This window comes from Streptomyces spinoverrucosus (genome assembly GCF_006539505.1).
GTDB lineage: Bacteria > Actinomycetota > Actinomycetes > Streptomycetales > Streptomycetaceae > Streptomyces > Streptomyces spinoverrucosus.
Map to the genome: position 1 here is coordinate 1 of NZ_BJND01000057.1, position 55,004 is coordinate 55,004.

56 protein-coding genes and 4 pseudogenes (1 of these 60 running past the window's edge) are annotated in these 55,004 nt (G+C 68.8%); 35 read left to right on the plus strand and 25 right to left on the minus strand.

Going from position 1 to position 55,004, the window contains the following annotated elements:
- Nucleotides 1-172, plus strand: a pseudogene (locus tag SSP24_RS31735) (AMP-dependent synthetase); the annotation flags it as partial.
- Between the two features lie 70 nt (nt 173-242).
- Here the strand turns inward: SSP24_RS31735 and SSP24_RS31740 are convergent.
- The 3 genes from SSP24_RS31740 to SSP24_RS31750 all read right to left on the minus strand — a co-directional run bounded on the left by SSP24_RS31740 (nt 243) and on the right by SSP24_RS31750 (nt 2,552).
- Nucleotides 243-1,013 (minus strand): SDR family NAD(P)-dependent oxidoreductase, encoded by a 771-nt coding sequence (locus SSP24_RS31740; protein WP_174864757.1) that lies wholly within the window; start codon nt 1,011-1,013, stop codon nt 243-245.
- 49 nt (nt 1,014-1,062) lie between these two features.
- On the minus strand, nt 1,063-1,779 hold the full coding sequence (locus tag SSP24_RS31745) for an HAD family hydrolase (RefSeq protein ID WP_141313424.1): 717 nt from the start codon (nt 1,777-1,779) through the stop codon (nt 1,063-1,065).
- An 86-nt stretch (nt 1,780-1,865) separates the two neighbouring features.
- Complete coding sequence (locus SSP24_RS31750; RefSeq protein WP_141313425.1) at nt 1,866-2,552, minus strand: ScbR family autoregulator-binding transcription factor; 687 nt, start codon at nt 2,550-2,552, stop codon at nt 1,866-1,868.
- 247 nt (nt 2,553-2,799) lie between these two features.
- On the opposite strand from SSP24_RS31750, the gene SSP24_RS31755 reads away from it, so the two are divergent.
- The 6 genes from SSP24_RS31755 to SSP24_RS31780 all read left to right on the plus strand — a co-directional run bounded on the left by SSP24_RS31755 (nt 2,800) and on the right by SSP24_RS31780 (nt 7,483).
- Nucleotides 2,800-3,747 (plus strand): ScbA/BarX family gamma-butyrolactone biosynthesis protein, encoded by a 948-nt coding sequence (locus SSP24_RS31755; protein WP_141313426.1) that lies wholly within the window; start codon nt 2,800-2,802, stop codon nt 3,745-3,747.
- A 117-nt stretch (nt 3,748-3,864) separates the two neighbouring features.
- On the plus strand, nt 3,865-4,044 hold the full coding sequence (locus tag SSP24_RS31760; protein ID WP_141313427.1) for a hypothetical protein: 180 nt from the start codon (nt 3,865-3,867) through the stop codon (nt 4,042-4,044).
- Entirely contained in the window at nt 4,041-4,334 is a 294-nt protein-coding gene (locus tag SSP24_RS31765; protein WP_141313428.1) for a Dabb family protein, read from the plus strand. Before SSP24_RS31760 ends, SSP24_RS31765 begins: the two co-directional genes overlap by 4 nt.
- A 147-nt stretch (nt 4,335-4,481) precedes the next feature.
- A complete protein-coding gene (locus SSP24_RS31770; protein ID WP_141313429.1) occupies nt 4,482-5,441 on the plus strand; it encodes an RNA polymerase sigma factor SigF in 960 nt (319 codons plus the stop codon).
- Nucleotides 5,442-5,779: 338 nt separating this feature from the next.
- Entirely contained in the window at nt 5,780-6,694 is a 915-nt protein-coding gene (locus tag SSP24_RS31775; protein ID WP_141313430.1) for an RNA polymerase sigma factor SigF, read from the plus strand.
- Between the two features lie 39 nt (nt 6,695-6,733).
- On the plus strand, nt 6,734-7,483 hold the full coding sequence (locus tag SSP24_RS31780) for a hypothetical protein (protein ID WP_141313431.1): 750 nt from the start codon (nt 6,734-6,736) through the stop codon (nt 7,481-7,483).
- A gap of 44 nt (nt 7,484-7,527) precedes the next feature.
- On the opposite strand, the gene SSP24_RS31785 is transcribed toward SSP24_RS31780, so the two are convergent.
- The gene (locus SSP24_RS31785; RefSeq protein WP_141313432.1) at nt 7,528-7,722 is read right to left on the minus strand and encodes a hypothetical protein; all 195 of its coding nucleotides are present in this window, start codon (nt 7,720-7,722) and stop codon (nt 7,528-7,530) included.
- A gap of 182 nt (nt 7,723-7,904) precedes the next feature.
- Between SSP24_RS31785 and SSP24_RS31790 the strand changes: the two genes are divergently transcribed.
- From SSP24_RS31790 to SSP24_RS31800, 3 genes are all read left to right on the plus strand, one after another.
- Nucleotides 7,905-8,354, plus strand: coding sequence for a MarR family winged helix-turn-helix transcriptional regulator (locus tag SSP24_RS31790; RefSeq protein ID WP_141313433.1), 450 nt, complete (start codon nt 7,905-7,907; stop codon nt 8,352-8,354).
- 126 nt (nt 8,355-8,480) lie between these two features.
- Nucleotides 8,481-10,925 carry an MFS transporter gene (locus SSP24_RS31795; RefSeq protein ID WP_506005155.1) on the plus strand — a complete coding sequence of 815 codons (2,445 nt, stop codon included), beginning with the start codon at nt 8,481-8,483 and terminating at the stop codon, nt 10,923-10,925.
- Between the two features lie 75 nt (nt 10,926-11,000).
- A complete protein-coding gene (locus SSP24_RS31800; protein WP_141313435.1) occupies nt 11,001-11,825 on the plus strand; it encodes a YceI family protein in 825 nt (274 codons plus the stop codon).
- An 11-nt stretch (nt 11,826-11,836) separates the two neighbouring features.
- On the opposite strand, the gene SSP24_RS31805 is transcribed toward SSP24_RS31800, so the two are convergent.
- The gene (locus SSP24_RS31805; protein ID WP_229865091.1) at nt 11,837-12,583 is read right to left on the minus strand and encodes a 5-formyltetrahydrofolate cyclo-ligase; all 747 of its coding nucleotides are present in this window, start codon (nt 12,581-12,583) and stop codon (nt 11,837-11,839) included.
- A gap of 7 nt (nt 12,584-12,590) precedes the next feature.
- On the minus strand, nt 12,591-13,757 hold the full coding sequence (locus SSP24_RS31810) for a helix-turn-helix transcriptional regulator (protein WP_141313436.1): 1,167 nt from the start codon (nt 13,755-13,757) through the stop codon (nt 12,591-12,593).
- A gap of 326 nt (nt 13,758-14,083) precedes the next feature.
- On the opposite strand from SSP24_RS31810, the gene SSP24_RS31815 reads away from it, so the two are divergent.
- The 7 genes from SSP24_RS31815 (at nt 14,084) to SSP24_RS31845 (ending at nt 18,856) form a co-directional block, all read left to right on the plus strand.
- Nucleotides 14,084-14,320 carry a hypothetical protein gene (locus tag SSP24_RS31815; protein WP_174864758.1) on the plus strand — a complete coding sequence of 79 codons (237 nt, stop codon included), beginning with the start codon at nt 14,084-14,086 and terminating at the stop codon, nt 14,318-14,320.
- Nucleotides 14,320-14,709, plus strand: coding sequence for a hypothetical protein (locus tag SSP24_RS31820; protein WP_229865089.1), 390 nt, complete (start codon nt 14,320-14,322; stop codon nt 14,707-14,709). Before SSP24_RS31815 ends, SSP24_RS31820 begins: the two co-directional genes overlap by 1 nt.
- 397 nt (nt 14,710-15,106) lie before the next feature.
- The gene (locus SSP24_RS31825) at nt 15,107-15,811 is read left to right on the plus strand and encodes a DNA glycosylase family protein (protein ID WP_229865087.1); all 705 of its coding nucleotides are present in this window, start codon (nt 15,107-15,109) and stop codon (nt 15,809-15,811) included.
- Nucleotides 15,765-17,267 carry a B12-binding domain-containing radical SAM protein gene (locus SSP24_RS31830; RefSeq protein ID WP_141313439.1) on the plus strand — a complete coding sequence of 501 codons (1,503 nt, stop codon included), beginning with the start codon at nt 15,765-15,767 and terminating at the stop codon, nt 17,265-17,267. The genes SSP24_RS31825 and SSP24_RS31830 overlap by 47 nt, the downstream gene beginning before the upstream one ends.
- Nucleotides 17,264-17,917 carry a dTMP kinase gene (locus SSP24_RS31835; protein ID WP_141313440.1) on the plus strand — a complete coding sequence of 218 codons (654 nt, stop codon included), beginning with the start codon at nt 17,264-17,266 and terminating at the stop codon, nt 17,915-17,917. The genes SSP24_RS31830 and SSP24_RS31835 overlap by 4 nt, the downstream gene beginning before the upstream one ends.
- Nucleotides 17,914-18,336: an NUDIX hydrolase gene (locus SSP24_RS31840; protein WP_141313441.1), complete on the plus strand. Its 423-nt coding sequence runs from the start codon at nt 17,914-17,916 to the stop codon at nt 18,334-18,336. Before SSP24_RS31835 ends, SSP24_RS31840 begins: the two co-directional genes overlap by 4 nt.
- A gap of 49 nt (nt 18,337-18,385) precedes the next feature.
- Nucleotides 18,386-18,856: a PPOX class F420-dependent oxidoreductase gene (locus tag SSP24_RS31845; protein WP_141313442.1), complete on the plus strand. Its 471-nt coding sequence runs from the start codon at nt 18,386-18,388 to the stop codon at nt 18,854-18,856.
- Here SSP24_RS31845 and SSP24_RS31850 read toward each other — a convergent pair.
- The 8 genes from SSP24_RS31850 to SSP24_RS31890 all read right to left on the minus strand — a co-directional run bounded on the left by SSP24_RS31850 (nt 18,853) and on the right by SSP24_RS31890 (nt 28,586).
- On the minus strand, nt 18,853-19,416 hold the full coding sequence (locus SSP24_RS31850; protein ID WP_141313443.1) for a dihydrofolate reductase family protein: 564 nt from the start codon (nt 19,414-19,416) through the stop codon (nt 18,853-18,855). The genes SSP24_RS31845 and SSP24_RS31850 overlap by 4 nt on opposite strands.
- 90 nt (nt 19,417-19,506) lie before the next feature.
- The gene (locus tag SSP24_RS31860; protein ID WP_141313445.1) at nt 19,507-20,268 is read right to left on the minus strand and encodes a TetR/AcrR family transcriptional regulator; all 762 of its coding nucleotides are present in this window, start codon (nt 20,266-20,268) and stop codon (nt 19,507-19,509) included.
- A gap of 131 nt (nt 20,269-20,399) precedes the next feature.
- The gene (locus tag SSP24_RS31865) at nt 20,400-21,890 is read right to left on the minus strand and encodes an MFS transporter (RefSeq protein WP_141313446.1); all 1,491 of its coding nucleotides are present in this window, start codon (nt 21,888-21,890) and stop codon (nt 20,400-20,402) included.
- Between the two features lie 55 nt (nt 21,891-21,945).
- A complete protein-coding gene (locus tag SSP24_RS31870; RefSeq protein ID WP_141313447.1) occupies nt 21,946-24,093 on the minus strand; it encodes an ArnT family glycosyltransferase in 2,148 nt (715 codons plus the stop codon).
- On the minus strand, nt 24,090-25,502 hold the full coding sequence (locus tag SSP24_RS31875) for a bifunctional glycosyltransferase family 2/GtrA family protein (protein WP_141313448.1): 1,413 nt from the start codon (nt 25,500-25,502) through the stop codon (nt 24,090-24,092). Before SSP24_RS31875 ends, SSP24_RS31870 begins: the two co-directional genes overlap by 4 nt.
- Nucleotides 25,503-25,516: 14 nt before the next feature.
- Complete coding sequence (locus tag SSP24_RS31880; protein WP_141313449.1) at nt 25,517-27,181, minus strand: sensor histidine kinase; 1,665 nt, start codon at nt 27,179-27,181, stop codon at nt 25,517-25,519.
- Nucleotides 27,178-27,918, minus strand: coding sequence for a response regulator transcription factor (locus tag SSP24_RS31885; protein WP_141313450.1), 741 nt, complete (start codon nt 27,916-27,918; stop codon nt 27,178-27,180). The genes SSP24_RS31880 and SSP24_RS31885 overlap by 4 nt, the downstream gene beginning before the upstream one ends.
- A gap of 215 nt (nt 27,919-28,133) precedes the next feature.
- Entirely contained in the window at nt 28,134-28,586 is a 453-nt protein-coding gene (locus tag SSP24_RS31890) for a MerR family transcriptional regulator (protein WP_141313451.1), read from the minus strand.
- A gap of 104 nt (nt 28,587-28,690) precedes the next feature.
- On the opposite strand from SSP24_RS31890, the gene SSP24_RS31895 reads away from it, so the two are divergent.
- Nucleotides 28,691-29,518: an oxidoreductase gene (locus tag SSP24_RS31895; protein ID WP_141313452.1), complete on the plus strand. Its 828-nt coding sequence runs from the start codon at nt 28,691-28,693 to the stop codon at nt 29,516-29,518.
- Nucleotides 29,519-29,772: 254 nt separating this feature from the next.
- Nucleotides 29,773-30,612, plus strand: coding sequence for an IS5 family transposase (locus SSP24_RS31900; RefSeq protein WP_174864759.1), 840 nt, complete (start codon nt 29,773-29,775; stop codon nt 30,610-30,612).
- A gap of 159 nt (nt 30,613-30,771) precedes the next feature.
- On the opposite strand, the gene SSP24_RS44455 is transcribed toward SSP24_RS31900, so the two are convergent.
- Together SSP24_RS44455 and SSP24_RS31910 are read right to left on the minus strand one after the other, a co-directional pair.
- Complete coding sequence (locus SSP24_RS44455; RefSeq protein ID WP_229865085.1) at nt 30,772-31,056, minus strand: hypothetical protein; 285 nt, start codon at nt 31,054-31,056, stop codon at nt 30,772-30,774.
- A 294-nt stretch (nt 31,057-31,350) separates the two neighbouring features.
- A complete protein-coding gene (locus tag SSP24_RS31910) occupies nt 31,351-32,241 on the minus strand; it encodes a DUF2797 domain-containing protein (protein WP_141313453.1) in 891 nt (296 codons plus the stop codon).
- Nucleotides 32,242-32,339: 98 nt separating this feature from the next.
- Between SSP24_RS31910 and SSP24_RS31915 the strand changes: the two genes are divergently transcribed.
- A complete protein-coding gene (locus tag SSP24_RS31915) occupies nt 32,340-32,693 on the plus strand; it encodes a DoxX family protein (protein WP_141313454.1) in 354 nt (117 codons plus the stop codon).
- Between the two features lie 705 nt (nt 32,694-33,398).
- Here the strand turns inward: SSP24_RS31915 and SSP24_RS31925 are convergent.
- From SSP24_RS31925 to SSP24_RS31935, 3 genes are all read right to left on the minus strand, one after another.
- Nucleotides 33,399-34,322, minus strand: a complete 924-nt coding sequence (locus SSP24_RS31925) for a hypothetical protein (protein WP_141313455.1) — start codon at nt 34,320-34,322, stop codon at nt 33,399-33,401.
- A gap of 85 nt (nt 34,323-34,407) precedes the next feature.
- Nucleotides 34,408-35,196: a hypothetical protein gene (locus SSP24_RS31930; protein ID WP_141313456.1), complete on the minus strand. Its 789-nt coding sequence runs from the start codon at nt 35,194-35,196 to the stop codon at nt 34,408-34,410.
- Between the two features lie 226 nt (nt 35,197-35,422).
- Entirely contained in the window at nt 35,423-35,800 is a 378-nt protein-coding gene (locus SSP24_RS31935; protein WP_141313457.1) for an NUDIX domain-containing protein, read from the minus strand.
- A gap of 139 nt (nt 35,801-35,939) precedes the next feature.
- Between SSP24_RS31935 and SSP24_RS44460 the strand changes: the two are divergent.
- Nucleotides 35,940-36,090 (plus strand): annotated as a pseudogene (locus tag SSP24_RS44460) (site-specific integrase); the annotation flags it as partial.
- Nucleotides 36,091-36,162: 72 nt separating this feature from the next.
- Here SSP24_RS44460 and SSP24_RS31945 read toward each other — a convergent pair.
- Nucleotides 36,163-38,976, minus strand: coding sequence for an AAA family ATPase (locus SSP24_RS31945; RefSeq protein WP_141313458.1), 2,814 nt, complete (start codon nt 38,974-38,976; stop codon nt 36,163-36,165).
- Between the two features lie 211 nt (nt 38,977-39,187).
- Here SSP24_RS31945 and SSP24_RS31950 point away from each other — a divergent pair, with 211 nt between their 5' ends.
- Nucleotides 39,188-40,387 carry an epoxide hydrolase family protein gene (locus SSP24_RS31950; protein WP_141313459.1) on the plus strand — a complete coding sequence of 400 codons (1,200 nt, stop codon included), beginning with the start codon at nt 39,188-39,190 and terminating at the stop codon, nt 40,385-40,387.
- A 130-nt stretch (nt 40,388-40,517) separates the two neighbouring features.
- Nucleotides 40,518-40,826, plus strand: coding sequence for a hypothetical protein (locus SSP24_RS31955; protein WP_174864760.1), 309 nt, complete (start codon nt 40,518-40,520; stop codon nt 40,824-40,826).
- A 499-nt stretch (nt 40,827-41,325) separates the two neighbouring features.
- Here the strand turns inward: SSP24_RS31955 and SSP24_RS31965 are convergent, their stop codons facing one another.
- Both SSP24_RS31965 and SSP24_RS31970 read right to left on the minus strand, forming a co-directional pair.
- Nucleotides 41,326-41,547, minus strand: a complete 222-nt coding sequence (locus tag SSP24_RS31965) for a hypothetical protein (RefSeq protein WP_141313461.1) — start codon at nt 41,545-41,547, stop codon at nt 41,326-41,328.
- 189 nt (nt 41,548-41,736) lie between these two features.
- Nucleotides 41,737-42,327 carry a 2'-5' RNA ligase family protein gene (locus SSP24_RS31970; RefSeq protein ID WP_141313462.1) on the minus strand — a complete coding sequence of 197 codons (591 nt, stop codon included), beginning with the start codon at nt 42,325-42,327 and terminating at the stop codon, nt 41,737-41,739.
- A 144-nt stretch (nt 42,328-42,471) separates the two neighbouring features.
- Here SSP24_RS31970 and SSP24_RS43405 point away from each other — a divergent pair, with 144 nt between their 5' ends.
- The 4 genes from SSP24_RS43405 to SSP24_RS31990 all read left to right on the plus strand — a co-directional run bounded on the left by SSP24_RS43405 (nt 42,472) and on the right by SSP24_RS31990 (nt 47,204).
- A complete protein-coding gene (locus tag SSP24_RS43405; RefSeq protein ID WP_174864761.1) occupies nt 42,472-42,963 on the plus strand; it encodes a site-specific integrase in 492 nt (163 codons plus the stop codon).
- 141 nt (nt 42,964-43,104) lie between these two features.
- Nucleotides 43,105-43,302, plus strand: a complete 198-nt coding sequence (locus SSP24_RS31980; RefSeq protein ID WP_141313463.1) for a hypothetical protein — start codon at nt 43,105-43,107, stop codon at nt 43,300-43,302.
- Between the two features lie 132 nt (nt 43,303-43,434).
- On the plus strand, nt 43,435-45,711 hold the full coding sequence (locus SSP24_RS31985) for an FG-GAP-like repeat-containing protein (protein ID WP_141313464.1): 2,277 nt from the start codon (nt 43,435-43,437) through the stop codon (nt 45,709-45,711).
- Between the two features lie 959 nt (nt 45,712-46,670).
- Nucleotides 46,671-47,204, plus strand: coding sequence for an NUDIX hydrolase (locus SSP24_RS31990; protein WP_141313465.1), 534 nt, complete (start codon nt 46,671-46,673; stop codon nt 47,202-47,204).
- On the opposite strand, the gene SSP24_RS31995 is transcribed toward SSP24_RS31990, so the two are convergent.
- Together SSP24_RS31995 and SSP24_RS45650 are read right to left on the minus strand one after the other, a co-directional pair.
- Complete coding sequence (locus tag SSP24_RS31995; protein ID WP_506005154.1) at nt 47,182-48,240, minus strand: NsdA family TPR-like regulatory protein; 1,059 nt, start codon at nt 48,238-48,240, stop codon at nt 47,182-47,184. The two genes, SSP24_RS31990 and SSP24_RS31995, sit on opposite strands and share 23 nt — an antisense overlap.
- A gap of 80 nt (nt 48,241-48,320) precedes the next feature.
- Nucleotides 48,321-48,521 (minus strand): annotated as a pseudogene (locus tag SSP24_RS45650) (hypothetical protein); the annotation flags it as partial.
- Nucleotides 48,522-48,634: 113 nt separating this feature from the next.
- Between SSP24_RS45650 and SSP24_RS32000 the strand changes: the two are divergent.
- The 3 genes and pseudogenes from SSP24_RS32000 (at nt 48,635) to SSP24_RS32010 (ending at nt 50,477) form a co-directional block, all read left to right on the plus strand.
- Entirely contained in the window at nt 48,635-48,877 is a 243-nt protein-coding gene (locus SSP24_RS32000) for a hypothetical protein (protein ID WP_141313466.1), read from the plus strand.
- A gap of 252 nt (nt 48,878-49,129) precedes the next feature.
- Nucleotides 49,130-49,573 (plus strand): glycine-rich domain-containing protein, encoded by a 444-nt coding sequence (locus SSP24_RS32005; RefSeq protein ID WP_141313467.1) that lies wholly within the window; start codon nt 49,130-49,132, stop codon nt 49,571-49,573.
- A gap of 68 nt (nt 49,574-49,641) precedes the next feature.
- Nucleotides 49,642-50,477 (plus strand): annotated as a pseudogene (locus SSP24_RS32010) (protein kinase family protein).
- A gap of 1,597 nt (nt 50,478-52,074) precedes the next feature.
- On the opposite strand, the gene SSP24_RS32015 reads toward SSP24_RS32010, so the two are convergent.
- A complete protein-coding gene (locus SSP24_RS32015; RefSeq protein ID WP_141313468.1) occupies nt 52,075-52,560 on the minus strand; it encodes a GntR family transcriptional regulator in 486 nt (161 codons plus the stop codon).
- A 169-nt stretch (nt 52,561-52,729) separates the two neighbouring features.
- On the opposite strand from SSP24_RS32015, the gene SSP24_RS32020 reads away from it, so the two are divergent.
- The 5 genes in view from SSP24_RS32020 to SSP24_RS32035 are tightly spaced (at most 49 nt apart) and all read left to right on the plus strand, a layout consistent with a single transcriptional unit that may run on beyond the window.
- A complete protein-coding gene (locus SSP24_RS32020) occupies nt 52,730-53,089 on the plus strand; it encodes an SCO3933 family regulatory protein (protein WP_141313469.1) in 360 nt (119 codons plus the stop codon).
- Nucleotides 53,086-53,292 (plus strand): hypothetical protein, encoded by a 207-nt coding sequence (locus SSP24_RS32025; protein ID WP_141313470.1) that lies wholly within the window; start codon nt 53,086-53,088, stop codon nt 53,290-53,292. Before SSP24_RS32020 ends, SSP24_RS32025 begins: the two co-directional genes overlap by 4 nt.
- The gene (locus SSP24_RS32030) at nt 53,293-54,702 is read left to right on the plus strand and encodes an FtsK/SpoIIIE domain-containing protein (RefSeq protein ID WP_141313471.1); all 1,410 of its coding nucleotides are present in this window, start codon (nt 53,293-53,295) and stop codon (nt 54,700-54,702) included.
- 13 nt (nt 54,703-54,715) lie between these two features.
- Nucleotides 54,716-54,889 (plus strand): hypothetical protein, encoded by a 174-nt coding sequence (locus tag SSP24_RS43095; RefSeq protein ID WP_167529752.1) that lies wholly within the window; start codon nt 54,716-54,718, stop codon nt 54,887-54,889.
- Between the two features lie 49 nt (nt 54,890-54,938).
- Nucleotides 54,939-55,004: the 5' end (the start) of a DUF2637 domain-containing protein gene (locus SSP24_RS32035; protein WP_141313472.1), read on the plus strand. 663 nt of this gene lie beyond the right edge of the window; only the first 66 of its 729 coding nucleotides appear in the window; its start codon is at nt 54,939-54,941; its stop codon lies beyond the right edge, outside the window.

Below are 55,004 nucleotides of genomic sequence, written 5' to 3' on the forward strand. Positions count from 1 at the left end.
GAAGAAGCTGTTCGAGCACTCCCGCGAGACCCTCGCGCCGTACAAGCGCATCCGCCGACTGGAGTTCGGCCCGGTGCCCAAGACCGTGTCCGGCAAGATCCGGCGTATCGAGCTGCGCGAGGCCACGGCAGCGGGGTCGGCGAGTGAGTACCGCGAGGAGGAGTTCGTCTGAGCCCGCGCGACACGAGTACGGCCGCCGTCCAGGGGCGGACGACGGCCGTACCGGATGCCGCAGAGGGGCGTCAGATCGCCGTCGCGCCCCCGTCCACCGGCACCGCCGCGCCCGTCACGAACGACGAGCGGTCGCCGCACAGCCACGCCGCGGTCCGGGCGATCTCCACGGGTGACGCCATCCGCTTCTGGATCGCGTGGGCCGCGAAACGTTCCTCCAGTTCCGGGGTCTGGCGCAGGATCTCGTCCATCATCTCGGTGCGGGTGCTGCCCACGACCAGGGCGTTGACCCGCACCCCCCGCTCCCCGTACTCGGCGGCCGCGGCCCGGGTCAGGCCGATCACGGCGTGCTTGGCGGCCACGTAAGCCGCGGAGGCGCCGGTGGCCCTCAGGCCGGCCACGCTGGAGGTGTTGACGATCGCGCCGCCGCCCCGCTGGAGCATCGCGGGTATCTGGTGGCGCAGGCAGTTCCACACCCCGCGCACGTTGACGTCCATGGTGTGGTCGAAGAGCTCGCCGTCCATCTCGTGCAGGGCGGTGCCCGAGCTGGCGAACCCCGCGTTGTTGAAGGCGCAGTCCAGGTGCCCGAACTCCCGGACCGCCGCCTCGACGGCCCGCTCCACGTCCTTCTCCACCGCCACGTCACCGACGGCCACCAGGGCCCGGCCACCGGACGCGGCGATCTCCTCGGCCACCGCCCGCAGCCGCTCCTCACGCCGGGCCATCAGCACCACCGCGGCCCCCTCCGCCGCGAACAGCCGCCCGGCCGCCGCGCCGATACCGCTGGAGGCCCCGGTGATCATCGCCACCCGGCCGCCCAGCATCAGCTGCTCCTCACGCATACGAACTGAACCCCCCTGAAAGGCTTTCCTGGAACACCCTTGACTGCCCCTACTTGACGGGCGCGAACCCCGCCGCCCAGAACTCCCCCCGGGCGACCTCCGCGTCCACGTCCCGCAGCATCCGCTCGTCGATCGCGTCCAGCGAATCCACCAGGTACCGCACGCCCGCCTCCCGCATCAACCGGGGCTGGTGGCTGTGCTCGTACGACGTGGGGTGCCCGATGAACGCCACCCCCAGTTCCCTCGCTGCCTCGGCGACCCGGGCCACGTCGTCGACGAACACCGCCTCGTCGTAACGGAGTCCGAAGACCTCCGTGGTGATCTCGCGGATGCCGGGCCGGAAGTCGTTGGTGCACACATAGCCCGGCCCGTCGAACAGGCCGGCGTGCTCGCCGAGGAAGCGTTCGAAGTGGGCGGCGGGCAGCCCGCCGTAGCAGACCGTGCGCAGGCCCAGCGCCCGCAGCCGCTCGACCAGCTCGATCGCGCCGTCCATGACGACGACGGGGTGCTGGGTGACGTACGCCTCGCGCTCCTCGAAGTACGCCGCGAGGGCCTGCGGTCCGGTCAGGTCGCCGGGTATCGCGGCGGCCATGTTCTGCCCGGCGATGTGCTGCGGCTGCGAGAAGACCGCCCGCTCCAGCTCGGCCGTGTACTGACCGCCCCGGCCTACGATGAACTGCCGTATCACCGGGCTGAACGTGTCGTTCAGCAGCACCCCGTCGATGTTCAGCGCGGCGAGCCGCAGCCGTTCGAATCCGTGCGACATGAAACCCCTCCCTAGGAAAAAGCAACTCAAGCAACGGCGAGAAGCGCGAGGAACGCCCGGAACTCGAAGAGAGCCCTACGGCAACCTCAGCTCGCCGACTCCGGCCCCGGCCCCGTCGCCGCGGCAGACGCAGCCGCCGTCGCCGCCGCCGTAGCCGTGCGCACCCGGTCCGCCCCCACCTCGATGCGCGCCACGATCGCCGGGACCGCGATCCCGGGCAGCATCAGCCGCCACATCCGCGTGACCCGCTCCATCAGATCGGCGCGCCCGCTCGCCACGGCCGAGTACATCTGCATACCCGTACACGCCTCGACCACGAACTCACCGACCTCGTCCGGGTCCACCCCGGCCTGGAGCTCCCCGCGCGCATGGGCGTCGTGCAGGCATTCGGCCATGATCCCGGCCCACTCGTCGTACGGAGAGGCGTCCCGCACACCGAAGGACGTCTGTTCGTTGGTGAGCCGGACGCCCGCCCGCAGCAGCGGATCGAGCTGGAGCCGCTGGGCCCAGACGAGCGTGATGTCCACGAGCCGTTGCAGGCCCTTGGAGTCCAGCCACGGGACGATGGTGTCGGGCTGACTGTTCATCACCGCCCGGGCCAGGCCCTCCTTCGACTCGAAGTGGAAGTAGAGCGCCCCGGCCGTGAGCCCCGCCCGCTTCAGGATGCGGTTGATGCTCGCGCCCGCGTAGCCGTACTCGTCGAAGACCTCGGCGGCCGCCTGCAGGAGCGTCTCCCGGGTCTGCACTGCTCGCTCCTGCTTGGCACCTGCCATGGCTGTACCTCCAAAAAGTAGAACGCTCCTTATGTTATCGGCGCGCCCGACCCCGTTGGCAACCCTCCCAACACCCCAAATCCCGGACACTACCCCTCCTCCCTTGACCAAACACAGAAGAACTCTTTACCTTCCCTTGGTGCTACAAAAAAGAACGCTCTTTATGTTGTTGCCACGCGCTCGCATCCACGGCTTCCGCACACGCCGTGCGCCGAAGATCCACAATCGAGCCTTTGGGGGATTCAGCATGTCCGGAGCACTTCAGCACAGAACGGTCGAAAACCCGGCGCCCACCGCGCCCGCCCTGGCGGTACTCCAGCGCCATGTGCACAAGACGAACGGAGCGGAGGTGCTGCTCTCCAGCTGGCGCCCCCGGGGGTCCGACTCCTACAGCGTCACCGCGCACTGGCCCCGGCGGCACTCCTTCTACCGCCCGGTGCACGGGCTGCACGACCCCCTGCTGCTGGCCGAGTCCGTACGGCAGGCCGTACCGCTGCTGTCGCATGTCGCGTACGGCGTACCGCTGGGCCACCGGCAGGCCTGGGAGCACCTCCGCTTCGACCTGAACTCGGTCGCCCTGGTCGCCACCACCGCCCCGGCCGAGCTGGAGCTGCGGATCGGCTGCTCGGACATAGTCCGGCGGGGCGCCCGGCTGGCCGCGCTGACCATGGCGGTGGACATCGCCCTGAACGGCCAGCGCCTCGGCACCGCGCGCACCCGCTTCAACAACCAGCCGCCGGCCGTCTACCAGCGGCTGCGCGGGGCGTACGCCGACCTCGACCGCGCCCGGGAGCGGGCCCTGCCGCCCGGCCCGGCGGCCGACCCGGACCTGGTGGCCCGGGAACGGCCCGAGGACGTGGTGCTGTCGCCCACCGAGACTCCGAACCGGTGGCAGCTGCGGGTGGACCTCACGCACCCGATCCTGTTCGACCACCCCGTCGACCACGCCCCGGGCATGCTGCTGCTGGAGGCGGCCCGGCAGGCGGCCCACAGCATGGCCGCCCGTCCGTCGACGGTGGTCGCGATGGACACCGAGTTCATCCGCTACGCCGAGTTCGACGCGCCGTGCTGGGTCTGGACCGACCCGCTGCCCTCCGACGCACAGGGCCGCCGGCGCGTGCTGGTGACGCTCGAACAGAATGGCGCCCGCATCTTCTCGGCGGATGTCACCCTGGAGTCGGCGCCCGGCCTGTGACGCCGTCGTGCGGACGCCGTTCAGCGCGCCGTTGGTCGTCAAATACGACGTGAAGCTACACTCGCGGCCGACAAACAGGCGTTCCAAGAGGCACGGCAGGCGCAAGGGGAGGCCGCGGTGGCGGTGAATTCGAAGAAGATCGCCGTCTATGTACTCGTGGTCTTCGCGCTGTATCTGATCATCACTGATCCCGCCAAGGCGGCGGACTACGTCCAGATAGGGTTCGAGGGCATATCGGACGCCGCCAAGGCCATCGGCGACTTCATGACCTGGGTCGCCAACGGAGGAAAGTCATGATCCGCCACCTGGTCCTGTTCAAGCTCAACGAGGGCGTCGACCGCGACGACCCCCGTGTGGTCGAGGGCGTGGAGATGTTCCGCGCCCTCGACGGGAAGATCCCGGAGATCCGCTCCTGGGAACTCGGCTGGAACTTCAGCGATCGCCCGATCGCGTACGACTTCGCCATCAACTCGTCGTTCGAGGACCAGGCCGCCCTGCGCCGGTACGTGGAGCACCCGGAACACCAGGCGGGCGTCACGCTGTGGCGGGAGTTCGCCACATGGGTGATCGCCGACTACGAGTTCTAGAGCGCACAACCGCTGAGCCCTCCGCCGGAACGGCGGGGGGCTCCTGCGCGTCTTATGCCCCAACTTGCCCTCAACACGGCATTATGCGGTGCTTGCACACAGTGGACATGTCTTGTGATGCTATGACCGCTTTTGACGGATGAGTTGATGGATCACGAGGTGGAGTTGACCGTGCCGGCCAGTACTGCGCCTCAAGCCCCGCCCCAGGAGACACCGGCCCCAGAAGCATCCGCACCGGCACCCGCAACCACACCGGAAGCAGAACCCGCACCCACATCGGCCCCAGAAACCGAACCCACACCAGAACCCGCCCCCGCACCCGAGCCCGCGCCACAACGCAGCAGCCGGGGCGCCGACACCAGGGCGCTCACCCAGGTGCTGTTCGCCCAGCTCAAGAAGCTGGAGCCGGGCACACCGGAACACGCCCGGGTGCGTGGGGCGCTCATCGAGGCCAACCTCCCGCTGGTGCGCTACGCGGCCGCCCGGTTCCGCTCCCGCAACGAGCCCATGGAGGACGTCGTCCAGGTCGGCACCATCGGCCTCATCAACGCCATCGACCGCTTCAACCCGGACCGGGGCGTGCAGTTCCCGACCTTCGCGATGCCCACGGTCGTCGGCGAGATCAAGCGGTACTTCCGGGACAACGTCCGCACGGTCCACGTACCGCGCCGGCTGCACGAGCTGTGGGTGCAGGTCAACAGCGCCACCGAGGACCTGACCACCGCCTTCGGGCGCACCCCGAGCACGGCCGAGATCGCCGAGCGGCTGCGCATCACCGAGGAGGAGGTGCTGTCCTGCATCGAGGCCGGGCGCTCGTACCACGCCACCTCGCTGGAGGCGGCCCAGGAGGGCGACGGCCTGCCCGGGCTGCTCGACCGGCTCGGCTACGAGGACCCGGCCCTGGACGGCGTCGAGCACCGCGACCTCGTACGGCATCTGCTCGTCCAGCTCCCCGAGCGCGAGCAGCGGATCCTGCTGCTGCGTTACTACAGCAATCTGACGCAGTCACAGATCAGCGCGGAACTCGGCGTCTCCCAGATGCATGTCTCCCGGCTACTCGCGCGTAGCTTCCAGCGCCTGCGTTCGGCGAATCGCATCGACGCGTAACCGGTGTCCCCCGTTCGGCGCAACCGCTGACGGGATCACTGGCACAACCGCGAATCGAACCGGCGCACAACCGAAAGCAGGATCGACGTATCACCGTCGAGAGCGAATCGCTCACCAGGCCCTTTGCCGACAGACAGGTCCCGAAAAACCGTCAGACCCCCTTTTTCCAGGGCGTATTCGCATCTCGCATGTCGACATGTCACTACAGCGTGTTGCCGACATGTGACATTCTGCGGGAAGCGCGTTTGCCGGTGCCCCGGCGCCGGTATTCAGGTGAAGGCTGCGCTCCGCACGAGGAGCGTTACGCCGCGACCGTCCCGCGACCCAAAGGGGGTGGCATGTCCGCAGACCAGGGCAGCTCGAAGGTGCTCACGCTCACCAAGAGCGAGACAGCGCCCGAGGCGCTCGACGCGCATGACGCGCTCGGCCCCATCGATGACGTCCCGGCCCTTGCGGCCGCGCCGGCCCCGGCCCTTCCGTCCACCTCGGAGGCCATCGACACCCGCACCCTGTCCCGCTCCCTGTTCCTCCGGCTCGCCGCGCTCGACGAGGACAGCCCCGAACGGGCGTACGTCCGGGACACCCTGATCGAGCTCAACCTCCCCCTCGTGCGGTACGCGGCGGCCCGCTTCCGCTCCCGCAACGAGCCGATGGAGGACATCGTCCAGGTCGGCACGATCGGCCTGATCAAGGCGATCGACCGGTTCGACTGCGAACGCGGCGTGGAGTTCCCGACGTTCGCGATGCCGACGGTCGTCGGCGAGATCAAGCGGTTCTTCCGGGACACCTCGTGGTCGGTGCGGGTGCCGCGCCGCCTCCAGGAGCTGCGTCTCGCGCTCACCAAGGCCAGCGACGAGCTCTCCCAGAAGCTGGACCGCTCCCCGACGGTCACCGAACTCGCCACCGTGCTCGGCGTCTCCGAGGAGGACGTCGTCGACGGCCTCGCGGTCGGCAACGCCTACACGGCCTCCTCGCTGGACTCCCCGGCCCCCGAGGACGACGGCGGCGAAGGCTCCCTGGCCGACCGGCTCGGCTACGAGGACAGCGCGCTGGAGGGCGTGGAGTACCGCGAGTCCCTCAAGCCGCTGCTGGCCAAACTCCCGCCCCGCGAGCGGCGGATCATCATGCTGCGCTTCTTCGCCAACATGACCCAGTCCCAGATCGGCGAGGAGGTCGGCATCTCCCAGATGCACGTCTCCCGCCTCCTCACCCGCACCCTGGCCCAGCTGCGCGAGGGCCTGATCTCCGACTGAACCCTTCCTTCCTGACGGAGCGTCAGCCACACTGGCGCGATGCTTCCCAGGAGTTGGACCCGTGGCCGCCGCCGCGCCGTGATCGGCGCGTCGGCGGCCGTCGTGTGCGCGGGCGCCGTAGTGGCCGGGTACGCAGGAGGCGGCGCCGACGACGGATACGTGGCCGTCGGCGCGGGCGGCGGCCCGTCCGGGCGTACGGCGGTGGCGCCGACGGAGGGGGTACGGCTGGTGCCGCTCGACGGAGCCGGGACGGCGCCGGGCGCGGACAACGCGTCGCGCGGCGTACCGAGTTCATCTCCCCCGAGCCGGGCGCCGGAGCCCGCACCGGGCACGAGCGGCGCCCTTGGCCCCACGAGCGGCGTTCCCGCCACCCCGTCGGTCCCCGATTCCGGCCCACCCTCGGCCGACGGCGCGAGTCCCGGTCACACGGAGACGCCTTCGCGGCCTCCGACGCCCTCACCCACGCCCGCCGCACCCGCCGCACCCGCCGCACTGACCGTGGGCACACCCGTGCGGGAGCCCACCGACAAGCGGTGGTGCGAGAAGGTGACCGTCGCCTTCCACAACACCGGCGGAACCGCGGTCCGTTCCGGCACGGTCACCTTCGGCACGCACATCATCGGCGTGCTCGGCATCGACTGGGGGACGATCGAGTCGACCGAGGCCCTCCCGGCGCCGATCGCACCCGGCGCGCGGACGGAGCGGACCTGGACGGTGTGCGTCGAGTCCTGGCGGGTGCCGCTCGGCATGCACATCGAGACGCGGGACGTCTCGGTCGAGTGGGAGTGAAGGGACGGTTGCTTCGGCGCGGTCGGTCACCCGACCTCGGCCCGTTACTTCAGCGCGAGCCAGGCGACCGCGGCGACGATGGCGACGGCCGCCACGATGCCGACGATCAGCCCGATCCGCGGGCCCGCCGGAGCGGGCGCCTGCTGCCGGCCCTGCGGGGACTCGTCGACGAACGCACGGAACATCTGGGTGCTGCCTGCGGGGTCGTGGTTGCCCTGGGGACCCTGGTTGTTAGCCATGCCCCGAGACCCTAGCGAAAACGCCGGGGGCTGCCCAAGTGGGGGTCGCAGGGGTCCGACCTGCGCGTTTACGCTCGCAATACTTGCCTTTGCCAAGTTTTTATGGCCGAAGCCCCGATTTCGTTTGCCTGTGGCAACCAACCTTTCTATGGTTGCTCTAAGCAACTGAACTGGGAGAGGTCATGGCAGAGCGGGCGCAGTACGAGGAACTGGCGCGTCAGTTCAGCGCCTTCGGCGCCGTGAAGCGGGAGATGGGGCGGATTCTGCCACCCGAGTGCCCGGCCGGCTCCGCCGCCGTCCTGACGCTCCTCGGCCGGCACGGCGACATGCGCATGAGCAGGCTCGCCGAGCTACTGAGCGTGGACATGTCGGTGACCAGCCGCCATGTCGCGCACGTCGCCGAGCGGGGCTGGATCGAGCGGTCCCCCGACCCGGCGGACAAGCGCTCGCGGATCCTCCGCCTGACGCCCAGCGGCCGGGACACGCTCGACGAGCTGTCCCGGCGGACCACACACCTGCTCGCCCGGCGCCTGAGCGACTGGACCGACGACGAGGTCGGTCAGCTGACCCAGCTGATGACCCGGCTCCGGGCGAGCTTCGACGACTGCACCCGTACACCCGCGAACACGTAACCCCGTACACCCGCGAACACCACGTAAGAGAAAAGGAAGCCCATGGCAACATCCACACCAGCCGGTGTGCGGGCCCACGCCAGGCACGGAGGAGGCGCCCACGGCTCGCAGGCCTCCGGCGCCCCGATGACGCACCGGCAGATCATGGAGGCGCTGACCGGACTGCTGCTCGGCATGTTCGTGGCGATCCTGTCCTCGACGATCGTCTCCAACGCCCTGCCCGACATCATCAAGGACCTCGGCGGCGGCCAGAGCGCCTACACCTGGGTGGTGACCGCGTCGCTGCTGGCGATGACGGCGTCCACCCCGCTGTGGGGCAAGCTCGCCGACCTCTTCTCCAAGAAGCTGCTGATCCAGTTCGCCCTGGTGATCTTCGTGCTGGGCTCGGCGGCGGCCGGTCTGTCGCAGAACCCGGCGATGCTGATCACCTTCCGCGCCGTCCAGGGCGTCGGCATGGGTGGTCTGTCCTCGCTGGCCCAGATCATCCTCGCGGCGATGATCTCCCCGCGTGAGCGCGGCCGCTACAACGGCTACCTCGGCGCGACGTTCGCGACCGCGATGGTCGGCGGCCCGCTGATCGGCGGTGTCATCACCGACACCGACTGGCTCGGCTGGCGCTGGTGCTTCTACGTCGGCGTCCCCTTCGCCGTCATAGCCCTGATCGTGCTCCAGCGCACCCTGCACCTGCCGGTCGTCAAGCGGCGGGTCAAGGTCGACTGGGCGGGCGCCTTCTTCATCACCGCCGCGGTCTGCCTGCTGCTGGTCTGGGTGACCTTCGCCGGTGACAAGTACGACTGGGTGTCCTGGCAGACGTACGCCATGGTCGGCGGCACGGTCGCGCTGCTCGCGATCTTCCTGCTGATCGAGACCAGGGCGAGCGAGCCGATCATCCCGCTGCGGCTGTTCCGCAACCGCACCATCACGCTGGCGTCGCTGGCCTCGCTGTTCGTCGGCATCGCGATGTTCGCCGGGACCATCTTCTTCAGCCAGTACTTCCAGCTGGCCCGGGACAAGTCGCCGACCATGTCCGGCGTCCTGACCATCCCGCTGATCGCCGGTCTGTTCCTCTCCTCCACCATCTCCGGGCAGATCATCACCCGCACCGGCCGCTGGAAGGCGTGGCTGCTGGCCGGCGGTGTGCTGGTGACCGGCGGGCTCGGCCTGCTCGGCACCATCCGGTACGACACCGAGTACTGGCACGTGGCGGTCTACATGGCGCTGCTCGGGCTCGGCGTCGGCATGATGATGCAGAACCTGGTGCTCGCCACGCAGAACCAGGTGGCCCCGAGCGACCTGGGCGCCGCCAGCTCGGTGGTGAACTTCTTCCGCTCCCTCGGCGGCGCCGTCGGCGTCTCCGCGCTGGGCGCGGTGCTTACCCACCGGATCAAGCACTACGTCGAGGAGGGCGCTTCCGCCCTCGACCCGCAGTCGGCCGCGGCACTGGCAGGCTCGAACTCCAGCGGCAGCATCCCGGACCTGGACGCGCTGCCGGGCCCGATCCGCACCCTGTTGGAGAGTGCGTACGGCCACGGCATCGCGGACGTCTTCCTCTACGCCGCGCCGGTCGCGCTGCTCGCGCTGCTGTGCTCGCTGTTCATCAAGGAGGTCCCGCTGAGGACGAAGGGGGCGCTGGCGCAGGCGGCGGAGACGGACGAGCCGACGGCCGCCGAGGCTCCCGCCGCCCCCGTGGCACAGGAGCGGGTCCCGAGCTGGGCCGTCACGTCCGAGACGCAGACGGCTCCGGAGGGCACCCAGCGGCTGGCCGCCGTCGCCACGGCGGTCCGCGCCGAGGAGTCCCCCGGTTCCGGTGGCGGGGTGCCCGTCCGCGGCTTCGTCCGCGGCGCCGAGAACGCGCCCGTCCCGCAGGCCGCCGTCACGCTGATCTCGCTCTCCGGCCGTCAGCTCGGCCGCTCGGTCGCGCAGGTCGACGGTTCCTACGGGGTGGACGCGCCGGGCACGGGTTCGTACGTCCTGATCGCCTCCGCCGACGGCTTCCAGCCGCAGGCGTCCACGATCGTCGTGAACGGTGAGCCGGTGTCGTACGACATCCTGCTCAGCGGCACCAGCGGGCTGACCGGTGTGGTGCGGGCCGCCGGGAGCGCGCTGCCGGTGAAGGACGCGATGGTGATCGTGACCGATGTGCGCGGCGACCTGCTGGCCAGCCAGACCACCGGTGAGCAGGGCGAGTTCGGCTTCGCCGAGCTGGTGCCCGGGCCGGTGACCGTCGCCGTCAACGCCGCCGGCTTCCGGCCGCGCGCGCTGCCCGTCGAGGTGGGCGGCACCGGCGTCACCCGGGTCGAGGTCGACCTGGACGCGGGGGCCCAGGTGCAGGGCGTCGTGCGGGCGCCGCACGGGCCGCTGGCCGACGCGCGCGTGACGCTGGTCGACGCGGCGGGCAACGTCGTCGGCACCGCGACGACCGGGACGGACGGGGCGTACGCCTTCACCGACCTGAACGGCGGCGAGTACACGGTGATCGCGACCGGCTACCCGCCGGTGGCGACCGCGCTGACGGTCACCGGCAGGGGCGTCGACAGCCACGACATCGAACTCGCCCACCCCGGCGAGTAATCCACGAGATCGGAACCGGCCCGTGGCGGGTGCCCCGTCACGGGCCGGTTCCAGTACAGGGAGTTGTTGAAGGACATGGGACTGACCGCGAGGATCCGTACCCGGGACGGATGGGCCGTGTCGCACGCGGTCGTCACCGTGACGGACATGACCGGAACGCAGGTGCTGCGCGTGGAGGCGGACGCGGAGGGGACGGTACGGGACGCGAATCCGCTGCCCCCGGGGGCGTACACCGTCATCGTCACCGCCGTCGGCTACGCGCCCGCCGCCGCGAGCGCGATCGTCACGGCGAGCGGGCGGGCGGAGGTCGGCACGGTGACGCTGGCCCGCCAGGGCGGGACGGAGCTGCCGCCGCCGGGGCCGTGGACGATCGACCCGGCGCACTCCACGGTCGCCGCCGTCGCCCAGCACCTGGGGATCTCCAGCGTGCGGGGCCGGTTCACGCAGTTCTCGGGCGCCATCGAGATAGCGCCGGACGACGTCACCAAGTCCCGGGTGGAGGCGGTGATCCGGGCTGCGTCCATCGACACCGGGAACGGCATGCGGGACGGGCATCTTCGCTCCGCCGACTTCCTGGACGTCGAGCGGTACCCGGAGATCACCTACCGCTCGACGGGGGTCACGGCGGCCACGGGTACCGACCGCTGGACGGTACACGGCGAACTGGGCATGCACGGCGTCGTACGCCCGGTGGACCTGGACCTGGCCTACCTCGGGACCGGACCCGACCCGTGGGGCGGGACGCGGGCGGCGTTCCGCGCGACGACGGAACTGCACCGGGACGACTTCGCGATGAACTACAACCAGGTCGTACAGGCGGGGATCGCGGCCATTGGTACGACGCTGAGGGTGGAGCTGGACATTCAGGCGGTGCAGGGGGAGTCGCTGCCGGTGGCGTGAGGGCGAGCGCGTCAGCGCCGCTTCGCCGACGCACGGGCTGCGAGGACCGGGATGGAAGCGATCTTCTGTGCATCCAGGTGCTCCCAGACCAGTCCGGCCGGGCGATGCGGTGACGGGCAGAAGATGACCTCGTCGGGTGTGACGATCAGGTCCACCCCGAAGTCGTGATCAGTTGCCGGGAGGTCCTCGTCCAGCACCTGGAGCGAGTGGACCGTGGACACGACCACCGTGCGGTCGCTGATCAGTCCTGCCTCCATCAGGAACGCAAACTCAAGATCTGAATACCCGGCTCCCTTGCCGATGCGCACACCCGCCCGATTTACCGCGACGCTCCCGACGACCACCATGTCGACGGGTTGGAGATCCGCGACATCGACTCGTGGAGCCACAGTTGCTGCGATCTTGCTGGAGGCCGCCTCCTGCGGTGGGACGGAGAGCACGGCGGGGTCGAGGAGGTAGAAGGGGCGCGAGTCGGCGAGTTTCGGCACCGCCATGAAGACGGTCTTTCCCTCAGCGAGAGCGAGAGCGCGCACGGGCAGTTGGGCTTTGTCGGGTACGGCCTTGATGACGCGTGCGTTGTGCCAGGGCTTCAGCGCGGCGAGTCGCTCTGCGGCGGTTTCGGAGCCTTTGAAGTTCGGGATGCGGCCATGAGCCGTCGTGTCGAGAACGGCGCTCGACGCGTCGAGCAGATCCCAGACCCTCTCGCGTACTTGCTGCTTCTCCTGGTCAATCGTTGCACGCATGCGGGGCTCCTTCATGCCTTGGTCATGCTGCTTCCATCAACGCCATGAGCCGATCCTGTGCGTCCTGCACCGCAGGTTCGTTCCGCCATGGGCGCATCTCTCGGACGGCCCGGAAGATGATGTTCATCCCACCAGCTCCGCGTGTGCCGTGCAGTTCGCTTACAGCGTCGTTGAACGCGGCGACTGCGGCATCCAGGTCGCCGTCCCGGAGGCGGGCCAGAGTGAGGTTGCCGAGGACGATCGCCCGGGACTTGCGTCGGTCGTGCAGTGCGGCGGCGGTGTAAGCCAGGAGTTCTTCGGCTTTGCGGTAGTCGCCGAGTGAGAGATAGCAGGAGCCGGCCAGGCGGCCGAAGTGAGTCGGGGAGAACAGCTCATGAGCCGCGTCAGCCCCGTGGACCTGGCTCAGGTGCGTTTCGGCACCTGTCAGGGCGCGTTCGCACTCACCTGCTTCGCCCAGATAGGCATACGCCTCCGCGGCGTGCAGCATGGCGAGCCCCGTGAGGACGTGGCTGGTGTGCCGGGCCGTACGGGCTGCCTGGAGTGCCAAGGCCAGGCCCTCTTGGTAGTCGTTGGCCCCGTAGAGGGCCACGTAGCAGGTCCGTAAGAGGGCGTGCCCTTCTGTGTTCGGGTCGCCAAGATGGCGAGCTACTTCGACACTCTGCGCGTAGTACGAGCGGGCCGTGGTGTGGTCTCGGCGCTGGGACGCATCCCAGATGAGTTGGCCCATGAACGTCGCCACATCCGCCTGAAGCATGCGCATCTCGCGCTGTACCCGCCCACACGGAGTCTCTCTGGCGAGGAAGGCAACCTGGCTCGCGTGTTCGGCGGCTCGCGCCAGTAACGTCGCCGAGGGCACACGGTCGTAGCGCTCACCCAGGGAGTCCAAGCTGTTGCGGAGCTCGGCGACCGTCGATAGATCTACACGGGACGGGTGGCGCATGGCGTACCCCGTGCGCTCGGCGAGAGGCTGCTCGTCGGTGGACGAGACGACCAGGAGTTCGGTCAGCTCCTCCACACCGACTCTCAGCACTTCCGCCAGCCGCGGCCGAATCCACGGCTGCGGCGCTGTCTTCCCCAACTCCCAGCGCGCGACGGTGGAGCGTTCCACCCGCAGTGCCTCGGCGAGGCTCTCCTGCGTGAGGCCCACCGCCCGGCGGCGGCTCACCAGGCTGTGCCGTTTCAGAGCCATGGAACGATCTCCCCGCGTCGTTCCTCACGATTTCCGGAGGAAGAGATCACCAGGTCATGCCCGGTGATGCGTCGTGGATGCCTCATCCACGCGTCAATTCTGCTCTGGTTCGCGGCAGCAGGGAGCGGTTCCCTGGATCTGCACCGAACGACTGACAGACGTCAAACCCCGGCGAGGTGGGCTGACCTCCCGGGGCACGGCCGACCTGAACGGAGCAGACCGACATGCACGACCTTATCCGTCGCCTCGCGAAATGGTTGAGGGTTCTGTTCGCCCCTGGCCCTGGAAAGCGCCGCGCGGGTGGGCAATCCGCCGCCCCACGCCCAGTGGCGCCTCATTTCACCGCCGGTTCCCACCCCGCGTGCCCCTCCCTCCCCCTCCACCGTTCCCCCTACGGTTTCCACCTCCCCCTCGACGGCGCCGAATGCCGCCTCGTACGCCCCTACCTCACCGCCCACGAACAGGAATGCGCGCGCAGGCAGCGCCAGCGCCTCGTGGTCGCCACGGACTTCGGGATCGACCTCGGCCGACACTTGATCGGCGCGGGACAGGTGGCCGTCTGATGGAATCTGCCTCGAAAGCCATCACCCCACTTCGCCTCCTCCCATGGACGTCCCCCGAGAGCAAGCCGTGCTTCCTCGTCACCGACGGGGAGGACGGATATCTGTCACGCCTTGCCGACCACACAGAAGCCGTGCAACTGGCCACGGGCGCCGACGTGCTCGCCTGCGCCCGCAAGGTGCTGAACGACCCCATGTCCCCGCACGCCGAACTGCGCTACGCCGGGATTCGGCTCGCCGAGTGCCTCAGCGATGCACTGCGAGTCGCCGAGTCGCGCGGGCTGCGTCTTTCCGCACGAGTTACGGACATCGAGGAGGACGAAGACGCTGGAGACATCGCCGGCTCCAGCCCTGACGTCCCCGATGACACCGAGTCGGGAGGCTCCCAGTGAGCCCGCGCGCCGCGTATCGCTACGGCACGCAGGGCGCACGGGCCACGTCTTCTTTCGCCGTGTCGTGACCGACCACGCCCGCGTGACACGCGATGAGTAGCTCCCGCGCAGTCGAAAGCCACAAGCCCGTCCGCACCGACGGCAGAAGGGAAGAAATACGTCGTGCCGCGCAGTCCCACGCCACATGACCCGCCTGCCTCGTTAGATAGGGGCCGACGACGAGCACCCCGCCCGCCGCACCGGTCCCACGAGTGGAGACGGACCCCTGAGTACGACGCTGATCACCGATCACCCCGCATGGATCACCGACGCCGACGGACAGGCCGCGCGAGTCGTCCACCATGACGGCGCCGTCTGGTTCGCCCAGTGGAGCAGCGAGGCGCTCGATCTACGCCCTGTGGACGCAGCGGACAACGCCGCACCGCTGCTGTCCCGCACGCCCTCGGCCCAACTTCCGCACGGCAAGGCTCCGGAACCGTTCCTCCGCCCTCTCATGGCTCTCGGCACGGTCGCCCGTCTCACCAACCCGTCCCTGTGGGACGCGATCACCACGGCCATCCTGCGCCAGGTCGTACGCGCGGCACAGGCGCGCAAGGTCTACCGGCGGTGGTGCGCGGAGCACGGCCGGAGCGTGGACACTCCGGCCGGACCGATGGCCGTGCCGCCCGACCCGCGGACCGTCTTGCGACTCCCGGACGAGGCGTTCGCCGACGCCGGCGCGAAGTTCCACCGCACCGCCCTACAGGCCGCTGCCACTGCCTACCAGCACAACCACGAGCGTTGGGCCGCCATGAGCCCCGATGAACTCGTCAAGGCACTCGACGAGGTGCCGCGCATCGGTCCATGGACGGCATCGGCAGCCGCCGCCGATTACACCGGCGATTTCTCGGTCTACCCACACGGGGACCTCGCGGTCCGCACCTGGGCACGCGCGGCGTCGCCCACGGTGATCCTGCCCGACGACGAGCGCGGATTCGAAGCCCGATGGCGCCGATGGGCGCCGGACCGCCCACAGCTCCATGCCCTGACCCTGTTCACTCTCACCTGGGGGACCCATGCCCGCACTCAGCACAACGGAGGTACCGCCCCGCGCCACCCCTGACCTCATCAACGGCGCGGACACCTCCCGCGCCCTCGATGCGCTGTTCGTCAACGCGCCCCTGCGCGACTACGAGCAGCGACCCCGCGTCAACGACTACACGTTGCCCGTCCTGGGCATGGCGTACATCGCCACATACGCAGCACAGGAAGGGTTCAACGTCGGCGTACTCGACGCCGAGGCTCACGGCCTCGGACTGGCGGAGACCATCGCCACCATCAACGAGGCGAAACCCCGATGGGTCGGCATGAACCTCCTGGCCCCCACGTATGAGCTGTCGGCGCGCATCGCCGACGGCCTCGACGAGGACATCCGTCTCATGGTCGGTGGACACCACGCGAAGGCCATGCCTGCCACCGTGCTCGCCGACCCCCGCATGAAGCGGCTGCACGCGCTGATCCTGGGGGAGGGCGAAACCCGCGTGGCCGCACTGCTCGACGACGAGCGGCGCCGCGCCGAACTCCCCGCCGTCATGTGGCGGGATCATCGGCTCGGCACCAACGCCATCGGACTCCCACAGGGCAAGAACGTCCACCAGTGGACCGCCCCGGACATCGACGCCTTGCCGTTCGTGAACCGCGCGTTCCTGCCACAGGATCCGTACCGCGCCGACGACGGTCGGACCGAGGCCAACATCGTCGGCTCGCGCGGCTGCCCGTACGACTGCGGGTTCTGCGGCGCCGCCGTCTCCGCCAACCCTGACATCAAGATCCGTACCCGCTCACCGGAAGGAATCATCGCGGAGCTCGAACGACTGCACGCCGACCACGGCGTCACCGCGTTCCGATTCGTGGATGACCTCTTCCTAGGCGCGGACCGCATCATCCGCGACTCGATGACGGCATTCACCATGCATCGCATCGGCGAGCGGTACGTATGGGACGCCACCGGCCGCATCAACGTCCTGCACCGCGCTGACGACGCCCTGCTGGACACCCTCGCCGCGAACGGACTGCGCGAAGTCGCGCTGGGCATCGAGTCGGGCAGTGACCGCGTGCTCAGGGCCATGGACAAGCGGATCACAGCCGACATGACGGCGTCCGTCGCGCGTCGTCTCATGGCGCGAGGCATCAACGTGAAGGGGTACTTCATCCTCGGTTATCCCGGCGAGCGCCGCGACGACCTCGATGCAACCGTCTCGCACATCCACAGCCTGTGGACGCTGTCCGGCCGATTACCGGGCACCTTCCGCGCCTCCGTGTTCGAGTTCCGGCCCTACCCCGGAACACCGATCTGGTCCCGCCTGGTCGAAACCGGCCACGACCCCGGGCAGATGCTTGCGTACGGGGATGTGGACCTCACCGAGCACGGCGCGGACGAGGCCATGCGCGGACGCGACGAATTCAACTTCTCGGTGGGCATCCAGTTCGCCGAGACTCCGCTCGCGGAGATCCGCGAACATCTGGCCGCCCTCTCCCGCGAACAGCACAAGCGCAACAAAGGGGGCGCGGTCGCATGACACACCACCTCGGCACCTTCGTCACCGTGGACGGCCCAGGTGGCGTCGGCAAGTCCACTCTCGTCAGCACCCTCGCCGACATGCTGCACGGCCACGGTCACAGGGTGCACGCCACATGCGAGCCGTCCACCCGCCCCATCGGCGCGTTCACCCGCGCCCACGCCGACGACATCGGCGGACACGCTCTCGCCTGCCTCGTCGCAGCCGACCGATACGACCACCTCGACCACGAGATACACCCCCGGCTCGCCGACGGGTACACGGTCGTCTGTGACCGCTACCTCGCATCCACCCTTGTCGTGCAACGCCTCGACGACGTACCGGAGCCCTTCCTCCTGGCGCTCAACGACGGCATCACACTTCCCGACCTCGCGGTCATCCTCACCGCCGAACCACACGTGATCGCGCAGCGGCTCACGGCACGCGGAGCACACCACCGCTTCGAACGTGACCCATCCATCCCCGCCCGCGAACTCGCCCTGTATGAGCAGGCCGCCGAGACGCTGCGCGGCATGAACGTGCCCGTCCTGGTCCTCGACACCGGCAACGTCACACCGTCGGAGGCAGCCGCACAGATCGCCTCATCCCTCGGCCGCCGCCCCGGTAACGTCGGTCCCAGTGACCCCGATCCGCTCACGGTGACCAGATGACGACCATCCTCGACACGCACGTGATCCTGCGCGACGGTGACAAGATCCTGATGTCCCAGCGCGGCGGCCCCTACGGCCACGGTCGATGGCATCTCCCGTCCGGGAAGCTCGACCCCGGCGAGTCGCTGCCCGACGGCGCCGCGCGGGAACTCCTCGAAGAGACCGGCGTCACCGTGGACCCCGCGCACCTGCGCCTGGTCCACGTCGTCCACCACCATCACGCGGAGGGCGACCGTATCGGCTTCTTCTTCCTGGCCACCGAGTGGACCGGCGAACCCGCCAACCGCGAGCCCGACAAGTGCCTCGACCTGCGATGGTTCGACGTGCACGGCCTCCCGGACGACATCATCGAGTACCCCGCCGCAGGACTGAATGGCTACCTCTCCGGCACCGGCACGCTCACGCTGCACGGCTGGTGACCCTCGCAGGGTCACCCTGAGAAGACCGACCTGCCCCTACGCTGACGCCATGGCACCGAACATCGCGACCAACACCCGCGTCTCGCTCGACGAACTCCTGGACTTCGTACGCCCCCGCCATCACGCCCTCCTGATCACCCGCCGCGCCGACGGCAGCCCCCAGGCGTCCCCGCTGACCTGCGGCGTCGACGACTCGGGCCGGATCGTGGTGTCCACCTACCCGGAGCGGGCCAAGACCCGCAACGCCAAGCGGGACCCCCGGGTCAGCCTCCTCGTCCTGAGCGACGACTGGAACGGTCCGTGGGTCCAGATCGACGGCACCGCCGAGGTCATCGACGCCCCCGACTCCGTGGAACCGCTCGTGGAGTACTACCGCAACATCGCCGGGGAGCACCCGGACTGGGCGGAGTACCGGCAGGCCATGCTGAAGCAGGGCAAGTCGATCATCCGGGTCACACCGGAGCGGTGGGGTCCGGTGGCCACAGGGGGATTTCCGGCGCGGCTGGTGGAGGGGGACTAGCGCGCCACGCGGTGGCGGAGGTAGACGACTTTTGAGCTGAAGGTGCGGGTCTCGACGAGTTCGAGATCCACCCGGCGCTCGCGCTGGGGGAAGAAGGGGATGCCACCGCCGACGAGCACCGGGTAGACCATGGCCCGGTACTCGTCGATCAGATCCAGCGCGGCCGCCTCGGCGGCGAGAGTCGCGCCGCCGATCGCGATCTCGCCCTCCCCCGGCTCGGCTCGCAACCGCTCGATCTCCTCCGCCAGGCCGCCGGAGGCCAGGCGGGCATGGCCCTGCACCGCCGACAGGGTGGTGGAGAACACCACCTTTGGGAGCGGCTTCCAGAGCGCGGTCCACTCGCGGCTTGAGTCGTCGAGCGAGGGATCCTGGTCGGCGGTCTCCCAGTACAGCATCGTCTCGTACAGCCGTCGTCCCAACAGGTGGACGCCGACCTCTCGGATCTCGTCGATCCAGAAGCGAAAGATCTCCTCGTCGGGCTCCGTCCAGGCGAAGCTGCCGTCCGGCCCGACGATGTAGCCGTCGAGTGAGACGCTCATCGAATAGGTCACGCTGCGCATCAGAAGTCCTCCTCGGCAACGGGTTCGACAGTACGACCGCCGGACGCCGCAGGACTCATCGCGACTCGCGGGATCCGAGCAGCCGCCTGGTCAGCCGCGTTCGACCATCGCCTCGATGCCGGCCACCAGCAGGTCCAGGGCGAAGGTGAAGTCGCGGTCCAACATCTCGGCGACCGTGTCGCCGCCGCGGGCCGCCATGATGTCCTTGGACTCCTGGATGACCTCGGCGGTCTCCGGCCGCTCGCTCACCGAGCTCATGGCCTGCTGGAAGTAGTCGTCCGGGGTCATGCCGGTCTCCGCGACGCGGGCCAGGAAATGGCCCTCGATGGTGCCGTAGCCGTACACGAACTGGAGGACGGCCGAGATCCCGCTCGTCAGGCGGTGCGCGGGCAATCCGGTCTTGCGGATCACCCGCTGGACGACCCGGGAGAACGCGAGGGCGTTCGGCCCGATGTTGAGGTACGTCCCCGCGAGCGGCGACAGCCAGGGGTGGCGCACCAGCAGCGCCCGGTACTCGGTGGCCAGCGCCCGTAGCTGGTCGCGCCAGTCCTCGTCGGCGTCCGGGTCGGGCAGCCGCAGCTCGCCGAAGGCGGCGTCGAGGGCGAGTTCGAGGAGGTCGTCCTTGGTGTCGACGTACCAGTAGACGGACATCGCCGTGACGTTCAGCTCGGCGGCCAGCCGCCGCATCGAGAACTTCGCGAGCCCCTCGGCGTCCAGCAGCCGCACGGTCACCTCGGTGATCCGCGCCCGGTCCAGCCCCGACGGCTGCCCGCCCCCACGCCCACCGCGGGGTGCCTTCCCCTCCAGCCACACACTGGCCCGCGGAGCCCGCCCAGCAGCTGCCTTAGCCATCGGCGCACCTTCCTCAACATGGGTTCCCTGATCACAAGGCTAGGCTGCAGCGCCTCGTTAGGGGCGCGGGGAACTGCGCGATCAACCCACGACGGTCCGCACCCGCCACACGAACAACACCTCCCGAGCTCTTAGGCATCTGTCCGCTCCGCCCGCTTCAACAACGCCGCCGCCAGCAGCCCCCCAAGCAGCACGGCCCCCGCTCCCACCAACTGACTGCTCTGAAGCCCGGACGAGAACGCCTCAGTGATCTCCCGCCGCTCCCCCTCGGACCCTGCCGAGGCCAACGCCGCCGGCAACGAACTCGCCGCCACCGGAATCAACGCAGCGAACCGTGAGTTGAGCACGGCCCCCAGCACCGCAACCCCCAACCCGTTGCCGAACTCCGCGAGCGTGCCGTTGATCCCGGCCCCCACCCCGGCCTTCGCGGGCGGAATCGCGCTCATGATGGCGTGCGCCATCGCGGGGTTGGCGATCGCACACCCCACCCCGATCAGCACCAGCCCGAGCAGCGTCCCGGCGTACCCGCCGGAGGCCAGCGTCGCGATCGAGACCAGCCCGCCCGACATCAGCACCATCCCGAGCCCGATCGACACCGGCGTACCGAGCTTGACCGTCCACTTCGCCGACACCCCGGAGAAGTTGAGCACCACGACGACCAGGGCGAGCGGCGCCGTCCGCAGCCCGGCCTCCAGCGGCTCGTACCCGAGCACGAACTGCAGATGCTGCGTGAGCAGGAACAGCGCCCCGCCCATCCCGAAGGTGATCAGCACCGCACCGGCCACCGCCCCCGTGAACCGCTGGTCGCGGAAGAAGTGCAGATCCAGCATCGGGTACGGAATCCTGCTCTCCCACCAGGCGAACAGCCCGAGCACGACCACCGCGACGCCACCGCTCGCCAGCACCTGCCCGGACGTCCACCCGTGCTCCGGGCCGGAGATGATCGCGAACACCAGCGAGGCCATACCGATCGTGGAGAGCAGCGCACCGAGCAGGTCGGGCCGGTCGCCCTGCGGATTCTTGGACTCCGGGACCAGTGCCACCACCGCGACCAGGCCGAGTACCACGACCGGCAGGTTGATCAGGAAGATCGCGCCCCACCAGAAGTGGTCCAGCATGAACCCGCCGATCAGCGGCCCGGTCGCGAAGCCCAGCGCGTTGACAGCGCTCCAGATGCCGATCGCCTTGGGGTGTTCCTCGGGCGCGAAGATCTGCATCGCGACCGCGAGAGTGGTGGTCAGCAGCAGCGCGCCGCCGACGCCCATCCCGGCCCGCGCGGCGATCAACTGCGCGGTGGAGTCGGCGAGTCCGGCCACCAGCGAGCCGATGCCGAACAGCGCCAGGCCGGTGATCAGCATCTTCTTGCGGCCGTAGCGGTCGGCGGCGCTGCCCGCGGTGAGCAGCAGGCCCGACTGCACCAGGGAGTAGGCGTTGATCATCCACTGGATGTCGGAGGTGGCCGCGTCCAACTCCTGGGTGAGGGAGGGGATCGCCACGTTCAGGACGGTGTTGTCCAGCAGCACGGTGAGCTGCGCGAGGCAGATGACACCGAGGATCAGCCAGCGCTGCGGGTGACCGGCCGCGGTGTGTTCCGGGGCCGGCACCTTGGAGGTCGTCGACATGCTGTACACCGTATAGCAGCTCCCATACGGTGTACAGCAGACCCCCGTCCCGGCGTCAGCTCGTCGGCTGCGTCAGGTCGTAGAACGTGGCCGAGCCGACCGTGACCTCCTTGAAGTTCTCCTGGACCCAGGAGCTGATCTGCGACGACGTGCCGTTGCCGGAACCGCCCATGCCGCCACCGCCCATTCCACCGGCGATGAAGTAGTGGATCCTGCCGTCCGCCACGTACTGCTTGAACTGGGCCAGCGTCGGGGAGGGGTCGCTGCCGTTGAAGCCGCCGATCGCCATCACGGCCTCGCCGGTGGCGAGTTGGTAGCTCGCGGCGTTCTGGGCGCCGATGGCGGCGGCCGCCCAGGTGTAGTCCCCGGCGTTCTGCTCCAGCAGTTCCTTGGCCTCGTCGGAGACGGTGGCACCGTTGAGGAGGCCGCCGACGCCGCCCATGCCACCGCCGCCCTCGCCCATGGAGCCGCCGCCGGGGGAGGTGTTGCCCTGCTGGTTCTGGCCGGTGCCGCCGGTGCCGCCGGTCGGGGGCTGGCCCATGCCACCGCCCTGACCCTGCTGACCCTGTCCCTGCTGACCCTGACCCTGCTGACCCTGACCCTGCTGGTTCTGGCCACCGCCCGGGAAGCCGCCCCCGCCGGGACCGCCACCCATACCGCCGCCCCCACCGGGCCCACCGCCCCGGCCACCCGCGACAGCCGGACCCGCCGTCACGATCGAACCGGTGTGGCCCTCGCCCAGCGTCGTGAGCGTGTACGCCGTCGGACCGGCCAGCCCGGTCACGAAGCTCAACGCCACAACACCGAGGGCCAGTTGACGCCCGAGCCGGTTCACGAAGACCAGGCCCAGCGCGGCGGCCAGCCCGCCCACCAGCACGACCCACTTCAGCCACGGGTACGAGGCGGAGGAGCGGTTCAGCAGCACGTACCCCCAGGCCGCGGTGGCCGTCATCGCGGCGGCGAGGGTCAGCGAGGCCCACATCCGGCCGCGCTCCTGCCACAGCAGGGCCGCGCCCATACCGATCAGCGGGGCGATGTAGGGGGCCAGGGCGACGGTGTAGTACTCGTGGAAGATGCCCTGCATAAAGCTGAAGATCACCATGGTGATCAGCAGCGAGCCGCCCCAGAGGATGAAGGTCGCGCGCGTGGTGTCCGTGCGCTTCAGCCTGCGCGTCGACACCAGGGCCGCCACCAGCAGGATCAGCGCCGCCGGGATCAGCCACGAGATCTGCCCGCCGATGACGGAGCTGAACATCCGGTCCCAGCCGGTCTCGCCCCAGCCGCCGCCCTGGCCGCCGCCGACGCTGCCGGTCTCCTCGCCGTTGATCCGTCCGAGGCCGTTGTAGCCGAAGGTCAGCTCCAGGAAGGAGTTGTTCTGCGAGCCGCCGATGTACGGGCGAGAGGACGCCGGCCACAGCTCGACGATCGCCACCCACCAGCCGCCCGCGACGACCATCACGAGCCCGGCGAGCAGCACCTGCCCGATCCGCCTGCGCACGGTCGTCGGTGCGAGCACGACGTACACCAGCGCGAGCACCGGCAGGATCAGGAACGCCTGGAGCGTCTTGACCAGGAACGCGAAGCCGATCGCCACCCCTGCCCACACCAGCCACTTCGTCTGCGCCTTGTCCAGCGCGCGCTGGGTGCAGTAGACGGCGGTGGCCATCAGCAGGGCCAGGGCCGCGTCGGGGTTGTTGAAGCGGAACATCAGCGCGGCGACCGGCGTCAGCGCGAAGACCGCCATGGTGAGCAGCCCGACGCCGGCCGGGAACCGGCGGCGCACGGAGGCGTACAGCACACCCGCCGTCGCCACTGCCATCAGCACCTGCGGGAACAGGATCGCGAACGAGTTCAGCCCGAAGAGCCGCACGGAGAGGGCCATCGGCCACAGGGAGGCCGGGGGCTTGTCGACGGTGATGGCGTTCGCCGCGTCCAGCGAGCCGAAGAAGAACGCCTTCCACGACTGGCTGCCGGCCTGGACGGCCGCGGAGTAGAAGGAGTTGGCGTATCCGGAGGCGGTGAGGTTGTAGGTGTACAGCGCGCCGATGACGAGGAGCGTGGCGAGGAAGGCCGGGCGGACCCAGCGGGGGTCCTCGGGGCGGCCGCGCCAGAGCCGTCGTAGGAAGGGCTGCTCGGGTTGGTCGGACGCGGGTGCCGTCGGCAGGTCGGCCGCCGGGGGCCGCAGGGTGGTCGTGGTCGTCATCGGGTTTCCCTCTGATCGGTGTCGTGCGGACGCACCGGCTGCAGTTGCAGGGTGGCGTCCCCCCAGGTGGTGCGCTCCGCGGCGGCACTGGCGCGGAACTGGTACGGGCTGTACGGCTCGGTGGTGTACGTCGGTACGGAGGCGGTGGGTTCCTGCTCGCGCCGCTCCGGGAACACCCACGCCCGGAAGAGCAGGAACCGCAGTACCGTCGCCGCGAGGTTGGCGGCGATCAGGACGGCCAGCTCGGTGGAGTGGCCGGGGTCGGTCGTCGCGGTGTTCAGGGCGGCGAGCGAGCCGCTGGTGAGGACGAGGCCGATGCCGAACACGACCAGGCCCTGCGCCTGGTGCCGCACGGCCCCACCCCGGCCGCGCACGCCGAAGGTGAGCCGGCGGTTGGCGGCCGTATTGGCGATCGCGGAGACGAGCAGGGCGAGCGCGTTGGCCACCTGTGAACCGGTGAAGCCGCGGAAGACGGTGTAGAGGAGCAGGTAGAAGAGGGTGGACAGGCCGCCGACGACACAGAAGCCGAGCAGCTGCCGGGCCAATCCCTTGGGTACGTCGGTCAGCTCGCGGTCGCGCGGATCGTCGCCGAACGGCCGGGTGAGCCGGTCCAGCGGCAGCGAACCGGTGGCCAGGGCCCTGCCCACCCGCCACACGCCCTTGAGGTCCTCGGTCGCCGTCCTGACGATGTGCACGGTGGAGTCGGGGTCGTCGACCCAGTCGACCGGCACCTCGTGGATCCGCAGTCCCGCCCGCTCGGCGAGTACCAGCATCTCGGTGTCGAAGAACCAGCCGGTGTCCTCGACGAGCGGCAGCAGCACCTGCGCGACATCGCGCCGGATCGCCTTGAAGCCGCACTGGGCGTCGGAGAAGCGGGCCTGGAGCGAGCCGCGCAGGATGAGGTTGTAGGAGCGGGAGATGAACTCCCGCTTGGCGCCGCGCACCACACGCGAGGTGCGGGCGAGCCGGGAGCCGATCGCCAGGTCGGAGTGGCCGGAGATCAGCGGGGCGACGAGGGGGAGCAGCGCGTTGAGGTCGGTCGACAGGTCGACGTCCATGTAGGCGAGGATCGGGGCGTCGGAGGCCGACCAGACGGTGCGCAGGGCGCGCCCGCGGCCCTTCTGCTCCAGCCGGAAGGCCCGTACCTCCGAAAGCTCCGCCGCCAGCCGCGCGGACACCAGCGGGGTGGTGTCGGTCGACGCGTTGTCCGCGATGGTGATGCGGAACGAATAGGGGAAGGTCCGCGTGAGGTGCTCGTGCAGCCGGAGCACGCACGGCCCGAGGTCCTGCTCCTCGTTGTAGACGGGGATCACTACGTCCAGGACAGGCGTACCGGCGTCTCCGGCCGGGAGGTGCTCCCGCGCCGGCAGGGTGCCGGGAGAAGAGTCGGGAGAAGAGTCGGTTCGCATGGCACCGACTCTCGTCAAGCCCCCTGTTGCAGCGGTGTGTTGGTGCTGTGCTGTGCCTGTGAGTACGCCTGCCAGTCCATCGCGGGAGCGGGCTGAACGGGCTGAACCTGCTGAACGGGCTGCGGGGCAAGCGCGGGCAGACTCACCGTGAACACGGTCCGTCCGGGCACGCTGTCCACGGTCACCGCACCGCCGTGCGCGGCCGCGACGGCCTGCACGATGGCGAGCCCCAGACCGGTCGAGCCGGTCGAGCGGGAGCGGGCGGAGTCGCCGCGCGCGAACCGTTCGAAGACCCGCGGGAGCAGCTCGGGCGGGATGCCCTGCCCGTCGTCCTCCACGTCCACGCACAACCAGTGCTCGCGCCATTGCACGCGCGCCGTGACCGTCGTACCGGGGGGCGTGTGCGTACGGGCGTTGGCGAGCAGATTGACGAGGACCTGCTGCAGGCGTGCCTCGTCGGCGGACACCAGCGCGGGCTCGTCGGGCAATTCCAGCCGCCAGTTGTGGTCTCTTCCGGCCGCGCGGGCGTCACTGACGGTGTCCACGACTAGCGGTACGAGATCGGTCTGCTCGAACTGGAGCGGGCGCCCCGCGTCGAGGCGGGCGAGCAGCAGAAGGTCCTCGACGAGCAGTGACATCCGGCCCGCCTCGGACTCGATCCGGCCCAGGGCGTGCCGGGTGTCCGGCCCGACCTGCTCCCTGCCCCGTCTGGTCAGCTCGGCGTACCCGCGGATGGAGGCGAGGGGCGTACGCAGCTCATGGCTGGCGTCCGCGACGAACTGCCGTACCCGCGTCTCGCTCTGCTGGCGTGCGTGCAGCGCGCCGTGCACATGGTCGAGCATGCGGTTGAGCGCGGCGCCCACCTGGCCGACCTCGGTCCGCGGGTCGGTCTCGGACTCCGGGACGCGCTCGCTGAGGTTGACCTCGCCGGTGTGCAGGGGGAGTTCGGAGACCCGGGTGGCGGTGGCGGCGACCTTGCGCAGGGGGCGCAGGGCCACGCCGACGATGGCGGCACCGGCCAGCAGGGCCGCGATGAGGCCGGCGGCGGTGACGCTGACCTCGACGATGATCAGGGTGCTGATCGTGTTGGTGACGGTGTCGGTGGGCAGCGCGACCAGGGCATTGCCCTTGTCGCCGGTCATGTATGTGACGCGGTACTCGCCCAGGCCCGGGATGTCGACGGTGTGGATACCGCTCGTGGGTACGTCGGCGAGCGCGGCCGTCTGTGCCTCGGTGAGCTCGACGGCCTTCATCCGCTCGAAGCCACCGGTCGTGGAGGACTCCTCCACGGCGACGACCGCCTTGGTGATCTTGCCGTCGCCGGCCACGACGGCGGCGACGGTGTCGGCCTGTGTCGGGCCCTTGGTGACGAAGTTGTCCAGCCGCTCGTCCACCGTCTCGGCTGTCGGTGATCCGCCCTGCGGGTCCCCCGGCACCCGGTCGCCGTCGCCCGGCTGCACCAGCCCGGCCGGTGGACCCACCGCCCGCCGCGCGGCGTCGGTGACCTGCCCGTCCAGCTGCTCGTACAGATGCGAGCGCAGCGCCAGCGTCGTCACTGTGCCGATCACGGCGCAGACCACCGCGATGAGCGTCACCGCGGAGACGACGAGCCGCGTCCGCAGGGTGCGCGGCTGTCCGGCCCGCCGCCGCTGCGTGCGCGGCTGTCGTCGTCGGCTCATGATGCGGCGGGCTTGATCAGATAACCGGCCCCACGCCGGGTGTGGATCATCGGTTCGCGCCCGGCGTCGATCTTCCGCCGCAGGTAGGAGATGTACAGCTCGACGACGTTGGCCTGCCCGCCGAAGTCGTACGACCACACGCGGTCGAGGATCTGCGCCTTGCTGAGTACGCGCCGCGGGTTGCGCATCAGGAAGCGCAGCAGCTCGAACTCGGTGGCGGTGAGGTGGATGTTCTCACCGGCCCGCGTCACCTCATGGCTGTCCTCGTCGAGGGTGAGGTCGCCGACGACGAGCACAGAGTCGGACCGGCGGTCGGCGGCACCGGACCGCCGGATCAGCCCACGCAGCCGCGCGACGACCTCTTCCAGGGAGAACGGCTTGGTGACGTAGTCGTCCCCACCGGCGGTGAGCCCGGCGATACGGTCCTCGACGGCGTCCTTCGCGGTCAGGAACAGCACCGGCACATCCGGCAGCTCCCGCCGCAACCGGCCGAGTACGGCCAGACCGTCCATGTCCGGCAGCATCATGTCGAGTACGACGGCATCGGGCCGGAACTCCCGCGCGGTCTGGACGGCACCCTGGCCGTCCCCCGCGCTGCGTATCTGCCAGCCCTCGTAACGCAGAGCCATGGACAGCAGCTCGGTGATCGACAACTCGTCGTCCACCACAAGCACCCGGACGGGGCTCCCGTCCGGCCTCAGCAGTTCGGTGCGCCCCTGGGGCGAGGTCGTGGTCATGGTGACCACGTTGTCGCCCGCCTCTGAGAACGCCCTTTCGGCAACCTGTGATTTGCCTGAGAAGCCATCCGCTCACCGATCGAATGGGGTCGTCAGTTCGAATGCAGGTTCCTGGCGGTGTGCAGCCGGATGGCGCGGAGGTCGGCGGACTGGTGATGCGGGTGTCGAAACGGCAGCTGTTGCGTGCCGACTCCACATATTCCGTATCCGGCCGGTCATGCTCCTTCTGGCGGGTGGCACTCCTGGCGAGTCTCGGCCTGTGCGGTGTCGGGGTGGGACGGATTCCAGAGCCGGTCGGCCTCGCCGCGGGCGACATGGTCCTCGTAGATCCGCACCTTGTTTCGCATCACGTCCAAGGTCTCTTGCAGTTCCCGGATCTGCGTCTCCACGTGGCTTTCGTGCCGGCGTAGCAGCTCGAGGCGCTCGTGTTCGTTTCCCGGGCCCTGGCGGACCAGGTCGATGTATTGCCGGATCGTCGCCAGTGACATGCCGGAGGAGCGCAGCTTGGTGCAGATCGCCAGCCACTCCAGGTCTTCCTCGTGATAGATCCGGCGGCCGTTGGACAGGCGGCGTACCGGGTTGGCGAACAGGCCCTCCCGCTCGTAGAAGCGCAGTGCGTGAACGCTGAGCCCACTGCGCCGCGCCACCTCACCGATACTCAGGTCCATGAGCGCCCTCCCCATCACACAGATGTTGATCTAGACCCGACTCTAGGTTCTAGCGTCGGGCTGTTGGCCATCGGGGCCATCGGACGAGGGGAGTACGGGAGAACATGAGCGTTTGGTTTGTCACGGGTGCCTCGCGTGGGTTCGGCGCGGAGATCACTCGTGAGGCGCTGGACCGCGGGCATCGCGTGATCGCTACGGCCAGGGACATGTCGGCGGTGCTGCGCGCATACCCGGAGAAACCGGCAGGACTGCTGTCGGTGAGCGCGGACGTGACCGAACCGGAGCAGCTCACGGTGGCGGTGGAGGCGGGCCTGGCGGAGTTCGGCCGGATCGACGTCGTGGTCAACAACGCGGGTTACGGCCTGGTGGGCGCGATCGAGGAGACCTCTGACACGGCTGCCCGGGCATTGTTCGACGTCAACGTGTTCGGCGTGCTCAACACGTTGCGGGCGACCCTGCCGACGCTGCGCGCCCAGCGGTCCGGACACATCTTGAACATCAGCTCCGTGGGCGGCTTCGCCACAGCTCCGGCGGTGGGGCTGTACGGTGCGTCGAAGTTCGCCCTGGAGGGCATTTCCGAGGCGCTGCACGGCGAGCTGGCCCCGCTCGGCGTGCGCGTCACGATCGTGGAGCCGGGCGGCTTTCGCACCGACTTCCTCAACGGCTCCAGCATCCAGGTCGAACCAGCCGCCATCGAGGACTACGCCGCCGGCGCGGGGCCGGTGCGCGAGGCACTGGCCCAGAACGACGGTCGCCAGCCGGGTGATCCGGTGAAGGCGGCCAAAGCCATCGTCGACATCACCGAGGTCGACGAGCCGCCGCTGCGCCTGCAGTTGGGTGCGGACGCGGTCGAGCGCGTCGAGGCGAAGCTGGATCTGGTGCGACGCGAACTCGACGAATGGCGTCACGTAGCGCTCTCTACCGCGATCTGAGAAGTCATCCACTGACCGGGCTGTCGGTTCGAATGCGGGTTCCTGATCGGGTGGTCGCACCGGGGTCGATGCATGAAGACAGGACCTCCTTGGTAGCACGGCGATGCGAGTCAGCTGAGCTGCGGGAGGTCCTGTTGTTGTACGCGTGTCGGTCTGCGGAGTCCAACTCGGCTGTGTCGCCGTGCGATTGTCTCGCTCACCGGTTCGGGAACGCGGCCGATCATCCGGAGCGGATCCCGTGCTACGGCTCGGACATGACGGAGACCGAGTGGCAGGAACTGCGCCGTCTGCTGCCAGTGCCGGCGTGGCTTCAGGGGCGGGGCGGACGGCCGGAAGGCTACTGCCACCGCGTGATGCTCGACGCTGTGCGGTACGTCGTCGACAACGGGATCAAGTGGGCGAACCTGCCGATGGAATTCCCGCCGTTCAAGCGGGTGCACGCCTTCGCCCGCCGCTGGCAGGTGACCGGCCTGCTCGCCGAGCTCCACGACCGGCTCCACGACCGGCTCCGTGACCGGGTGCGGGCGAAGGAGGGCCGCAGCCCGGATCCAAGTGCGGCGATCGTGGACTCGCAATCGGTGCGAGCCGCGGCGAATATCCCCCGGTCAACGTCTGGATGGGATGGCGGGAAGAAGGTGGGCGGCCGAAAGCGGCACGTGGTGGTGGACTGTCTCGGCCTGGTGCTTGCGGTGCTGGTGACCGCGGCGAGCGTGCAGGACCGCCAGGCCGCCGTGCCGCTGCTCACCCGGCTGCGGGAGCGGTACTTCTCCATCCGCCTCATCTGGGCGGACTCCGCCTATGCGGGCCGGCTCGTCGACTGGACCGCCGAGATACTCCGCCTCACCCTCGAGATCGTCAAACGCTCCGACACCACCACGGGGTTCGTGGTGCTGCCGCGAAGGTGGGTAGGAGAGCGAACGCTGAGCTGGCTGGTCCGCTCGCGTCGGCTGGTGCGCGACATCGAGACGCTGCCCGAGATGCACGAGGCCATGGTGCTGTGGTCCATGACCATGCTGATGAACGCCCGCCTGGCCGGACGCCGCCGCGACGCCTTCCTCACGCGGCCACCGGCACCGGCTCCTTGCAGACTGTGAACAGCCCCGGCTCCACCTCGACAGCCCAGCCCCGTGCGGCAAGCCGCTTCAACCGCGAACGCATCCCCTCCACCCGGGCCGGAACCGCCCTGTCGCCCAGTGCGAGCGCGATCTGCTTCGCCCGCATTCCGCCGTCGGCCTCCGGCGCCGCCAGGACCATCAGGATCCGCTGGTACTCCGGGGCAAGTACCTCCGCACCGACACCCTCGACGCGGTCGGCACCGTCGAGCCCGTCACAGCGGCGGCCTTCACCTGCCCCGTCGTCTCAGCGTCCGGCTCGGCCAGCACCTCGGTGACAGTCTCACGAGCCTGCCCGAGCCGCTCCAGCTGCACTTCCGCCGCACTGAGCGCAGCCCTGATCCGCTCGGCCTCCTCGCGCAGCCGGACGACCTCCGCACGGACCTTCTTCTCCCGGGCCTCCAGCAGACCGAGCACCGACGGCATCAGCCACCTCCACGAACATGACACGAGTAGACAAACACCCGAACTATCCCGGCACCAACCGAAGTTCATGCCCGACCAGCAGAAATTCACCGATCACATTCGGAATGCGGATGGCTTCTCAGAAATTCACAGGGGGGTGACAGGGGGCGGCTGGGGAGCGCTCATGGGGGCCTGGGGCCTGGCAGGGGGAGCTGGCTGGCCGCTCGGGGGGCTTGGGAGCCCCGCCCGACCCACCGGAATCCCTGGCCCGCCCCCGAAATCCCTCGCCGGCCCCCGGAATTCCTCACCGAGCCATCAGAACAACCCGTCCTGCAAGGCCCCCGCATCCCGATCCCGGTACTCCCGCACGGGAAAGGAGAGGCCACCCCCTTGGCTCCCGCCCGCCGGCACCAGCTCCCACCCCCGCATGAGCCGCGTGTCCAGCACCACGACGCGCCCGCCCCCGACGTCCAGATGCAGATCGGGCCCGGCGGCAGCAACCAGCGCCCCGCTGACCACCCCACCGGCGACGAGCTCACTCACCTCCCCCACGGCCCCCGGCACCCCCTCCAGCCCGAACACCCGCACATGATCGACGGCCCGGAAGGGCACCGGCGCCAGCGACTCGGGCCACCCGGCAAGGGCGGTGGCGCGCCCATGCAGCTCCGCTATCTCGGCCGCCCGCTCCGCCTCCGTCCCGGGCAGCCCCGCCCGCACCGCCCGCTTGGCGGCGTACGGAATCCGATCCGGCACCCGCAGCGCGGCCCGCAACATCTCCTCGGCCCGCCGCGCGGCCATCAACGGCCCCACTCCGAGCCAGCTGAAACAGACGGCCCCTTGCTCCAGCAGCCGAGCCTCCCCCCGCTCGACGGCAGTGATCCCGACCTTCACCATCCCGGGCCCGAACCACGCCAGATACACGTGATAGGCCCGCGGATCGTCCGGCACGGCATCGGCGGCCACGGAATGCGCCCGATCCAGCCGCGCACACTCCTCGCACCGCGCCCCGATACTCCGCCCCGCCACGACGGCCCCCACCGGACACACATGGCCCCGAGCCCCCACACACGCCCGCACCCCTCCTTCCGCCACCCCGAAGCTCACCCATTTCCCCCGCTCCAGCGCACTGCGCCGCCCGCCACTCCACACGAGCACGGGACCACTGCCCGCCCACCGCAGCCCCGAGCACTTCCACACCTGTGCCATGGATTCCGAGCGTAGGCGCCACCACTGACAACGGCCCGGTCACCTCTCACCCGCCCGCACCGTCAAGAAAGCGACCACCGAGCCAACCGGGAGCCGTCATGTTCACGACCTACCTCGTCGTCACCCTCCTCACCGCCGCCGCCACCTCCTCCGCGGCCGTCGCCAACCTGATCGGCCACGACTACCCCAAGTCCCAGGCGGACCGCCTCCACATCCCCCACTCCTGGATCCGCCCCCTGGGCACACTCCTGGCGACAGCGACCGTGGGCCTCCTGACCGGCCTGGCCATCCCCCCACTGGGCACCCTCACCGCGGCATGCCTGGTCCTGTACTTCCTGGGTGCCCTCTGGGCCCACATCCGGGTCCACGACCGCCAACTGGGCCCCTGGTCGGCGTGCTTCGGCCTGTCCCTGGCGACACTGCTGCTGAGCATCGCCCACCAGGCAAGCTGACGCATGCCGACGCGACGCCGAAATCGTCCTCAGAGCCGGGGCTCCGCCGGAAGCGACAACGACGTAACGACGGAGGGGGAGTTGTACGTCGGCAGAAGGACCTGCGACGGATTCAGCATGCGCGTATCCCGGTAGTCCCGGTAGTCCCGACGGCACTCCCGGAAGCCCTGCCGGTAACCGTCGCGGTGCCCGGCTCGGAACCCGTCCCTGAAGCCCCGTCGGTACTCCCGACTCTGCTGAGGAACAGAGGTGGCCTGTCGATAATCCCGATAATCCCGCTGCTGCCGACGGCAGTCCCGGTAGCCCTTGCGGTAACCATCGCGGTGCCCGGCTCGGTAGCCATCCCTGAAACCCCGTCGGTACTCCCGGGTCTGCGTAGGGACGGCGGTCGCTGTACTGACGTGCGTCTCACTGGGTGCGGCGGCCGCAAAGGCCTGCTGAGAACTGACCGGGGTGAGAGCGACAGTCGCGGCGATGAAGGCCGAGCTCAGGACGGCGGCCCGTCTTCTGATAGCGGGCATACCAGCCCCTTCTTTGGTCCTCTTCACATACGGGCAATCTCCACTGTAATCACCCATATGGGTGCCGCAACTGGGACACCGGGGCGGCGGCATCCGCAAGGCGGCCCATCGTCAGAGCCTTGCGGATGCCGGGACTTCAGCGGCGCCCGGTTCCAATCAGGTGCGCAGGATCAGAACCTGGCGGTCACTTCTTGTCGAGCTGGATCAAGCCGCTGTAGTCACCCGTGATCGTGTGACCGTAGAAGGGGTCCGTGCCGGTGGTGCGGGCGATCACCGAGGCCTCGCCGCGCTGGAAGGGCACGGTGCCCGTGGGCGTGGCCTGCGCGGTCCACGGCGTGGGGTCGCCCGGTACGCACGCCACTTCCGTACGGTATGAGCCGCGGACGGTGACGCCCTCAACGGTCTGGCTCACCGTGCCGTACGACTGGACCGTCACGGGCGAGTTGCAGGTGACCGTGCCGTGGACGACGGCCTTCCCGGTGGTCCTGTCGGCGACGCCGTCGGCGGCGACCTGCAGCCCCAGCACGGTCTCGGCGGGCGGCTCCGGATTGGTCAGGCGAACCTCGCCGCGCACCGATTCCGTTGCTCCCGGGCAGTGCTGCTCGAAGGAGGCGTCGAGAGCCTTCACGTAACCATAGGGCCCGAACTCCACCGAGCGGATGGTGAAGGAGCCCTCGGCAAGACAGTCCCGGCCGTTGCCTCTGAGCTCGATCCGCGGCTCGCCCGGAGCCGGATTGGCCTTGGCACCGGTGTAGGTACCGGGCACCAGCGGCTGCGACGGGCCCCACGGGGCCTCCATGTGCAGGGACCACGTGTCGCCGCCCGCACCGTTGACGAAGACACCGACGCCGGTTCCGACGCCGTTGCTGGTGTAACCCTGGACGGTCATCCCGTCCTGGGAGCCCTCGCCATCGGTGTAGGAGTACGACTGTCCGGCGCTGATGTATTCCCCGGCATCCCCGCTGAAAGCGAAGCTCCCGGACTCGACCTCATACGCCTGCGCCGTGCCGCCGGCCAGCAGGCCCGACGCGACAGCGGTGAAGGCCAGCGTCGCAGCGAGGCGGGTGGTGATGCGCGTGTACGCGTTGTTGCGTGCGCGAATTCGCAAGGAAAACTCCACAGGTCCGTAGACGGAAAGAGATGGAGAGAGATGAGGAGAGATGAAGAGAAGGGTGTGAGGTACGGCAGCCGGTTCAGCTCTTGCGCAGGGACACGGTGGCTGTCTCGGGCTCGGTGACGACCGTGTGCCCGTACACCGGGTCAGTCGCCTGTGCCTTGAACTCGACCACGGCGTCGCCCTTTTCGAAGGGGACGTCACCGACGGTCCCGACCGCTGCCCACGCGGCAGGCGTACCCGGGGTGCAGTCCACCCGCGTGTAGTACGAGGCGGTCGCGAGGCCGCCCTTGGCCACGACCTGGTCGATCCTGCCGTTCACCAGCACGTTGACCGGTTCGGTGCAGGTCACGGTGCCGTGCACGGCGGGCTTCCCGTCGGCGCCGACCGTGCCGGAGGCGGCGATGTCGACGCCCAGCGACAGCTCCGCGGGCGGCGGGGGGTTTGTGAGGTGGACCTGGCCGGTGAGTCCGGGGGTGGTGCCCACGCAGTTCTGCTGGAAACTGGCGTCCAGGGCCTCCACGTAGCCGCGCGGCCCGAGAACCATACGGTCGATGGTGAAGGAACCCTCGGACTCACAGCCGTAGAACGGTCCACTGACGGAGAGCCTCGGCGCTCCGAACGCCGGTGTGTCGGAGGCGCCGGTGTACGTTCCCGGAGCCAACTGCTCCCCGTACTTGGCTCCCATGACGACATCCCACCGATCGCCGTCGGCGCCTTGGACGATGACGGTGAGCCGGTTCTGGTTGTCGTCCCAGCCGGCGTACATGGCGTCGGCCGAACCTTCGCCGTCGGTGTACGAGTAGGAGTAACCGCCGCCGACCGGGTCCCCGACCTCGCTGACGACATCGAACGTCCCTGATTCCACCTCGACGGCATGCGCCGGAGAACTCACCAGAAGGCCCGCTGCCACCACCCCGATGCCCAGGGATACGCCAACGGTCCTGGCAAGCCGGGTGAACGCGCGCGTTCGAACACGCAAACTCATGGTGCCCCAAACGGTGAAAGATGAGCTCACTGAGAGCTCCTGCCGTGGGGGGCGGCGGGAGGAGTATGCCAACCGCGCAGCGATCTTCACAACCCGGTTGCCCCGCTCACCCACCCGGCTTTGGCATCGGCTGAGCCCGGTAGCGCCACAGGGCCTCCACCCCATCGGGTACGAAGGTCCACTGCCGAAGTGCCTTGAAGACGAACCGCACCCGCGCTTGGACGCCCAGTTCCTCGGCGAGCTCACGGGCCGCCGCCTCTTGATACGTCTCCCCGACCTCTGCCGCTCCACCGATCAGCCAGTTGTACTGACCCGGAAACCGGGACATGCCCGCCGGTCTCCGATGCACCAGGATGCGGCCTTCCGGATCACGACAGACGGTTGTCGCGACACGGTGCAGCCAATGGTTCGCGATGGCTTCGCTCCGGTCCACCACGCCGAGTACGCGATCCTGCTCGTCCACCTGCTCCACCAGTTCGCGCATGGCGCCCACGATCGCAGAGGGCTACGACAGTTCATCGTGGCGAACGCCGATACCAGGCGACCGTTTCGGGACGGCCCCGCGTCCCCATCACCATGACGGAGTTGGCGGCGAGGTCTCCCGCGGCGACGATGAACTCGGCGCCAAGCGGCCGAAGTCACGGCAGCGTTGCTGTGCTGTCGGGGAGTGCTGTGAGGCGTACCCGTCCCGTCGGGTGGTCCAGGCGGCACGCGCCTCGTCGCCGCCGGATCAAGCCCTGGTCCGTCGACCAGGCGGGGCGCTCCCTCGCCGACGATCCGTAGGCCCGGGCAGGCAGTTGGGCGGAGACTCCGTGGTCTTCCGGATCGCTCGTCGACGCGCGGTGGTCATCGGTCAGCATGTGCCATCGTTGCCGTCAAGCTCACTGAGCGAAGCTGTCTGCGAGAGCTGACCCCGAGCTTGGTGAAGACGTTCCCGAGGTGCCACTCCACCGTACGAGGGCTGATGAACAGCTGGGCGCCGATCTCGGCGTTGGTATGGCCGTCTCGGGCCAGCCGGGCGATCTGGGCCTCCTGACCGGTGAGTTGGGAGGCGGCGCCGACCGTCCGCTTGCGTACGGTTTCTCCGGTGGCCAGAAGCTCCCTGCGAGCGCGCTCGGCGAAACCCTCGGCTCCGATGCCGCTGAACACCTCGTGGGCGGAACGCAGTTGGGCACGGCTCTCCTGGCGGCGGCTCTGGCGGCGCAGCCACTCGCCGTACAGCAGGCGGGCGCGGGCCAGGTGGACAGTTACCCGGCAGCGTTCGAGGTGCTCGATGGCCTCCCGGTAGAGCCCGTCGGCGGCACCGGCGTCCTGGTCGTCGCTCAGGAGCGCGCGTGAGCAGGCTTCCGTACCCAGGGCCCAGTCGGTGCCGCTCGCGCGGGTGCGTTCGATGAGCTGGTTCAACGCCGACACGGCGGCCTCCGGCCGCCCGCTGCGGGCGGCGGCCTCGATCAGTTCGACCAGTGCCCAGCCGAAGAAGCCAAGATCCTCGTACTGGCATACGCGCGTCGCGGCCGCCAGGGCGTCCTCGTAGCGGCCCAGGCCGTTGTACAGCACAGCGGTCGCATAGTCGGCGAGGCTCAGAGCACGTCCCTCGCCCCGGGAGACCACCTCGTTCGTGGTGGTCTCAATGAGGTCCAGTGCCTGGGATTCCTGTCCTCGCCAGGCGGCGAGCACCAATGACGTGTACATCATTGGTACGCCGCCCGCCGCCTCCGAGATCGCCGTCGCCTCGTCGATCAGGGCCGCCGCGGTCTGGAACTCGCCGGCGTGCACGTGGCAGAACGCCTGGTAGGTCAGCGCCATCGGGAGGACGGCGAGTGCGCCTGCCTCGCGGGCGATACCGACGGCGCCGGCTGCCAGCTCATACCACGCGTCGTCGTCCCACAGCTCAGCTGCGAGAGGCTCGGGCGTCACCCGGAACGCCAGCCACAGCCAACGCCTGTCCGCATTCGTCGCGTCGGTTCTCTGCTCAAGGCGTACGACGTGCAGGGCACGCCTGATGGCGTCGACGCCGTCGGCGTGGCCGTCGATGATGAGGCCGGCCATACTGTCCAGGAGGACGTCGACCATCCGCGGCGGCACAGAGGGCGCCGGTCCGGAGCGGGCCGCCTCGGCCACCTCGCGCTGCCCGGGCCCCTCGCTCAGCCGGCCGGCGAAGATCGCCGCGCCGACCGCCTCCAGCAGGGTGTCACGGGCCAGGGCGGCGTCGAGGGGCGCCAGCCGGTGTGCGGCGTCGAGCAGGAGCCGGGGCGCGTCGCCACCGCGTACCTGCGAGAACACCAGCCGAGCCCGCAGCCGCTCCAGCCGTGCACGTTGCAGGTCGTTGAGCGGGCCGGCCTCCGCGGCCGCCAGCATGTTGTGGGCCTGGTCGGCCCCGCCGACGTCGATCGCGGCCTGGGCAGCGGCCAGCGCACGGGTGACGCGGCGAGCAGGATCGGGCGTCAGCTCAGCCGCCCACCGCAGGAACGATGCTGCCGCAGCGGCTCCTCCCCGGCCCTGTGCCCGGCCGGCCGAGCGCTCCAGGTCGACGGCAACGCCCTCGTCGCGCCTGGCGGCGGCGTGAGCGCGATGCCACGCCCTGCGATCGGGATCAAGGTGAGGATCGGTGGCTTCCGCCAAGGCTCGGTGCGCCGCCCGGCGGTCTGGGGCGGACGCCCTCCCGTAGATGGCCGAACGCACCAGGGGATGGCGGAACCGCACTTTGGTGCCGAGCTCGACCAGTCCCGCGGCCTCGGCCGGCGCTGCGGCGTCCACAGGTATCTCCTGCAGACCGGTCGCGCGCCACAACAGGTCCACGTCTCCGGTCGGCTCGGCCGCCGCGGTCAGCAGAAGCCGCCGACTGTCCTGCGGCAGTGACCGGAACTGCTGATGAAATACGGTCTCGATACAGCTCTCCGAGTGGCGCCTGCCGGGAAGCCAGAAACCCCCCGCCAGCTCGGTAGGTGCGAGCGCGCGCGGCAGGGCCAGCAGGACCATCGGGTTGCCGTGCGCTTCGGCCACGATCCGGTCACGTACGAGCGGGTCGAGCGGGACGCGGACGGCTGAGGACAGCAGGGCACGTGCGTCGGGATCGCTGAGGCCATTGACGATCAGTTCCGGCAGGCCTGCCAGTTCACGAACGTCATCGCCGGCAGGCTCGCGCAGGGCGAAGACCAAAGCCACCGATTCGGCCATCAATCGCCTGGCGACAAACGCCAGCACCTGCAGGGACCCGTCATCGAGCCACTGTGCATCATCGACGAGGCAGGCCAGCGGCCGGTCCGCGGTGGCCCCGGCCAGCAGACCGATCACGGCCAGGCCCACCAGGAACCGGTTGGGTGCCTCACCTTCCCGCAGTCCGAACGCGACGGACAGTGCGTCGCGCTGTGGTCCGGGGAGCTTGTGAAGCCGGCCCAGCATGGGCGCGCAGAGCCGATGGAGGCCCGCGAACGGAAGCTCCATCTCCGACTCGATACCCGCGACGCCGACGGTGCGGAACCCGACGGCCCGGCCTGCTGCGTAGTCCAGCAACGCGGTCTTGCCGATCCCCGCCTCACCGCGCAGGACCAGGACCGCGCTGCTGCCCGAACGCGCTGTGGTCAGCACCTGCTCCAACGCGGCCAGCTCCTTGCCCCGGCCCCGCAGTGCGACATGCGAATCGAAGGCGGGCATGCCCATGGATCGATCTTTCTGCCCCGCTTGGTGAGCTAATGCGATCTTATTTCCATCCGGGCTTTATGGCAGTTGTGCGGGCTCAGGCCCACCCCCGGGTCCGGCCACGGGACCACCCCCGGGGTTTTCCCTGGGGCGACGCCCGCCCGCCCAGTCCACTGTTGATGAGTCGCCGGCACACACCCGCCGGCCACAACAACAAGGAGAAACGCCCCCTATGTCTGTCACCCCCGAAGCGACGGCGATCCGGCCGTTCACGTTCGAGTTCTCCGACGCGGAACTCCAGGACCTGCGTGCGCGCATCGAGGCGACGCGTTGGCCCGAGAAGGAGACCGTCGCGGATCAGTCGCAGGGCACGCAGCTTGCCACGATCCAGGAACTCGCACGCTACTGGGCGGAGGAGTACGACTGGCGCAAGGTCGAGGCGAGGCTGAAGGCCCTGCCCCACTTCATCACCGAGATCGACGGACTGGACATCCACTTCATCCACGTCCGCTCGAAGCACGAGAACGCTCTGCCGCTCATCGTCACGCACGGCTGGCCCGGCTCGATCATCGAACAGCTCAAGATCATCGAACCGCTCACCGACCCCACCGCCCACGGCGGGAGCGCGTCGGACGCCTTCCATCTGGTGATCCCGTCGATGCCCGGCTACGGATTCTCCGGCAAGCCGACCTCGACCGGTTGGGGTCCCGAGCGCATCGCGCGCGCCTGGGGCGAGCTGATGAAGCGCCTCGGCTACACGAAATACGCGGCGCAGGGTGGCGACTGGGGTGCGGTCATCACGGACACCATGGCCGTTCAGCAGCCCGAGGGCCTGGTCGGTATTCACACCAACATGCCCAAGGTGGTTCCGCCCGCCATCGAACTGGCGATCGTGGCCGGCAACCCGCTGCCGTCCGACGTCGTCCTCGCCAACGACGAGGAGAAGGCGGCGGTCGAGCAGCTGGACTTCGTGTACCGGCACGTCTACTACGCCTACATGATGGGTTCGCGTCCGCAGTCGCTGACCGCGTTCGCGGACTCTCCCGTCGGCTTGGCGGCCTTCATGCTCGACCACGACAGGGACAGCCTGGCCCTGATCTCCCGGGCGTTCGCCGGACAGAAGGAAGGCCTGACGCGTGACGATGTCCTGGACAACATCACGCTCTTCTGGCTGACGAACACGGCGATCTCCGCAGCGCGTCTGTACGCGGAGAACAAGAGGCCGTTCTTCGGCGCCGTGGGTGTCACCCTCCCGGTCGCCGTGAGCGTCTTCCCCGACGAGCTCTACCAGGCTCCGAAGACCTGGGCGGAGCAGGCGTACCCGAACCTCATCCACTACAACCGGCTCCCCAAGGGCGGCCACTTCGCGGCGTGGGAGCAGCCGGAGCTCTTCGTCGAGGAGGTGCGTACGGGCCTGCGGTCGCTTCGCTAGTACCGGATCGGGCAACGTTGACGGTGGCCAACGGTCGGCGTCGGTGCGTGAGGGCGCCCGGTGAAATGGGCGAGCTGATCGACGCACTGCAATCTTGCTGCACTTCGCTGCTGTACTGCAGGATCGAACGATGTCCCGATCAGTAGGCGCGCACACCGCCGACCCGTGCCCCCGGTGCCTGGTTGAGCAGGTCCGTCTCGGCGGCCTCGTGTCTGTCGCGGGGCGCGATGCCGTCGGCTACTTCTGCGCGCTGTGCGGGAACTCGTGGTCCCGCCCGGTCGAGGACGACCTGGAGGTGTACGACACCGTCAGAGCGGACCTCCCGGACAGGACGCTCTACGGCACCGTCCGGCAGGTGGACGACGATCGAGTCCAGGTGCGCGATACGAGCGGTGGGCGGCTGCTGTGGGTCGCGCGTTGGCGGATCATCCTCTACTGAGGCCCGTCCGGCGAGGGCCCCCGGAACATCAGCTTGGGAAGCGGCGATCACGTGCCGCCGATTCGAGCTCTGACCTGCGCGAATGGCGACACGGCGGCCCTTGTCGGTCGGAGCCGCCTTCACCGTGATTCCCCGTTGTGGTGCGGCGGCACCTGCGTTCACGGGCGACTGGCCGAGACGGAAACTGAGACGGCCGCCCTCCTCAACGCGGCACCGGAGACAGCTCGCGAGTAGCTGTCGAAGCCACCGCTAGGCAGCCTTGGGCCGCGTCGCAGGCCCGCCTGGGGCGGGCACCTGTTCATCCTCGGACCAGAAGATCTCGTCTTCTCCGAAGTCCGGGGGCTGGAAGGGTTGCGTCGTCGGAGGCGGTGATACTACGGCGGAAGGGCGGGGTTGCCCTTCCGCAGCGGAGAACAGCGATGTCGAGTCGATGAGGGGTCTGCCTTTCGTTACAGGTCCCTGATGGGGGCCTGGTGTGCCGTGACCAGGCACAGCGGTCCTACAGCTTGGTCATCTTGGTGTACGGGCTCAAGATCCGCATCTGTGTTTGGCCGAAATCCACGAGCGCCGCGATTCCGTCTTCGATGCCGATTACCCGGCCGAGGCCGTACATGTCATGGGTGACCTGGTCGCCCATGGCGAAGTGCTTGGGAGCCGATGTGACCGGGGCCTTGAAGGGGCTGGTGGGCAAATGACGCTTCGGTGCCGCAGGCTTTGTCATGGCTCAGTATGAGCCTATCTGTATCCCGCTCGCTGTGGCCGTCGGCACAGATCCGGACGGGAAGAACCGTGTCACGTCACTGACCTGGTGTTTCGAGATCTGGTGAGGCGAAAGTCGACCGCAGATCTCCTTCGCTGACAGTGGCTGACGCCTGCCATCTGGCACGGTTGCAGCACGAACCTGCACGCTTCACCGCCTACCGGATACGTCACCAAGAACGCCGAAGGCACCGTGGCCCGCTGGCTGACCCAGCGGAAAAGAGGCCCGCTGCCGCCACCGCCTCCCGTCGTTGACCAGCAAATCGACGGAAGACACCTGGGCAACGATGGGAAGACCGGTGAGCAGGTCGGCCTCGACCTGCTCCACGACAGCCTCGTCCTGGCCCTGGGCGACGGTCAGATGCGGGACAACATCGTCGAACTGTCCGCCGAACGGCGGGTGTTCCGGCCACCGCTCGACCATCGCCTCGGTGAGGCACCTGAAGTGGGTGTCCGGTTCGGGGGCGAGATACAGCACTCCGGGAAACCGGCCGCAGTGGTCGAACCGGGCCTCGAAGGACTGATGCCGACCGAGTACCTCGCCGATCGCGGCGCAGACCCCCTGGTCGATCCGGCTCGCATCGAGAAACGGAAAGAGCACGGTGACATGGGCCGGAACACCGCCACGGGCCGAGGGGTCAAGCCGGTCACGCCACCCTCGCACTGCAGGCTCCGCCTCCGGGACCCTCACAATCAGCCCCGACTGCCCTGCCTGAAACCCATGCGTGTCGTCGTCCTCCATCGCATCTGTCTACCAGCGGGCCCGACCGGCGGCGACCCGATTACCACCCCCCTGCCAAGCCGGACGGGGCCCCACCCGAGCACACAGGTGGGGCCAAATCACGGTGACAGAACATGCCCGAGCGATCGCCAAGTGGGGGACAAGATGACGATCGCCGAGTACCTGACGTACTGGCTGATGAACGTCGCGAAGGGCAAGGTCAGCAAGACGACGTACGTCAACTACGAGTCGCTGGTGCTGCGCACAGGGCAAGGACAAAAAGCAGCTGGAGCACAAGCGGCGCTGCTGACCGGAAGGCGGCTGGTGCCAACTGGCAGGGGACAGGTCAGGGCCTCGTCTTCAGCACGAAACAAGGGAACGCCCATCGAGCCGCGCAACCTGAACCGGTCCTTCGAGACGCTGTGCGCCCGCGCGGGAGTCCGTAAGGTCGGCTTCCGTGACCTGCGCCACACTTGTGCTTCGCCCCTCCACGAACAGAGCCGCCGACGCCCGCATGATCATCGAGGTGCTCGGGGAGAATGGGACGCCTCCCTAATCAGGTCCGACAAAAGCCGGAGGCCCTGTGGATCACTCCACAGGGCCTCCGACATGCTGCGCACTCGGAAGGATTCGAACCTGCAACCTTCTGATCCGTAGGATCGGGCAAGCTGTTGGGCGAGGGCTCCGCCTTCCTCCAGGACAGGTGCTGACCATCGTGATCAACGGTCTCTGTGTGGCGTCGTTGCCGTCAAGGTTGCCGTCATCCGTCATACCGGACGTCGGCCGTCCCGTATCCGGGTGGGCGGCGGCTGGAACACGTACACCCACCTCGTCGGCGTCGGCAACGCCAACCGCGACGGGCGCCCCCACCTGTACGCCGTCAACGCTGCCAACCCCCACGGCGCGTACCTGTCCAAGGGCACGGGCGACTGGCGCGTACCCTTCCGCTCGCGTGAGCAGGTCGGTGTGTACTTCGCCGGCACCAAGCGCCGGTAGGACCACTTCGCCTGAGCGACACCTCCGTCGGCCTGACGACATCGCCACCCAGCACAACCTTCTGACGTGATCAAGAGTCCGACCGGGCGCGCAGCCCCTGGTGCGCGCCCGGTCGCTTGAGAGGAACCCGCTTTGATCCATGTTCGTCCCGCCCGACATCAGCTCGTCGCGGCCGTCACCACCGTTCTCGCCGCGACCGTCGGTGCGAGCCTCGCGACGGCGCCCGCGATCGCCGCGACGCCCACCGCTGCCGTCGCCGCGGACGCCGGACCCGCCGACACGCAGGCGACCGTCGACGGCGTCATCTCCATCCCCCGCACCGACCAGATCCTCAGCGTCGGCCCGACCGGGTTTCTGTCGGTGGAGCGCCGATGGGACCACACGTACTACCGCTGGACCAGCACCGTCGACGGCACCACCACAAGCCTCCCGGAGTGGTACAGCGGGTACCGCGGCGGCGGTTCCGACACCGTCGTCGCCAAGGAGGACGGCACCACCCGGTACCTGCTCCATGACATGTCATCGCCGGGCAGCGACCCCGCGGTCGTCAACCAGACCGACACCCGGCTCTACTGGAAGGGCGTCGTCGGCAGGACTCTCGTCTTCTCGTCCTGGGACAGCCAGAGCAAGGTGGGCCAGCTCCGTCTGATCGGCGAGGGGAACCAGGCGGGCAGCGACCGGCAGGTGACCGGCCTCACGCCGAACTCCAGGATCCAGAGCGTCGAGGCCCTGTCGAACAGCTCGGCGCTCGTCCGGTACGTCTCGGCTGATGCCGACACCGACCGCTCCTACCTCGCCGTCGTGGACGTCGCCACCGCCTCCGTCGTCGAGAAGCGCGAGGTGGGCGTGTCCGCGTACGACACCGACACAGCCCTTTCCGGGGAGCGCTGGGTCTGGGTCGACGCCCCGACGTCCGCGCACGCCAAGCTCATGTACGCCACCCGCGACGGTTCGGGGAGCACGCCGGCCGTGGAAGCGGCCGACCTGGGCAACTCCGTCCGCCCGCACATCGGCGTCCTGGGTGACTGGGTCACGTACGCGACTCCGGGCGGCGCCGCCGCGACCGAAGCGTCCCCCCGCTTCGCGCTCAGTGCTGTCAACCTCGTCGACGGATCCACGGTCAAGCTCCTCGACCACGCCTCGTCCACCGTCCCCACCACCGACGGCGCGCTCCTGGTGCGCGGCGGTACGGTCGCCCACGGTGAGGGGGTCTACCGGATCGCACTCGGCGCGGACGGCAAGCCCACCGCCACGCTCATCGCGAGCACCGGCGAGCCGACCGTGCTCACGCTGCACACCGCGGCCATTCCCCCGGTCGTCGACCTCGACAAGAACAACGGTCAGGCCCTGCTCCGCTGGGTACTCTCCCGGACCAATGCCCAGGGCTCCGTGACGGTGCGTCATGTCGGCACGGGCCGCAGCGTGCGGTACGACTTCGCACAGGCGGCCACCTACGAGGACAAGGGATCCGTCGACTTCCGCTGGGACGGGATGCTCCCCAACGCCGAAGGCATGAAGGAGTTCGCGCCCAGCGGCGACTACGCCTGGGACTTCACCGCCACCCCACTCAACGGCATCGGTCCGGACGTCGCGCAGACCGGCACCTTCAAGGTCACCCGTACGACCGGCCTGCACGACTACACGGACAACAGCACACCGGACCTGCTCTCCCGTGACGCCGCGGGCGTGCTGTGGCGCGACGACTCGGCCAAGGTGGCGTCCGCGCCGCAGCCGTACTCGACGGGTCGGGTGAAGGTCGGCGGCGGCTGGCAGATCTACAACCAGCTGGAGGCCGTCGGGAACATCGCCGGCAGCCCGGCCGGCGACCTTGTCGCCCGTGACAAGGTCGGCGTGCTCTGGCTCTACCAGGGCAACGGAAACGGCAACTTCGCCAGCCGTACGAAGATCGGCAGCGGCTGGCAGGTCTACAACAACATAACCGGCGGCAGCGACCTCGACGACGACAGGAAGTCCGACCTCCTCGCCACCGACGCCGCCGGCGACCTGTGGTTCTACAAGGGCACGGGCAGCACGAGCGCGCCGTTCGCATCCCGCAAGAAGATCGGCAGGGGCTGGGGGATCTACAACCAGCTCACCGCCACCGGCAACATCACCGGCACCTCCGCCGGAGACCTCGTCGCCCGCGACAAGGCAGGTGTCCTGTGGCTGTACGAGGGCAAGGGCGACGGCACCTACGCCCCGCGCACGAGGATCGGCGGGGGCTGGGGCGTCTTCACCCACCTCGTCGGCATCGGCGACGCCGACCGCGACGGGCGGGCCGATCTCTACGCGGTCGGAACCTCGGGCGCCAAGTTCTACGCGGGCACCGGTGACACGGCCGTCCCGTTCAAGCCCGCTGCCCCGGGCAACCTGCTCTGGGACTCGGCACCCGTCAACTCGGTTTTCTGACGACGTCGGCCTCCATCCGGTGACCCTGTTCTGACGGGACGGCGGCACGGTCTCCCAGACGGTCCTTTCGACGCAGCTGTCCTTGGGGCCTAGGCGCCGGTAAGGGCGGATACGAGCAGCAGCCCGCATCCGCCCTCTCCAGGTTCCGTGAGGGACGGGCATCGGCTCCCGGTCGCCCCGCGTGTCAGAGACCCCCCTCCGGACGAGGCCGTCCTCGCCCCGCTCTATCCGCACCTCGAAGTCCGCCCCGGGCACGCGCGCGTGGGGGGCATGAGTGCTTGATGTACTAAAGGGCCGTCCTACCTTCCAAGACGTGGGTCTGATCCGGTCTTACGAATGACTGGATCAGACCCACGTCTTGGAAGGTAGGACAAGCCTTAGTTGCCCCGAAGTCCAGCCGCGCCAACAGCTCACTCTGGTGCTGCAACATGCCGTGCACGTAGCGTTCGAAGGGTGGCTTGTTCCAGAAGATGACCGTCAGGGCGTCGGCCAGTGCGTTGTACGCGCTTGGGTTGATGGCCTTACTACTACGGGCGCTGGACTGCGACACCGTCCCCTCCTCCGTACGCATCGTCACCGACCTATTACGGTACTGCCGAAGGGACCGACCATGTGCACATACGACAGTGCCCGATCCAAGCGGACGTCGCTGGCCACCGGTCGCCCGATGGGGTCGGCGGCAGGAGGCGCATGCCAGCATCAGCATGCCTGAGCTGGCCTGATCAACAGGACAGGGCCTAACCGCTGATGTTCCTGAAGTCCTGATCCAACGTGCTGTAGTGAGGCACAGGTAGGGGCTGCTACGGCAGCTGCCACAGCAGGTCACGATTCGTGGGCTCGCGACACGACCCTGGGAGCCCTACACTACATATCGTCAACTTGACACGAAATCACCCGAACCTGCGTCCATCTCCGGATCAGTCTGAGATGCTGGAGATCGGTCGAGAGGGGCCGCAGGTATGGAGTGGAAGACCCACGGTGAGCGACAGGTCTACACCAACAAGTGGGTGAATCTGTGTCTGGTCGACGTCCAACAGCCTGACGGGCGCAGGTGGGAGTACCACGTCGTTCGCCTCAGGCACCTGGCCGTGGCCGCCGTGGTCAATGACCGCCAAGAGGTCCTGATGATGTGGCGGCACCGCTTCATCACGGATTCGTGGGCCTGGGAGTTGCCCATGGGCCTGGTCGAGGAGGGTGAGACCCCGGAGGAGGCGGCAGCCCGCGAAGTGCTGGAGGAGACGGGGTGGCGCCCTGGCCCCATCAAGCCCCTGATTTACGCCGAGCCGGCCAATGGGATCACCGACTCGCAGCACCACGTCTTCCGCGTGGATGGCGCGACCTACGCCGGGCCGCCCACTGAGAAGAACGAGTCCGACCGCATCGAGTGGATCCCCCTCTCGGAGGTGCGGGGGATGATCGATCGTCGGGAGATCGTGAGCAGCGGATCGCTCGTCGGTCTGCTCTACCTACTCATAGATGAAGCGATCCGCTGACTGGTGGGAGGAGTGCCCGTAGCCGCGCCTCGAAGGCCAGGGCTACGGGCTCTTGCCTGTGCGGGGCCAACTGGTCGTAGAACTCCCTGAGATGGCCTGACACGCGCTCCGAGGCAACCGCCGACGCGGGTTCCAGAGCTTCCGTGGCGGTGTGGCATGCCTGGTCGAGCTTGCCTTGGTCCAGCTGCGTACGGGCCAGCCAGAACGCGTGAAACGCGCGGCCTCGCTGGTTGGAGCGGTCCTCCCTCCGCAGTGCATCCGCGATCAAGGGTTCGGCGGTCGCTGCTTCGCCCAGTCGGCCGTGGGCGATGCCCGTGTCCACAATCAGTTTCGGCTCATCGAAGTACGTCACCCATGACGGGTCTGGGTCGCTCGACCGAACCTGCTCGAACTGGTGGTGCGCTTCCCCGATCGCCCGGTGCGTGGAATCCCGGTTTCCGAGGGTGGCGTGAGCGAAGGCTTCGCGCATCGACAGCATGGAAAGCACCCGTGGGGTGGTGTCGAGTGCTGAGCGGGCCTGGTCCTGGGCGGCGGTCACGAGGGCCAGAGAGTCCGCAGGCTTGTCCTGGTAGGTGCCCTGCAAGCTCATGCAGGCAAGGACGTTGGCCATGAACTGGCGATCGTCGATTTCCTTGGCCAGTTGCAGGGCCTCAGTGAAGTACGCGCGGGCCTGGTTGTACTGGCGGGCGTCGAAGTAGGTCCAGCCGGTGAGGCGTGCGAGCTCGGCCGCGATGCCGTACAGGCCGTTCTGGATGGACGATGGCCGGTTCTCCTTCAGGAGTCCAACGACATACCGGAGCTGGCCGACGATGGCCGGCCTCAGCGCCTCGCCGCCGTGCTGGTCGTCCCGTCGCCAGTAGTCCTCGATGGAAGAGCGGAAGGCTGCAAGTGTGGCCGCACTGAGGTTCGTTCGGCTGGCCAACGCCAAGATGCTGTCCACGTCGGGACCTGGCAGAGCCGCGGCGTCTGCTGCTCGGGCTCCGGTGCTTGGTGTACCTCTCGCTCGGCGACCACGAGCGCCTGCGACGTCTCCCACGCTCGGCGCGCAAGCCCAAGCATGTGTCCCGGGATGCGCAAGCCGTCCGCGATACGCTCGATGACGTCCATGTGCTGCAACTGACGTTGACCTGCGATTACTTCACCGACACGGCTGGGGGTCAGCTCACACCGTCTGGCGATCATGGAGGGGTAGATACCTGCCCTGATCTTCACCAGCCGGAAGACTCTGGCGAAGTCCCGCACCCGACAGGCATCGATCATCTCGGGATCGGTGAGCAGCCTGGCAGGTAGTTCCTGCGGCAGGTCGGCGTCGGGCATTGGGCAAGCTCCCCACTGCGAGGGCTACGCAACGTCGCTGGTTCTCTACTTGCCGCGATGTTACCCAAGTTGGGTAATCAGCCTGACCTTTTGGCGGAGGTCCCCTGATCGCGATGCTCCTTTCCATGGCGAGCAACCAGCAGACCAGGCCAGGCATCGGTGAACTGGCGAAGGACAGCGCCAGGGGACGTATCGGCGTCGTCATGGGTGAGGTCGGCGGCCGTGTGCAGATAAGGCCGATCGGTGGCGGCATGGAGTGGGATGCCAGGCCGGACAACGTGGTGGCGCTGAATGCGCGGGAGGAACTGAGCGCACGCCTGGCCGTCAAGAACGGCAACAGTCGGGATCGGCTGTGATGCGCGCCATCGGCCGGTACGCGGGAGTCCTGTTCATCATCATGATCAGCGGGTCGTGCGGCCTGGTGATCGGCGTGGCTCTCGCCATCGGCCAGTAGACCGGCCGCCCCGAACGGGTGCCAGTTCCCCGGCTCCCCCGCCCCCGTTCGGGGCCGGCCATCCAATCCCGCGTCCTGGTCGTCCATGAGCCACGGCTCACCGATCGATGCGGGCGGTAGATGCAACGCACCGCCACACACAAGGAGATTTCGCATGACGGCAACGGCGAACGTTCAGAAGTCCGGTCGCGCGGTGGCTGGTGAGGAACTGTTCGAAAGCCTCGCCCACTTCGTGGTCCTCCACAACGGGCAGTCGCCCGAGCGAGCGGAGCGGATCGCGGACCAGGCGGTCGGCTTCGTGGTCACCGCAGCCACCACCACCGTGCCCATGGTCCCGTCGGACGACGTGGACCTCGGCCTGCACGCTCTCATCCTGCACACGAAGGAGTACGCCGCTCTGTGCGAGCGGCACGCCGGCCGCTTCCTGCACCACAACCCGGCGCCGGGCGGAGGGGCCCGTGACCCGGAGAAGGTCGCCGCCTCGGCGCGCGCCATGAAGGCGGCCGGGTTCATGGTCTTCGACGAGTTGTGGACCGTGAACGGCACGAACCTCGCGCAGTGCGACTTGGACTGCGGCCGACCGTACGGTCAGGCGTAGCACACGACAGCAGCGACGCGGCCGGCCTCGACTCGGTCGGCCGCGTTCGCCCGGAAGGAGAAGAGACGTTGTCCGGGTCACCCCCTGAACTGCCGATCGCGGTGCTCGACGCGCTCATGCCCACGACCCAGCGCTTGGCCGTGAACCGCCGGGGCTCCATGGTCTGGGAGGTCGAAGGCCATCGGGGCCACTACGCTGTGAAACTCGGCTACCCGATCGAGGCTACGGCCGACTGGCCCGCCCAGCCCTGGACCGCGCTCGCCCCCGCGCGCGAGGGTGCCGTACTGCATCGCCTCGGCTTCGATGACTTCGCGTACGGCGAGTGGGAGCGCGGGACGTGGAACTTCCAGCCGTGGCACGAAGGGCCGGGCCTTTACCACCTGTGGGAGCCCTGCCGTAGGCAAGACTCGCCCGTCGAACCGCACACCAGCGTCGCACTGGGCTGTGTCGAGGCCCTGGCCGAACTCCACGCCAAGGGCTGGGCCCATGGTGACGTACAGCCCGCCCACTTCATCATCGGGCGGAGCGGACGCACCTCATCGACCTCGCCCTTGCCCGGGGCGGACACGTGCCCGAAGGGTACGACTTCCCGTTCCGCGGCTGCCTCGTCCACTACGAGGCACCGGAGATTGCCCGAAGCGTGCTCGCCACCGGAGAAGCCGAGCCAACGCAGGGAGCCGACATCTACGCGCTCGGTGCATCCCTGCTCATCTCCGCCACGGGCTGGCGGGCGGTCGAGTATCCGGACGGCGCTCCGCGCCCCGTTCAGAGAGAGGCCGTGGCGAACGGGAAGCGTCGCCCCGTGAAGGCGCCCGGCGAGCTGGGTGAACTGATCGACGCGATGCTCAGCCACGCTCCCGAGGATCGGCCCACCATCTACGAGGTAGGCAAGGCCATGAGCTGATCCCGAAGCGCCGGTTCATCGGAGCCGCTCGCACGGCTGCGGCCGACAAAACAAAGACCGGACCACCCCTCAGCCTGGACAGCATTCCGGGTGGTCCGGTCACGGAATCCCTGATCAGGACCCCGGTGCCGATGGTACCGGGGCAGTTGGCGTGCTCGGATGCCGGTGCTGCTGCAACCCGGCTTCGCGTTGTCGAGTGAGAGAGGTTCTGACCTGAGCCACCGAAAGTCAGCCACGACGGCGCGTGCGCCGAACGAGCACCCGTCACGTGTGTCTCCAGCAACCCAGTGCCGGCCTCAGCCACGCTTCTTCCATCGTCACGAGCCGCACCTCGATCGAGCCTGGGCGTTGCCGACGTGTCCTGTCCACTGGGATCGGATTGCGGCTCAGTGGGCCATGTGGCATGGAGGGGTGGGCGGTTGGGTGACGTGGTCGCGCTTGGTCGGTGTCGGCCCGGTCCTGGTGCTCGGCGTGGTCGGGGTTGCTTCCTGGTCTGGCTGTACGCCTTGGCGATGCTGCGCGCTGAGCGGGTGGGGGCCGCCGGAGCGGTGGCAGAGACATGGAGCGGCGGCGGCCCTTGGCCGCCAGCGCGCGCGGCCCGCCGTAGGCGGGCCGCCTTGATCCAGTAAAGAAACTCTGAACAGCTCCGCTGTGCTGGGCCCCTGGCCGGTCGCGCAGACATGCGCTGACCCCGACCTCCCACCCGCTCGCCGGCTCCTGCACCGCTTTAGCCCGATAGATCCGCATTCATCCCCGTTTGTTCTGGCGGTCGCTGGAATTTATCCACAGGCGGGGGATCGCAGGATGCCATTACGCGGTTGGTCGGGGCTTACCAGGCCACGCCGTGACCATTTCGTGACCTTGGCCGGGTGCTGGTGGTCGGCTTCGTGGTCGGCGGTGAGTGGTGCGCTGATTTTTGTCCGGCGACTGTCACACCGACTGGTTCTCCGGCACCTGTAGCAAGCGAGTACGGGCGTCCGACTGGAGGTGGAGAAGTGGCGTGGATCACAGAACTAGAGGTCACACCGATGCGGATCTCGGCACCCCCCATAGGCGATCCCCGATGGATCGAGCGGCACAACATAGCGCCGAAGTGCCGGTTACCCAAACCGGCGATTCTCCGGACTATTGATGCTCCTGACCGAGGACTGGAAGGACGAGTGATGTGGGCGCAGGGAGACGCCAGTTCCCGTCCAGCGGGACGCAGAGGAATCCGAAGGACGGTTTCTGCCCGCCCTGCGGGAGTGCAGCGCAGCGCACCTCGTACGTGTCCGGTCTGGCAGGTAGACCTAGCTCAACAGCCGCGATGACGGCTTGCCGAGCGGTACGGGCAAGCCCTGATCCGGCGGTGGATGACCGCTGGGCAAGCCTTCGGGCAAGCCCTCGACGGTTGGCTGAATGCAACAACGGCACAGCAGTGAACGGGGAGACATGACCGAGCAGATGCGCGACTCAGAAAGGGAGTTGATCGCCATTCACAGCCGGGAGGCGGCAGAGGTGGCCGCACTGGTCCGCGAGATGAGGGCCACGGTGGCAAGGCTCGGCCATGAAGCGATGGAAATGCGGCAGGAGGTCGCTCGGCTCAAGACTGCGGCGGCTAGGACGGCGGCGGCTGCTGGGCCTTCTTCAGGGCCTCGACTTCCCGACGCAATTCCTGGTGCTCCGCACTGAGTGCTCGAATCTCGTCGCGCAGGGCGGCGAGTAGTTCGATGAGGGAGGACCCGGCAGATTCGTTGCCGGGCTCCCCCTCCTCGACTTCTGCGTCCGGCTCTTCCTTACCCTTCTTGGCCAGGTACCAGGCGGGCGGGTTGTAGCCGATGGTGAACTCACCCGTGCGGTCGGCGACGTCGGCGACGAAACTGCCCCGGCCGTGGATGGTGTAGATCAGCCCTTCGTCCCGCAGCACGTTCAGGGCGCTTCTTGCGGTCATGTTGGCAACGCCGAAGCGCTCTTGCAGCTCACGGACGGACGGCATCTGTTCGCCGGGCTTGAAGCGGCCTTGCTTGATGTCGCGCCGAAGCTCGTCGGCCGCGTGCTGATACGGCGGCCGGCGGTCCTGCTTCTTGTCTGGCGCGGGAGTCATGCCCCAAGGGTAGCGACTCCTAGCTCCCCTAGCACACCCCACTGACATAGCTGAACTGCGCCACTGGACACCTAGCTCACCCTTATGACTTGACAGTGCTAGGTGAGCGAGGTTCTATAGATCACGCCTCGCCGCCCGGCGGAGCACCTAACGAAAGGACGTAACACCCATGGCTCGTATCCGTGTTGGCCTGCTCCCCACCGCGTCGTTCATGGTCGGCACCCTGCCGGTGCCGAAGTACGCGGACGCCGAGAAGACCCAGTTCGCCGTGGACCGCGAAACCGGCGCAAAGCTGATGACGATCACCCTCTTCTTCATGGAGGAGGACCGTGCCGAGGCGCTGAAGATCACCGTTCCTGAGACCGGTCTCCCCAACGGCCTCAAGCCCGGCCTGCCGGTCATGCCGGTGGAGCTGTTCGCCACCCCGTGGGCCCGGATCTTCAACGGCCAGCTCTCGGACGGCATCGCCTACCGCGCCGACCGCCTGGACCTGGTCGGCGGACCCGCCCCGGCCGCTGAAGCGGCGTGAGCGGCACCGCATTCCGGTTCGGCGCTGAGCGCAGCTACCCGCTGGCTCACGCCGGGCCGGACCCCCGGTTCACCGAGTCACTCGTGAACTCGGTGGCGGCCGTGCTCGTCGGCTACGGCTACCCCCGCCTCGCCACCTGGCAGGACTGGGCGGCTCTCGAATCGGCCCTGGCGGCCTTCCTCTACAACCCCAAGGAGCAATGAATGTCCGTGCAGGAGGTGTTCGGCCTCGCCCCGCTCGTCGCGCTGCTCGGCCTCGTCGTGTTCGCCATGTGGGCGGTGGTGTGGGTGGTCCGCTACGTGCGCGCCGACGCCATGACCCGGCAGTCCATCCGGCAGGCCGTGCGCGTGCGATGGGGCTGGAAGCGGCTCGCGCAGATGCTGAAGCTGTGCGCCACGGACAAGATGCCGACCGCGCTCGCGTCGCTGGCGAACACGGACGGCAAGCCCGTCAAGCCCCGCGTCCTGGTACCCGCACTGAAGGTCACGCATGACGCGTACGGGGTGATCGCACGGGCGACCTGTCTGCCGGGCGTCGGCCTGGCGGAGTTCCAGAAGGCGGCCCCCTACCTGGCGGATGCCTGGCGTATGACCCGAGTGTCAGCGCTGCCGGGGGACAAGCCCGGACAGGTCATGCTGCGCGGGGTGCGCGTGGACCCGCTGATCACGCCGACGGTTCATGTGCCCAGCGGCCGCCCGCCTGCGGAGTACGCGACGTGGGACCTGGGGGTGGACGAGTTCGGCATGCCCGTCTTCGTGCCCCTCAAGGAAGTGCCCGGAGTGGCTATCGGCGGCCTGCCGGGCTTCGGGAAGACCTCGTGTGTGAACCGGCTGGTGTGCGACTGGGCGCCCTCGCCGGCCGTGCAGTTCGTCTTCTTCGACGGGAAGGTGTCCCACGCCCACGAGGGCGACTACGCCGACCTCGTACAGCGGGCGTTCGCGTTCTGCGGGGATGACCTGGAAGAGGCGAACAAGCTCCTCAAGGAGCTGGTGGAGCTGCGCCGTGCTCGCTCCGCGAGCATCCGCAAGGTGCTGGGCAAGAAGAACATGTGGCACGTCGGCCCGTCGGCTGACTGGCCCCTGATCGTCATCGTCATCGACGAGGCCCATACCTACTTCCGCGACCACAAGGGCTCCGACACGGCCACGAAGCGGCTGGCGGCATTCGCTGCGGAGAACGCCCGGCTCACGGAGGACCTGGTGAAGAAGGGCCGCTCAGTCGGTTTCCTGACCCTGCTCACCACGCAGAAGACCACCGGGGACGCCATCCCCACCTTCATCCGCGATGTCTGCCCGGTCGGCCTGTCCTTCGCGCAGAAGACCGCTGACGCCGCCGTGGCCGCGCTCGGCGACGACATCCGTGAGTGGCCCGACGCCAGCCCGGTCCTTCTCCAGGACCCCGCCTACGTCGGTGTCGCGGTCATGTCCCAGCACGGACGCCTCGGCTTCATCCGCATCCGCACCCCCTACGTCGCCGACGAGGACGCCGCCCGCGTCGCCGAAGCCACCGCCCACCTGGTGCACCACCCGGCCCGGCTCCTGGAGAACCTGACCGGACGGACGGTCGTGGACCTCACCAAGGACGACCCCGAGCCCCCCGCCATGGCGGCCTGACATGCGCAGATTCATGAGGATCTACATCCGGCACATGCGTAAGGCGATCACCGCTCAGGACTTCGACTTGGCCGATCGGATCGGCATCGCCGCCTATCGCGTCGCCAACGCCAACGAGCGTCGGGTCCTGGAGACCTACCTCGGCCCGAACGCCGCCCGCCGGGCCGGCCTCGCCCCCAGGCCCTGACAACCCTGACCGATTCCCCACCGACACCACGAGAGGAGGTGAACTCCCTATGACTGAGGATCGGATCACCCAGCGCACCGTGACCGTCGTCATGGGCATCATCGCCGCCCTGGCG

Bases quoted from the DNA above. Each gene is read 5' to 3' on its own strand.
- SSP24_RS31865 (WP_141313446.1), bottom strand. From the start codon at position 21,890: ATGTCGACGACCTCCAAGGTGCCGGCCCCGGAACACACCGCGGCCGGT.
- SSP24_RS31910 (WP_141313453.1), bottom strand. From the start codon at position 32,241: ATGGCACAGGTGTGGAAGTGCTCGGGGCTGCGGTGGGCGGGCAGTGGT.
- SSP24_RS43405 (WP_174864761.1), top strand. From the start codon at position 42,472: ATGACGATCGCCGAGTACCTGACGTACTGGCTGATGAACGTCGCGAAG.
- SSP24_RS31955 (WP_174864760.1), top strand. From the start codon at position 40,518: ATGTCCCGATCAGTAGGCGCGCACACCGCCGACCCGTGCCCCCGGTGC.
- SSP24_RS31965 (WP_141313461.1), bottom strand. From the start codon at position 41,547: ATGACAAAGCCTGCGGCACCGAAGCGTCATTTGCCCACCAGCCCCTTC.
- SSP24_RS31800 (WP_141313435.1), top strand. From the start codon at position 11,001: ATGGGACTGACCGCGAGGATCCGTACCCGGGACGGATGGGCCGTGTCG.
- SSP24_RS31885 (WP_141313450.1), bottom strand. From the start codon at position 27,918: ATGACCACGACCTCGCCCCAGGGGCGCACCGAACTGCTGAGGCCGGAC.
- SSP24_RS43095 (WP_167529752.1), top strand. From the start codon at position 54,716: ATGAGGATCTACATCCGGCACATGCGTAAGGCGATCACCGCTCAGGAC.
- SSP24_RS32000 (WP_141313466.1), top strand. From the start codon at position 48,635: ATGCTCCTTTCCATGGCGAGCAACCAGCAGACCAGGCCAGGCATCGGT.
- SSP24_RS32030 (WP_141313471.1), top strand. From the start codon at position 53,293: ATGTCCGTGCAGGAGGTGTTCGGCCTCGCCCCGCTCGTCGCGCTGCTC.
- SSP24_RS44455 (WP_229865085.1), bottom strand. From the start codon at position 31,056: ATGCCGTCGGTGCTCGGTCTGCTGGAGGCCCGGGAGAAGAAGGTCCGT.
- SSP24_RS31870 (WP_141313447.1), bottom strand. From the start codon at position 24,093: ATGACGACCACGACCACCCTGCGGCCCCCGGCGGCCGACCTGCCGACG.
- SSP24_RS31990 (WP_141313465.1), top strand. From the start codon at position 46,671: ATGGAGTGGAAGACCCACGGTGAGCGACAGGTCTACACCAACAAGTGG.
- SSP24_RS31795 (WP_506005155.1), top strand. From the start codon at position 8,481: ATGACGCACCGGCAGATCATGGAGGCGCTGACCGGACTGCTGCTCGGC.
- SSP24_RS32020 (WP_141313469.1), top strand. From the start codon at position 52,730: ATGGCTCGTATCCGTGTTGGCCTGCTCCCCACCGCGTCGTTCATGGTC.
- SSP24_RS31835 (WP_141313440.1), top strand. From the start codon at position 17,264: ATGACACACCACCTCGGCACCTTCGTCACCGTGGACGGCCCAGGTGGC.
- SSP24_RS31805 (WP_229865091.1), bottom strand. From the start codon at position 12,583: ATGAAGGAGCCCCGCATGCGTGCAACGATTGACCAGGAGAAGCAGCAA.
- SSP24_RS32005 (WP_141313467.1), top strand. From the start codon at position 49,130: ATGACGGCAACGGCGAACGTTCAGAAGTCCGGTCGCGCGGTGGCTGGT.
- SSP24_RS32015 (WP_141313468.1), bottom strand. From the start codon at position 52,560: ATGACTCCCGCGCCAGACAAGAAGCAGGACCGCCGGCCGCCGTATCAG.
- SSP24_RS31810 (WP_141313436.1), bottom strand. From the start codon at position 13,757: ATGGCTCTGAAACGGCACAGCCTGGTGAGCCGCCGCCGGGCGGTGGGC.
- SSP24_RS31785 (WP_141313432.1), bottom strand. From the start codon at position 7,722: ATGGCTAACAACCAGGGTCCCCAGGGCAACCACGACCCCGCAGGCAGC.
- SSP24_RS31840 (WP_141313441.1), top strand. From the start codon at position 17,914: ATGACGACCATCCTCGACACGCACGTGATCCTGCGCGACGGTGACAAG.
- SSP24_RS31950 (WP_141313459.1), top strand. From the start codon at position 39,188: ATGTCTGTCACCCCCGAAGCGACGGCGATCCGGCCGTTCACGTTCGAG.
- SSP24_RS31750 (WP_141313425.1), bottom strand. From the start codon at position 2,552: ATGGCAGGTGCCAAGCAGGAGCGAGCAGTGCAGACCCGGGAGACGCTC.
- SSP24_RS31775 (WP_141313430.1), top strand. From the start codon at position 5,780: ATGTCCGCAGACCAGGGCAGCTCGAAGGTGCTCACGCTCACCAAGAGC.
- SSP24_RS31845 (WP_141313442.1), top strand. From the start codon at position 18,386: ATGGCACCGAACATCGCGACCAACACCCGCGTCTCGCTCGACGAACTC.
- SSP24_RS31745 (WP_141313424.1), bottom strand. From the start codon at position 1,779: ATGTCGCACGGATTCGAACGGCTGCGGCTCGCCGCGCTGAACATCGAC.
- SSP24_RS31820 (WP_229865089.1), top strand. From the start codon at position 14,320: ATGGAATCTGCCTCGAAAGCCATCACCCCACTTCGCCTCCTCCCATGG.
- SSP24_RS31830 (WP_141313439.1), top strand. From the start codon at position 15,765: ATGCCCGCACTCAGCACAACGGAGGTACCGCCCCGCGCCACCCCTGAC.
- SSP24_RS31880 (WP_141313449.1), bottom strand. From the start codon at position 27,181: ATGAGCCGACGACGACAGCCGCGCACGCAGCGGCGGCGGGCCGGACAG.
- SSP24_RS31935 (WP_141313457.1), bottom strand. From the start codon at position 35,800: ATGCGCGAACTGGTGGAGCAGGTGGACGAGCAGGATCGCGTACTCGGC.
- SSP24_RS31890 (WP_141313451.1), bottom strand. From the start codon at position 28,586: ATGGACCTGAGTATCGGTGAGGTGGCGCGGCGCAGTGGGCTCAGCGTT.
- SSP24_RS31740 (WP_174864757.1), bottom strand. From the start codon at position 1,013: ATGCGTGAGGAGCAGCTGATGCTGGGCGGCCGGGTGGCGATGATCACC.
- SSP24_RS31770 (WP_141313429.1), top strand. From the start codon at position 4,482: ATGGATCACGAGGTGGAGTTGACCGTGCCGGCCAGTACTGCGCCTCAA.
- SSP24_RS31780 (WP_141313431.1), top strand. From the start codon at position 6,734: ATGCTTCCCAGGAGTTGGACCCGTGGCCGCCGCCGCGCCGTGATCGGC.
- SSP24_RS31895 (WP_141313452.1), top strand. From the start codon at position 28,691: ATGAGCGTTTGGTTTGTCACGGGTGCCTCGCGTGGGTTCGGCGCGGAG.
- SSP24_RS31945 (WP_141313458.1), bottom strand. From the start codon at position 38,976: ATGGGCATGCCCGCCTTCGATTCGCATGTCGCACTGCGGGGCCGGGGC.
- SSP24_RS31755 (WP_141313426.1), top strand. From the start codon at position 2,800: ATGTCCGGAGCACTTCAGCACAGAACGGTCGAAAACCCGGCGCCCACC.
- SSP24_RS31790 (WP_141313433.1), top strand. From the start codon at position 7,905: ATGGCAGAGCGGGCGCAGTACGAGGAACTGGCGCGTCAGTTCAGCGCC.
- SSP24_RS31860 (WP_141313445.1), bottom strand. From the start codon at position 20,268: ATGGCTAAGGCAGCTGCTGGGCGGGCTCCGCGGGCCAGTGTGTGGCTG.
- SSP24_RS31915 (WP_141313454.1), top strand. From the start codon at position 32,340: ATGTTCACGACCTACCTCGTCGTCACCCTCCTCACCGCCGCCGCCACC.
- SSP24_RS31900 (WP_174864759.1), top strand. From the start codon at position 29,773: ATGACGGAGACCGAGTGGCAGGAACTGCGCCGTCTGCTGCCAGTGCCG.
- SSP24_RS31875 (WP_141313448.1), bottom strand. From the start codon at position 25,502: ATGCGAACCGACTCTTCTCCCGACTCTTCTCCCGGCACCCTGCCGGCG.
- SSP24_RS31970 (WP_141313462.1), bottom strand. From the start codon at position 42,327: ATGGAGGACGACGACACGCATGGGTTTCAGGCAGGGCAGTCGGGGCTG.
- SSP24_RS31850 (WP_141313443.1), bottom strand. From the start codon at position 19,416: ATGCGCAGCGTGACCTATTCGATGAGCGTCTCACTCGACGGCTACATC.
- SSP24_RS31765 (WP_141313428.1), top strand. From the start codon at position 4,041: ATGATCCGCCACCTGGTCCTGTTCAAGCTCAACGAGGGCGTCGACCGC.